This is a genomic window from Hymenobacter lapidiphilus (genome assembly GCF_003417065.2).
GTDB lineage: Bacteria > Bacteroidota > Bacteroidia > Cytophagales > Hymenobacteraceae > Hymenobacter.
On sequence record NZ_QVLT01000032.1, the window covers coordinates 1 to 46,332 of the forward strand.

The following is a 46,332-nucleotide window of genomic DNA, read 5'->3' on the forward strand; positions in this document are numbered from 1 at the left end:
GTACATTGCAACGGTCTGTTCGCGCATGGTCGGCAGGGCTTGAAGGGGTCGAATACTTCAAACCTAGTCTGTTCACGCCGAACAGACTTTTTTTTGGCCTTATTTATACCTCGCAACTTGGGTTAGCTAAGGCCCGCCATCGTGGGCAGGCGGGCCAGCGTCAGGCCGGTCTTACTCGTTTGCGGGCCTGCCAGCAGCCCGTAGCGCTTGCTCAGCTCGTAGGTTTCGGTGCCAACCCGCAGCGTAGCCACCGAGTCGGACTGGCCGTTGAACTCGCGCACCGTCCGGCTGACGACGGTGGCGCTCGTGCCGCTGCTGCCCGTGAAGGTAGTGCCGGCCTTGCCGAACACGGGCAGCGGGATGCTGCGGGCCGGCTCGCTGGCTTCGGCGGCCCATTCAAGCCAATAGACTCTCGGGGCGGCCTCGTAGCGTAGCCGGGCCCCAAACTGGTTGTTGCGCGACTTGCGCCACCGCGCCCCCGTGCTCGTGCTCTTCACCGGCCGCATAATGCGGTTGAAGAAGTACACCGAATCGGTGCCCCGTACCCCGGCCGAATCGAGGCGCAGCGTCAGCACCGAATCGGTGACTGTCCCGGTCCGGTTGAGCGTGAAGGCGTGCACGTCGCCGTTGGGCCGGAAGGGCCGCCAGTTTTGGCCAGCCGCAGAGAATGTGGCCGTTAACAGAGCCAGCAAAAGCACGTAGCGGTGTTTCATAAAAGGAAAGGCAGAAATGGATAAATATAGATTATTGAGTAAGCTACAGTTAATACTGCCTGTCTCCTAATCACTTATTCATGTCAACCCAACGCAGGAAGGCCCGACGCTTGCGCATCGGGCCTCACCTTTATAAAGAGCAGAAAGCCGGTTGGTGCTTAAGCAGCCAGCGACTTCACGAACTTAGCCAGCTTCGACTTGTTGTTGGCGGCTTTGTTCTTGTGGATGATGTTCTTCTTAGCCAGACGGTCCAGCATCGACGACACCTTCTGGAACTGCGTCTGAGCAGCCGAAGCATCGGTGAGGGCGCGCAGCTTCTTGATAGCCGTGCGGGTAGATTTGGCCTGGTAACGGTTCAGGACGCGCTTAGCTTCGTTGGAACGGATGCGCTTAAGGGCGGATTTATGGTTTGCCATGAGGGTTGATTATGGTCTTCTGCTCGAATTCAGTTCAAATGCGGAGTGCAAAGGTAAAGCTTTGTGTGGAATTAGCAAGAGAGAAGTGAGATTATGAGTGGTGAAACATGAGAAGTGAGAGGTGAGACAAACGTCATGCAGAGCGCAGCGAAGAATCTCGCTCGGACCTATTGTCCGGTTCTCGTTCAACTTAGCTCAAGCAGGATTCTTCGCTGCGCTCTGCATGACGTTTGTTTCACCCCGCAATTCATTATGCATGCATAACATTAACTTTCTTAACTTGCTTGCCCGAACTGCTTTGCCGCTCTTCCTTGCCCATCCCGCCCGGCTTTTCTGACCGCCTTTCGCCGCCATACCTGCCATGCCCCTCGTTGCCGAGTCTGCCTACCAGCCACCGTTCTACCTGTTCAATGGCCACCTGCAAACCATTGTGCCCAGCCTGTGGCGCACAGTGCCCGAGGTGCACTATGAGCGCGAGCGGGTAGAAACCGAGGACGGCGACTTTCTGGACCTCGACTGGTCGCGGCAGCCGGCTGGGGGCCTCTCCGATACGCTGGCCATTGTGTCGCACGGGCTGGAGGGCGATGCGGGGCGGCCCTACGTGCGGGGCATGGTGCGGGCCCTGAACCAGGCGGGCATGGACGCGCTGGCCTGGAACTACCGCAGCTGCAGCGGCGAGATGAACCGCCTGCTCCGCTCCTACCACCTCGGCGACACCGACGACCTCGACTTCGTGGTCCGCTACGCCCTGGGCACGGCCCGCTACCGCCGGGTACTGCTGACGGGCTTCTCGGCCGGTGGCAACGTCACGCTCAAGTACTTGGGCGAAAACCCCGCCCGCGTGCCCCAGGAGGTGGCGCGGGCGGCCGTGTTTTCGGTGCCCACCGAACTGCGGGCCAGCTCCCACCATATTGCCCGCCTCGAAAACCGCATTTACCAGAAGCGCTTTATGAAAACGCTGCGCGAGAAGATGCGCCAGAAAGCCGCCCTACTCCCCGGCCAGGTCGACCTGACAGACCTGGAGTTGCTGCAGAATTTCCCGGAGTTCGACGACCGGTTCACCGCGCCCATGCACGGCTTCAGCTCGGCCGAAGACTACTACGCCCACGCCAGCTCGGGCCGCTACCTAAGCGGCATCCGGGTGCCCACGCTGCTGGTAAACGCCCAAAACGACCCGTTTCTGCCGCCCTCCTGCTTCCCCCACGAGCTAGCCGCCGCCAGCCCCCATGTATTCCTCGAAACACCTACTGACGGCGGCCACGTCGGTTTTGGCGAAGGTGCGCCGGACGGCGAGTATTACTCGGAGCGCCGCGCCGTGGAGTTCCTCACGAGCGAGGTACCGGGGTAGCTGGGTAGTCCTTTATGGTATTGCTTCTCATGCCTTGCTCGACTTTTGCAGCACTGCTGAGAGAGCAGGGTTTAAGGGCCAGATAGGGTACGATGACGGGCCCTTGTCGGCCCCTATCTGAAGCTGGGGTCTGCTTAAACCACTGGGCGATGGTCTATTAAAGCGTGAAGCAGTAAATTAAGGCATGGCTTATGCGCAACACTTGTGTGCCCGCTGCGGCAACGAACACATCCGCCGCAATGGCACGCAAGGTGGCCAGCCCAATTACCAGTGCAAGGCGTGCGGGTACCAGGCGCGGTTTGTACCGGCAGCTGTGGCCAAGGCGGCGCAGTATGCGCTGGTGGAGACCTTGCTCACCGAGCGCAACTCCCAACGCAGCATCGTGCGCACCACCGACGGGGCGCGGATGACCATCGCCAAGTTGCTGAAAAAAAGCGGCGCTGACCTCGCCCCAGCTGCCGCCTCGCCGGACGAAAAAGGCCCAGCAGCGAAAACCGGAAGCCCTCGAACTTGACGAAATGTGGACCTTCGTGGGCCGGCGCACGCGCAAAGTCTGGCTCTGGCTGGCCGTCGAACTGGCCTCGCGCCGCATCATGGCCTGGGTGCTGGGCTGTCGGGGGGCGCCACGGCCCGGCGGTTGTGGGCTGCGCTGCCGCGGCGTTATCAGCGCCACTGCCGCTACCACACCGACCAGTGGGAGGCTTACGCCAAGGTCTTGCCCGTCCACCAGCACCGGCCTCATCCCAAAGGCAGCGGCAAAACCAATAGTGTCGAGGCTATTAACTGCTCCTTACGCCAGTGTTGCGACGTATTGGTCCGCAAATCCTGCTCCTTCAGCAAAACTTTGCGCATGCACACGGCTCGCATCAAGATTGTCATTGATGATTACAACATCACACTTTAATAGACCATCGCCCATATTTTGAGTGCTAAAACGGAATGCCTGCATCCGGCATTGATGTCAATATAGTCTCGGCTTGCCTGGTTTCCGGCTCAAATCAACGAATCCAGACCACGCCGGGCGAAGGGGGCGGGGCCGAGCCGCTGGAAATCGGTCGGCGTAAGGCCGGTCATCTGCCGGAACTGCCGCGAGAGGTGCGCCGGGCTACTGTAGCCCAGCTGCTGCGCTACTTCGGCCATGCTCAGCTCGGCGTAGCTGATTAATTCCTTGGCCCGCTCCACTTTCTGGCGGATGATGAACTTCTCAATCGTCAGGCCTTCGGAAGCGGAGAATAAGTGCGACAGGTAGTGGTAGTCCTTCTCCAGGTGCTCGACCAGATAATCGGAGTAGTTGAGCAGCCGCGGGCCGGGCGGGGGGGTAGTGAATCAGGGCCACCAGCAGGGTTTTGATGCGGTCCACCAACTGGTCGCGCGGGTCTTCCAGCAGCACGAAACCCGCATCCTGCAGGCGGCTCCGGATGGCCGCCCAGTCAGGGGCCGCGCCATCGGGGGTTGATGCGTCGGCTTCGCCCAGCGCCACGCGATGTACCTGCAGACCCAAGGCCGCCAGGTCTTCGCCCACCACCTGGATGCACTGGGGGCAGACCATGTTCTTAATCAGCAGGCGGTGCGAGCCCGGCGGCGGCAGCACGTGGGCAACACTGACGTCAGCTTTCATGGGGTGCGTCATTATTTCACTACCAGGCTGCCGCGCAGCATGCCCATCCCGCAGGTGAACGTAAACGTGCCGGCCTTTTCGGGCAGCAGCTCCACCAGCGTGGTCTTGAAGGCCGGCAGGTCGCGGCGGATGCTGAAATCGGGCATCAGCAGCTCTTCCGAGCAGCTGTTTTCCTCGTCGCGGTAGAAGCTTAGCTGCACGGGCTTGCCGCGTTCCACCTCGATAATATCGGGTGAATAGCCGCCCTTCACGGTGATATCCACCTCCTGCACGCCGCTCGATGAGGAAACGGCGCTGGTCGTCTGGCGGGCCGAGAAGAAGAAGAAGTACCACACGACAAACGCCGATAGGCCCAGACCCACGATGGTAACGATGATTTGGGAAGTATCCATGATAAGCGAGGGTTAGTGGTTGTCGAAGGAACGCAGGCGCAACGAGTTAGCCAGCACCGAAACCGAGCTGAGGGCCATGGCCGCGGCCGCCAGCATGGGCGAGAGCAGGATGCCGAAGAATGGGTACAGCAGCCCGGCCGCCACAGGAATGCCCAGCGTGTTGTAGATAAAGGCGAAAAACAGATTTTGCTTGATAGTGCGGATGGTCTGGCGGCTCAGCTCGATGGCCGTGACCACGCCGTTCAGATCGGAGCGCATGAGCGTGATGCCGGCCGCTTCCATGGCCACATCGGTACCCGAGCCAACGGCCAGGCCGATGTCGGCCTGGGCCAGGGCGGGCGCGTCGTTGATGCCGTCGCCCACCATGGCTACAATGCGGCCTTCGCCCTGTAGCTCTTTCACCTTGCCGGCCTTGTCAGCCGGGAGCACTTCGGCGAAGTAACGGGTGATGCCCACCTGCCCGGCCACCTGCGCGGCCGTCTGGGGGTTGTCGCCCGTCATCATTACCACCTCGATACCCAGGGCCTGGAGCTTTTTGATGGCGGCCACCGACGTGTCGCGAACCGTGTCGGCCACGCCCAGCAGGCCCACGGCCTGCCCGGCGACGGCCACATAAAGCACGGTTCTGGCCTGGCTGAGCAGCTGCTCGGCCTGCGCCGTCAGCTCGGGCGAGAGGTTAATGCCCTCTTCGGCTAGTAGGCGGCGGTTGCCGATGAGCACAGCCTGGCCATCCACGGTGGCCGCGGCGCCTTTGCCTTCCACGGCCCGAAAGTCGGTGGCCGTCAGTTTATCCCCGCCCTGGTCGTCGGCGTGGCGCACCACGGCCTCGGCCAGCGGATGCTCGCTCTGCCGCTCCACGGCGGCCACCACCTGCAACAGGCGCGCCCCGTCCTGACCGGGAGCCACGAAGTCCGTTACGGCCGGCTCGCCTTTGGTAATAGTACCGGTTTTATCCAGCAGCACGGTGTTTACCTGGTAGGCCTTTTCGAGGGCTTCGGCGTTACGAATCAATACACCGTGCTCGGCGCCCTTACCGGTGCTGACCATGATGGCCGTGGGCGTGGCCAGACCCAGCGCGCAGGGGCAGGCAATAATGAGCACGGCCACGAAATTGACCAGCGCCAGCGGCAGGCGCGTTTCCGCCGGGGCCAGGTCAAACCAGAGCACGAACGTCAAAATGGAAATAACTACCACCGTGGGCACGAAGATGGCGCTGACCTTGTCGGCCAGCCGCTGAATGGGGGCACGGCTGCCCTGGGCATCTTCCACCAGCTTCACAATCTGCGAAAGCATGGTATCGGCGCCGACTTTGGTTACTTCGAAGCGGAAGGAGCCGGTCTTGTTGAGCGTGGCCCCGAATACGGGGTCGCCGGTTTTCTTTTCTACGGGCAGGCTTTCGCCGGTGAGCATGGCCTCATCCACGGCCGACTGCCCCTCGGTGATGCGGCCATCGGTGGCCACTTTTTCGCCGGGGCGCACCAGCACGATGTCGCCGAGCTGCACCTGGGCTATGGGCACGTCGACTTCCGCACCATCAGGGCGCACCACGCGGGCGGTTTTGGCCTGCAGGCCAATCAGGCTGCGCATGGCGGCCGAGGTCTGCGTTTTGGCTCGCAACTCCATTAGCTTGCCCAGCAGAATCAGGGCAATGATGGTAGCCGTGGTGTCATAATACACTTCGGGCATCAGGCCCCGACTGGTGAAAAATTCGGGCACCACGGTAGCCGCCAGGCTATAGAGGAATGCCGCGCCCGTACCCACGGCAATCAGGGTATCCATGTTGGCCGACCGGTGCTTGAAACCGTTCCAGGCCGACACGTAGAACTCGCGGCCGCTGTAGAGCAGCACGGGCAGCGTGAGCAGCAGCATGGCGTAGTTCAGCAAGGGCATGTTTACCCGCGCCATCATGGCGGGCCAGAGCATCAGCATACTCAGCGGCATAATAATTATGGCTAAGACCGTCGCCACCCAGAAGCGGCGCTTAAGCGTCTGATAAGCCAGGGCCTTCTGGCGGTCGATTTCGTCGCTACGCTCGGCGGCACTGGTATCGGGCGGGCGCTCCATCACGCCGTAGCCGGCATTGATGACGGCTTCCTTAAGGGTGGCCGGGCTGGCCTGGCCGGGCAGGTAATGCACGGTGGCTTTCTCGGTAGCGAAATTAACCAGCGCGCTCTGCACGCCGGGGGCCCGGCTCAGCGACTTTTCGACGGCCGCCGCGCACGAGGCGCAGGTCATGCCTTCGATATCGAGAGTTTCAGTTTTAGTTGCGGGTTCCATGTAAAGCAGTGTAAAAACGGGGCGGAGCGGCCGGTCAGCCGTTTGGCGAAGGGCCACTCGTACTAGTACTATACAAAGGAACGGCTTCCTCAGGCCAGAGTTGGTACCGAATCCAGCCGCAGAGTTGCATAATTCGACGGATTTCCGAGAGAAACTACCCTACAAACGAAAGGGCCCTTCCTTACCGCTACTCCGAACAAGGCATGTACAATTGCGTCGGATACTTGTATAATTTTGTGCTTAGCTGACGGTCGGCACGCGGAACCTAATCTGTTAATTGCCTGTCAGAGCCTTAAAATAGAAACTCCAGCGCCACAAATCAGTTAGAACAAGGCGCACTACATTAACTTTTACTGGTATTGTCAGTAAACAGCTAGTCCACTTTTTCGGGATATAAGCTTATTTTTGCAGTCGCTTAACGCCCACCATGTTCCGTAGCCTGTTTCCTTTGCGCCGTTTGCTGGCGACGAGCTTCCTGCTCGTCTTCGTCAACGTGTTCGTGGGGCAATGCTGGTGCGCGACCATGAACCCGGAGCCGGCTGGCCGAATGGCGGTAGTCGAGCCCCCCGTAGCGGCCCAGCCAACGCACCCGGGCTGCCCGGGCCACGGGGCCGTAGCCGAGTACCCCACCACCAAGCCGGACAAGCACCCCGCCAAATCGGCCGGCAGTCAGGATGACTGCTGCAAGGACAATTCGGCGGCACTACTTTCGGCACTGACGACCCCGGCTCAAAAGGCTTTGTTTACCCCCGCGCCGGCCGTGCTGCCGACAGCAATAGAATTTCATTTCCGCCCTTTGGCGGGCAAGTGGGACCAGACGGCTACCGTTGCCCTGGTTCCGCCGCGGCATCTCAAGCCCAAAATTCCGGATATCCGCATATACATTCAGTCGCTGACTGTCTGATTTTTTCGACGCGCTGAGGCTCGCGCCGGCATAGCTACGCTATGTCCGGGGCGGGCCTTTTCGGTTGCTCGCCCGCGCGGCCTGGCCGCGTCCCCCCCTCCCCTATTTTCTGGTTTTACCGCCCCCGCAATGAAGCGTTGTTGTGAGGCGGCCAGTGGCCCGGCCCCGTCGGGGCCAGGTCGCCGCTGGCCTTCCTACCTGCTCTACGCCGTAGTGGCTGCCGCCCTGGGCTTCGTGCTCTGGCAGCAGTGGTTGGCGTAGCTCCCGGCCCTGGCAAGGCCCTGTTTTTCACCGTTCCCCTCCATTTCCCTCTTTTTTTATGAAGCGCATTTTTGTTCCGCTGCTGGCCGCTGCCAGCCTGTTTACCGTTGCCAGCTGCTCGTCTGATGCGGGTAGCAGCAGTGCCACCGATACCGTTACGACGCCCACCGAAGGGCCCGCGGCGGGTACCGACGAGCATGCCGGCGGCCACATTTATTCCTGCCCCATGCACCCGGAAGTAACCAGCACTAAAGCGGGCGAAAAGTGCCCGAAGTGCGGCATGAACCTAGAGCACACCGACCTGCCCGCCAGCAATGGCAAGGCCTACCAGATGAAGTTCACCCCCCAGCCTATGCAGCTGGTGGCCGGGCAGCCCGCCAAGCTTTCTTTTACTCCCCAGGAAACTGGTAACGAGGCCGCGCCGGTACCACTGGCCGTGGTACACGAGAAGAAGATTCACCTGATTATCGTCAGCAAAGACCTCTCGCAGTTCTACCACGAGCACCCCGAGTATACGGCCCAGGGCGACTACCAGGTGGACTACACCTTCCCCAAGGGCGGCGAGTTCGTGCTGTTTCAGGACTACTCGCCCACCGGCGCTGGTCACCAGCTGGGCCGCCAGCCCGTGACGGTGCAGGGACCAAAATACGCGCCCGTCAAGTTCAAGAACGACGATATGAGCTGGGAGCAGGATGGCTACGCGGCCACGCTGGCTTTTGAAAAGCCCCTGAACACCGACCAACTGCTGGGCATGAAAATCGTCATCAGCAAAAACGGCCAGCCCGTAACCGACCTCGACAACTACCTGGGCGCGCTGGGCCACGTGGTGGTCATCAGCGAAGACACCGAGCGCTACCTGCACGTGCACCCGAACGACCAGGCCGACAAAGGCCCCGCCATTGGCTTCAACACCAACTTCGAGGCGCCGGGTCTGTACCGGGTTTTCCTCCAGTTCAACCACGCCGGCAAGATTCACACCGGCAACTTTACCATCAATGTAAAAGGCCCGGCTGCCAGCTAGGCGGCCCGGTTCGCCGCGCTTTTCCACTCGTTTTTCTCTTCACTAATTCCCTGAACCCATGAAAACCCAAGCCATTTTTTGCGCCCTGCTGTGCTCCGGCACCCTGCTGCTGAGCAGCTGCGATACCAAAACCGCTACGGAAACCACCGCCGCCACCGAAACCGGCGCTTCCGGCGACATGGCCGGCATGGACCACTCCACGATGGCCGGCGATTCGCCCCTGAAAGCCTCGATGGATGAGATGATGGCCAAAATGGACGCCATGAAGATGAAGGGCAATACTGACCACGACTTTGCCCACATGATGCTGGAGCACCATAAAGGGGCGGTGGCCATGGCCGACATCCAGTTGCGCGACGGCAAGGATGCTACCATGCGCCAGATGGCCGAGAAAATCAAGGCCGACCAGCAGCAGGAAATCGGCGAGCTGGAAGCCGTGGCCACCCGCCTCGACAGTGCCCCGACCAACTACCAGCCCACGAACCCAAACGACCCGTTCACGGCCCAGATGAAGACGTCGATGACGACCATGATGACGGATATGCCCAAAACGGTGGCCAACCCGGACATGAACTTCAATATGCTGATGACCACGCATCACCAGAGCGCCATAGACATGGCCAAAGCCGAAGTAACCCACGGCAAAGACAGCAAGCTCAAGGCCATGGCCCAGCAGATGATTGATACCCAGCAGAAGGAAATAGACGCCTTCAAGACCTGGCACGCCAACAATGCCGACAAAATGTAGCCTTCCGCGCTTCTTCCCTTTCGCTCAACCTACTCTACATTTTCCCGTGAAGATTTCCCAAATCCTGCTGGCCGCCGCCCTCGTGGCCACCGCTTCTTTCTCGGCCCAGGCCCAGCACAGCCACCAGCCCGCCGCGCACGGTAATAGAGCGGCCGGCGAAACCCATGCCCACCAGTCGCCCCACGGGGGCGTAGTCCGGACGGCCGGCGCCTACCATCTGGAGCTGGTGCAGCAGGCCGGCGAAGTACACGTGTACCTGCTCGACGCCAACGAAGCCACGATGGCTCCTACGGGCACCACCGGCTCGGTAATGCTGCTGACCACGGCCGGCAAAACCAGCACCGTAGCCCTCAAGCAAACCGGCGACCATCTCGTGGCCCGGGTTCCGGCCGGCATCACCGTACGCACGGCCATTATCAGCCTCAAAGCCAAGGGCAAGTCGCTTTCGGCCCGGTTTGAAAAGCTTGATGCGGCGGCTAAAACCGGCAAAGCTGTGGAAGCCGCCTACCAGTGCCCCATGCAGTGCGAAGGCAGCGCCAGCGACAAGCCGGGCGCATGCCCGAAGTGCGGCATGGCCCTCGTGAAAAAGGCGTAGGCGGAGCCTGTTTTTTGGACGCCCGGCGTCCGGAACCGCTTCGTCCCGGGTCGTCTGTTGCTGCAACGGCAGGCGGCCCACAGGCTGGTCTTAATCTGATTATATGAAGTATTTTGAATTAAAACGCGGGGGCCGTTGGCTGCTGGTGCTGGCTCTCTTGCTGCTGGGATTAAGCCCCGAAGCCGCGCGCGCCCAAACCACCATCACCCTCGACAGCGCCGTGGCGTTGGCCGTGCGGGTGAGCCCGCGCAGCCAGGTGGGCAACCTGGAGGTGCAAGTGGCCCGGCAGCTGCGCCGCACCAGCCTGAATCTGCCCAACCCGTCGGTGTTCGTGGAAAACCCCAGCGCCGAGCGGTTTGTGGGAGGCTTCACCCAAACCACCGAATTCCCGACCGTGTACACGCGCCAGGGCAAGCTCAACGCGGCGCGGCAAGACGTGGCCGAGCAGGCCCGGCTGGCCGGACGCGCGGAGGTGGTGCGCCTTGCCCGTCTGACCTACCTGGCCCTGCAGGTCAGCGAGGCGCGCCTGGCGCAACTCACGCGGCAGGACAGCACCTTCGCGGTCCTGAACGCGGCCACCCAGCGCCTGCGGACGGCGGGCGAAATCGACCTGCTTCAAACCGTGAGCACCGCTGCCCGACGCCCGGCAGGCGCGCAACCAGCGCCGGCAGGCCGATCGACCAGCAGAATGCCCAGCGCCAGCTCCGGCTGCTGCTGCGCCTGCCCGAGGGTGCCCCGCTGCGCCCGACGCCGCTGACCCGGCTGGCCGCCCCGCCCGTGCCCACCACCGCCGGCGACACCTCGCTACTGCGCACCAACGCCTTGCTGCGGCTGGAAGAAGTACGCATTGCCGAAAGCCAGCAGGCCCTGCGCGTGGAACGGGCCCGCGCCCTGCCGGGCCTCTCGTTCGGCTACCTCAACCAAGGCCCGGCCGATGCCAAGCTCTACACTGGCCTGCAGGCCGGCATCACCTTGCCCGTCTGGTACGGGGCCTACCGGGGCCAGATTCAAGCCGCCCAAACCCGGGTGGCGCTGGCCCGCGCCCAATATGACGTGGCCCGGCTAAGCACCAGCAGCGCCTACCTGCAGGCGCTGGCCGAGTTTCAAAAACAAACCGAAAACCTAGCCTACTACGAGGAAACCGGTCTGGGCCAGGCCGCAACGCTCGCCAGCACCGGCGCGCGCCTGTTTCGGGCCGGCGAAACCAGCTACTACCTCTACATCCAGAGCCTGAACCAAGCCTACCAAATCCGGCAAGCTTACGTGGATGCCCTTCGCAGCTACAACGAGGCCTTGCTCGAACTCAATTACCTGCGAGGTGAATAACCGTCAATCATCATGAAACAACTCCTGATTTTGCTACTGGGCCTGCTGCTTACCAGCCCGGGCTACGCCCACGGGGGCGAAGACCACGGCGACGGCCCCAAGGCCGGCACGGCGGCCGGGGCTACATCCTTCTCGGTAGCGGCGCTGTCGGAGCAGTTCGAAGTGCTGCTGCGCTACGAGCCGTTGGAAGGCGGCCAGCCCGCCGACCTGCGTCTGTTCCTCTCCGATTACGCGACCAACGTGCCCATCAAGGGGGCCAAGCTCACGCTCACCACGCCGGAAGACGCCAGCCTGAAGTGGGCCGTGACGGAGCAGGAGCCGGGCATCTACCTGGTCGAAGGCCAGTTTCCGGCCAACAAGACCTACAGTTTCACGGCCAACATCGTGGCCGGCGACAAGGCCGATTTGCTCCTGCTCGAAGGCATTAAGGTGGGGGAGAAACTGCCCGTGGCCGCGTCGGCTCCAGAAGCCGCCGCCTCGCTCTTTTCCTCCTGGAAAATCATCCTGGCCCTTATCGGGGCCTTCGTGCTCGGCATCGGCCTGACGGCCCTGCTGCTGCGCCGCCGGCGTACTGCCGCGCCTGTTTCCACTTCCAATCCTGCAGTTTATGAAAACCAAGCATAAGTTTCTGGCCGTTACGGCCGCGGTCGGCTTGGTGCTGACCGTGCTGCTGCCGCCCCCGGGCCTGGTGCAGGCCCACGGTGGCGAAGACCACGGCGGCGAGGCGAAGGCCAGCACCAGCGTGGCCCTGACCGACGAGGTGCTGCTGCCCAAGGAAAGCCAGTTCCTGTTTCAGGTGCAAACCAACCTGGCCGCTTACTCCACTACCTACAGCCGGGCCACGCTCTATGGCACGGTGTCGGCGGCGGCGGGCGGCGAGGGACGCATTGTGGTGCCGCAAAGCGGGCGCATCGTGAGCCTCGTGGCGCAGGTCGGCAAAACCGTGCGGGCCGGCCAGACGCTGGCCGTCATCGAGCAGACCCTGGATGCTACCCAGCAGATTGGCCTTAGCACCGAGCGGGCCAACGCCCAGGCCGAGCTACGCGCCGCCCAGCAGGACTATGCCCGCCTGAAAACTATAGCCGACATTGCCGCCCGCAAGGACGTGGTGGCCGCCGAGCTGCGCCTGCGCCAGGCCCGTCAGAACGCCGGTATTCAGAACAGCCAGGCGGGCCAACGCCGCGTCAGCATCACCTCACCGGTGAGCGGCACGGTGGATATATTTAATCTGGCCGTGGGCCAGCAGGTGAGCCAGGGCGATGAGCTGTTCCGGGTCATCAACCCCGGCAAGCTGCGCGTGGAGGCCCAGGTGTTTGCCCAGGATTTGGCCAAGGTCACGCCGGGCGCCGCTTTCCGGGTGGAGGGCCTGCAGGGTCAGGCGGGAGTACCGGCCCGCCTCGTGGTGTTCAGCAACGTGGTCAATCCCGTGAATCAGGCCCGGCAGCTGGTACTGGAACTCGATGGCACCGAAGGCAGCGCCTACCGGGCCGGCCAGGCCGTGAACGTGCAGGTAGTGGGCCAGACCGGCGGCGGCAAGCCCCAACTGGTGGTGCCCACTTCGGCCATTACCGACCTCAACGGCAAGCCCGTGGTGTTCGTGCACACCGACCCTGAGCGCTTCAAGATTCGCTACGTGCAGCCGGGTGCCGTGAACGGCCAGCAAACCGTGCTGGTGCAGGGCCAGGTGAACGAGAATGACCGGGTAGTCACGGCCGGTACCTACCAGCTCAAGTCCATTTACCTCAACCAGTAGAACGACAAACTCCCCTCCTCAGACGAGGAGGGGATGTTCGCGCTTCAGCGCGAACGGGGGTGGTTGAACCCGTTGAACAACACCCGAACGGACCTGACGCCAGTCGTTCAACGAAGTCCCTCCGGTGGCACCACCCCAGCCGCGCCTTTGGCTCGGCGTCCCCTCCTCGTCTGAGGAGGGGAGTTTCGTCCAGCTTGTCAATTATCATGCTTGATAAAATTATCCGCTTTGCCCTGCAAAACCGCCTGCTGATGCTGGCCTTTGCCCTGGCCCTTATCATTGCCGGTACCTACACGGCCAACCAGCTGCCGGTGGATGTGCTGCCCGACCTGGACCGGCCGCGGGTGACCGTGTTTCTGGAAGCGCCCGGCATGGCCCCCGAGGAAGTGGAAGCCCTGGTGACGCTGCCCGTGGAAACGGCCCTGAACGGGGCCACCGGCGTGTCGGCGGTGCGGTCCAACTCGGCCATTGGTCTGGGCATGGTGTTCGTGGAGTTCGACTACGGTACCGACATCTTCACGGCCCGCCAGATTGTGAGCGAAAAGCTCCAGACCACGGGCGAACAGCTGCCGCAGGGCATCACGCCCGTGCTGGGGCCTATTTCGTCGGTTATGGGCCAGATAATGCTGGTGGGGCTGTCGGGCGGTAAGGAAACCAACGCCGCCGATTTGCGCACGCTGGCCAACTACACCGTGCGTCAGCGCCTGCTCAGCATTCCCGGTATTGCCCAGGTCATCCCCATCGGCGGCGACAACCTGCAGTACCAGGTGCTGCTGGACATGCCGCGCCTGAACGCCACTGGCCTGACGGCCAACCAGGTGGAAGAGGCGCTGCGCCAGTCGAACCTGAACACGACCGGCAACTTCTTCGACCGCAACGGCTCGGAAGTGCTTATCCGCAACCTGGGCCGGTTGCGCTCGGTCGAAGACATTGAAAACATCGTGGTGGGTTACCGCGAGCAGTCGCCCATCCGCGTGGCGGATGTAGCCAATGTAAAGTTCGGGGCCCGCTTTAAGCGCGGCGACGGCAGCGTGAACGGCAAGCCCGCCGTGATTCTGAGCATCGAGAAGCAGCCGGGCGCCGCCACCGTGGGTTTGACGGAAGCCGTGGAGAAGGCGCTGGTGGAGCTCCAGCCCTCGCTGCCCCCCGACGTGAAAGTGAACACGCGCCTGTTCAAGCAGTCGGAGTTCATCGAGTCGTCGATTTCCAACGTGGAGGAAGCCCTGCGCGACGGCGCCATTCTGGTGGTCATCGTGCTGTTTGCCTTTTTGCTGAACGTGCGCACCACCTTCATTTCGCTGGTCGCCATTCCGCTCTCGCTGCTGGTTACGGCGCTGGTGTTTAAGGCGGCCGGCATCAGCATTAATACCATGACGCTGGGCGGGCTGGCCATTGCCATCGGTGAGCTGGTCGACGACGCCATTGTGGACGTGGAAAACGTGTACCGGCGCCTGCGCGAGAACAAGCAGCGGCCCGACCCGCAACCGGTGCTGCGCGTCGTGTATTCGGCCTCGTCGGAGGTGCGCAACTCCATCGTGTACGCCACCATCATCGTGGTGCTGGTGTTTTTGCCACTGTTTGCTTTGGAAGGCATGGAAGGCCGCATTTTCGCGCCGCTGGGTATTGCCTATATCACCAGCATCGTGGCCTCGCTGTTCGTGTCGCTGACCGTGACGCCGGTACTCTGCTATTACCTGCTGCCCGGCATGAAGCAGATGGACCACCCCGAAACCGACGGCGGGCTGGTGCGCTGGCTCAAGAAAAAGGACACCCGCCTGCTGGGTTGGGGCCTGGCTCATCCCAAAACAGTGCTGGGAGTTGCCGGCGCCCTGTTGATAGCGGCCCTGGCCTTTATTCCCTTCTTTGGCACCGAGTTTCTGCCGCCCTTCAACGAAGGCTCCCTGACGGTGAATTTCTCGGCTCCGGCCGGCACCTCGCTCACCGAGTCGAACCGCCTGGGCACGCTGGGCGAGGCGCAGATGCTCAAGATTCCGGAAGTGGCCTACACGGCCCGCCGCACCGGCCGCGCCGAGCTCGACGAGCACGCCGAATCGGTGAACAACTCCGAAATTGAAGTGGCCTTCAAGACCGAAGCCGAGCTGGAGAAGGAGGGCAAAACCATGCGCAGCCGCGACGAAATCCTGGCCGACATGCGCGACAAGCTCAGCCTGATTACGGGCGTGAACGTGAACATCGGCCAGCCCATTTCCCACCGCCTCGACCACCTGCTGAGCGGGGTGCGGGCCCAGGTGGCCATCAAGGTGTTCGGCAACGACTTGCTGGAGCTGCGCCGCTACGCCAACGAGGTGCGCGACGCCGCCAGCACCGTGCCCGGCGTGGTCGATTTGCAGGTAGAAAAGCAGGTGCAGATTCCGCAGCTGCTGATTCGGCCCAAAGACGACGCCCTGCGCGCCTACGGCATGGGCCGCGGGGAGCTGGTGCGCGACCTGGAAACGCTGTTTCAGGGAACCGTGGTCTCGCAGATGGTCGACGGCCAGAAGCGCTTCGACCTGGTGGTGAAGCTGCCCGAAGCGCAGCGCAACGACATGGCCGCCATCAGCCAGACCCGCATCGAAACCCCCAGCGGCGCGTTGATACCCGTGAGCCAGGTGGCGGAGATAATTTACGAGCCGGGGCCCAACACCATCAACCACGAAAACACCCAGCGCCGCATCACCATCTCGCTCAACGTGGCCGAGCGCGACCTGGGCTCCACGGTGAAGGAAATTCAGGCTAAAATCGACCAGCAGGTGAAGCTGCCGCCGGGCTACTACCTCACCTACGGCGGGCAGTTCGAGAGTCAGCAGTCGGCCTCGCAGAAGATACTGTGGCTGAGCCTGTTTTCGCTGGCCGGCATCTTCCTGGTGTTGTTCTCGCACTTCAAGTCCTCGCTGATGGTCGGGCAGATTATGCTTAACATCCCGCTGGCCCTCATCGGCTCGGTGGTGGCGGTGCTGCTCACGGGCGGCACGTTCAGCATTGCCTCGCTGGTGGGCTTCATCACGCTCACCGGCATTGCCTCGCGCAACGGCATCATGATGATTTCGCACTACATCCACCTCGTGGAGCACGAGGGCGAGAAGTTCGGCATCCCCATGATTATCCGCGGCTCGCTGGAACGCCTCGTGCCGGTGCTGATGACGGCCCTGGTGGCGGCCCTGGCCCTGCTGCCGCTCACGCTGGCCAAGGACGCGCCGGGCAAGGAAATCCTGTATCCGGTGGCTACCGTGATTCTGGGCGGCCTGCTGTCTTCCACTTTCCTCGACATCATCGTGACGCCGGTGGTCTTCTGGCTGGTGGGCGAAAAAGCGTTGGCCCAGTACTTCGCTTCCCACCACGAAGTAAGCCTCGACGCGCACCCGCCGGAGCTGGATGCCCAGCCCTTCACGACCCCGGCCGACCAGAACACCATTCAGCCCACCGGCGCCTAAATATATACTCCACATACTGCTGCACGTAGCCGTTCCGGCGCTAATAGCCTGGCTGTTTTACCGTCCCCAATGGCGGCGGCCGGCCCTGAAGATGGTGGCGGGTTTTGCGCTCGACCTCGACCACCTGTTAGCCACGCCCATGTTCGACCCCAACCGCTGTAGCATCAACTTCCACCCGCTGCACACTTACTGGGCCATCGGCATCTACGCGCTGCTGCTCTGGCCGGCCCGCACCCGCGTCTGGGCCATCGGCTTTCTGGTGCATATGGTTCTCGACTACCTCGAATGCCTGCCCCTGGGCGTGTATCTGCCCTAACGCATCCCGTCAATGGCCATCCTTCCCAACCTATCGCCTCCCACTACAGTGCTCTATATCAAGCACATGGTGTGCTCACGCGGTATCCGGATGGTAAGGCAGGAGTTGGAGGGGCTGGGGTTAGAAGTGCTCGAGGTGCGCCTGGGAGCCGCTACGGTTGTGGGCGCACCGCAGGAGCTGGACTGGCCCTGCATCCGCACGACGTTGGAAAGGGCCGGTTTTATCCTCCTGGAAACCTTGTCCCAGACGCTGTTGTACCGAGTTGAGGCGGCAGTGCAATGGCGGCTGCGCCAGCCTGAGTGCCCAGGCCACCGAGATTTCGCCGAAGCAGTAGCCCAGGATGTGGGCTTGCCCTATCCTCGGTTGAGCGCGGATTTTGCCCACCTTTCAGCCAGCCATACCCTGGCAGACTACATTCTTATTCAGCGGCTAGCCTACGCGCAAGAGCTGCTGGCTTCGTCCGAGCTGCGTATCGGCCGGATTACCCGGCAGCTGGGCTACCGCAGCCTGGCGCACTTCTCGGGGCAGTTTCGGCGGTTTGCGTACTGTGCGCCCTCGACCTACCGGCAGCAGCTCCGCGAGGCAAAAACCGCGGCGGCCGGCCCGCCTGCTACCCCAAATGATGCAAGCGAACAGGAGGAAGACGCAAAACCGGGAGCTTAGCGCCCGGGTATACTAAAAGACATCAGCCACCTTTAACTCTTTGTATTATGCACAATAAAAACCAATCATTGCTCGACGCCCTCAATGCCTGCGTAGCCTCGTGCGAACACTGCGCCACCGCCTGCCTGCAGGAGGATGACATCAAAATGATGGTGCGCTGCATTCAGCTTGACCGCGACTGCGCCGACATTTGCGCCCTGACGGCCCGCTACGTGGCCCGCGGCTCGGACCATGCCAAGCATCTGCTGAGCCTGTGCGCCGATATCTGCAAAGCCTGCGGCGATGAATGCGCCCAGCACACGCACATGCAGCATTGCCAGGAGTGCGCCGATGCTTGCCGCCGCTGCGAAGAAGCCTGCCGGGCTGGTATGGCTGCCTAACCCGGAGCTGTAGGAAACAGCACCGGTGGGGAAATCATGCAAGCCGGGGGTGCAATTCTGTAGCCTTTTAAGGAGCTATTGGCCCCTGGTTTGCGTTTTCTACTCACAAGGGGCCGATGTTGGCCCCACTAATTCCTTTCGCCATGACCACGCTTCAATTCAAAACCAACATCAACTGCGGCGGCTGCATCAAGGCCGTTACGTCCACCCTCAACGAACAAGCCGGAGCCGGCAACTGGCAGGTAGACACCGCTAACCCCGACAAGCTGCTCACCGTCAGCTCCGACAAGCTCACGGCCGAGCAGGTGGTGCGGGCCATCGAAGAAGCCGGCTTCAAGATTCAGGCGGCATAATCCTGCCGTTTATTTTCCAAAAACGCCCGGTATTACCGGGCGTTTTTGGTTTCAGGGCTCGGCGCTCCGTCCCATCATCATACCGACTTGCGGCCTCAACTAAGGAGCTCGAACTACACTGTTCGCGCCCCTTCAAGCAGTTTCAATTGGCTTTTTCTCCTTGATTGACAAGATTTTCCAAGATTACCATTACCTACTACCCCCTTACCGCTTGGCTGGGAAACTTAGCTAACCCAAGTTGCGGCGTGACTCTGTCAGCACGACGTAGGGGCGGGGCTTGTCCCCGCCCGCCGTTAGCACGGGTATTACGGGGCCTCAAAACAACTGTTCAACGCCTCCTTCTGACGGCGGGCGGGGGCAAGCCCCGCCCCTACAGCGCCCTCCGAAACTTGGGGTAGCTACCACGGGCAACTTCGTAAATAGAATCTACCTGAAATTGCAACTCATGCCACTCCAGAGGCTGGTAATTACGGCCTCTTTGCCAGTACCATCCAGCAGGCCGTACAGACCGGAAGTGGTGGAAAACTCCTGCCCCAGGGTCGATTGGGTAACCTTGACGGAGTAGGCCCCTTCCAATTCTGCTCGGGTAGAGCCAATGCCGACCCCAGCCATGGTGGTTAATGTGGGCGTTGCGCCACTGGGCGCCCCCGCATACCAGCCCACAAATTGCCACTCTTGGGCGTTACCGGTTTTTTTCTCCTGAAGCACCAAGGTCAGCCCGTTGCTCCATGAAGCCATTTTCAGGGGGCCGGCACCGCATTCGGTGTTAATTCCAACACTCTTGGGCTCGGCTTGCAGCACCTTGCTTATTACCCCAATCAGTTCCCCCTGCGGCATGCCAAAAGGTATTTCTCGGGTGGAACCGCTTGGCTGGCTCACCAGTTGTAGCGCATTCGAGGTTAATGCCAGTAACGGCTGGGTTGCTGAAACCCTGTCTGGGCCGGCGGCGCTTGGCGTTGGCTGGACTGGTTTCGGAGTAGTATCCGGCGTTACCACTCCCATCGGCGCGTCCTGCGCTGCGTCCGGACTCGGCTGACAGCCAACAAGAACAGTAGTGAGTAGTAGAGCGAGCCCGAGTTGTTTCATACGAATAGTGTGTACCACTTTTTCAGCCATATCGTTGGCTCCCAATACAATTAGCAGTTCCTTAAGTGTTGCCAGGTTGCTATTTATTAGCGCTATAATAAACGATGTTTTCTCAACACAAGACCCCTACCGCAAATCCGGAATGGCGACGGCGTCCATGTCGGTGTACTCGCGGTTTTCGCCGGCCATGCCCCAGATGAAGGCGTAGCTGCCGGTGCCGCAGCCGGTATGAATGGACCAGGGCGGCGAGAGAATGGCCTGCTCGTTGCTTACCCACAGCGGGCGCGTTTCCTGGGGTTCGCCCATCAAGTGCAGCACCCGCTGGCCCTCGGCCAGGTTGAAGTACAGGTAGGCCTCCATGCGCCGGTCATGCATGTGGGCCGGCATCGTGTTCCAGACGTTGCCGGGCTTGAGCTGGGTGAGGCCCATTACGAGCTGGCATCTCTGGATGCCCTCGGCGTAAATGTATTTGTTGATGGTGCGCTGGTTGGCGGCTTCTAGGGTGCCCATTCCGACCGGCGTAGCCTCGGCGCGGGTGAGGCGGCGCGTGGGATGCGCGTGGTGAGCTGGGGCCGAGAGCAGGTAGTACTTGGCCGGCTGGCTGGCTGGCGTTGTGGCTCCCGAACTCCACCCGCTGGCTACCCATGCCCACGTACAGGCAATCCTAGTGGTCGAGCTCGTAGGTTTCGCCATCGACCAGTATCTGGCCCGGCCCGCCGACGTTGAGGGCGCCCGGTTCCCGGCGTTCCAGGAAGTAATCGGCCTTGAGGCTGGAAGGGCAGGGCAGCGGCAGCGGCGTGGTGCCCGGCTGGACCCCGCCCACCACCATGCGGTCGTAGTGCGTGTAGGTGAGCAGTATGTCGTCGGCCACGAACAGGCGCTCGATCAGGAAGTTTTCGCGTAGCTCGGCAGTCAACATTCCCGCCGTTTCGCGGGGGCTGATGGCATATCGTTGCGTCATGTTGTTGATTTTTAGTTTTTAGTGAGTCGTTCTGGCCTGCTTGCTTTCCGGTTTCTGATACTTCTATTCCGGAGTCAAAAACCAGAAACAAGCCGCCAGATACCAACAAGTTATTTCACTTGCACTTCCAGTTGGGAAGCCGGGCGAAACCCGCGACGCGGCCCATTTTGCCAAGTTGCGCGAGTTGAAACTGCCCACCGTATTCTTTGATCGGGAATGCGAGCAGACCTACACAGCAAGCATTACCACCGACGACTACGACAGCGGCTACCGGGCCACGCGCCACCTGCTGGAGCGGGGCTGCCGCCGCATTGTGCACTTCACGCTGGCCCAGCACCTGTCCATCGGCCAGAAACGCATGCAGGGCTACCTCGATGCATTGCGCGACGCGGATATTGCCTTCGACCCAGCCCTGCTCGTGCATGGCGGCTCCGGACCTGACCACAACACGGCCCTGATGTAGCAGCCACTGGAGCAGGACTCTTCTATCGACGGCATTTTCGCCGCGGTCGAGAGCCTGGCCATTGCCGGCTACCGGGCCTGCCGCGCCACCGGCCGCCGCATTCCCGACGACATAAAAATCATCGGTTTCTCCAACCTCGAAATGGCTGATCTGCTCGACCCGCCCCTTACCACCATCCGGCAGCCGGCCTACGCCATCGGTCGCGAGGAGGCCACCATCCTGTTCCAGGGCCTGATGAAAAACCGCGCCATCCTGACCAGCCAGAGCCAAGAGCTTAAATCAGAGTTGGTCGTGCGCGCTTTTACGGGCGGTTGAGGTTGGCCCTGTTATAGCAGCGGGAAGATAAAATTGTGCTAAGCTCTTTATTGATTGAAAAATCAAACCAATAGCCCCTGGCTGCGCTACCGCTGGTAGCAGGCCCGGGCGGTGACCGAAGCAGGCAACCTGCAGGTAGCCCACCACCCAGAGGTGCGCGCCCTGTACGTGGCCAGTAAGCTGCTGGCGCAGGAGCACGGTATTTAAACAGGACTTAGGCACTGGGAAATGTAGCGCGAAGCTCCTGCTTCACGTATTATTTCTGACTCTGAGTTGGTTTCGTTCTACGATACATGAAGCAGGAGCTTTGCGCTACAAGCCTACGCCCCCATTTTGTATAAGTCCTACTGGTATAAGGCTGGTGAAGCGCGGGGCAACGCCCAAAACGACCCGTTTCTACCACCCTCCTGCTTCCCTAGCGAAGTAGCCGCCGCGAGCCCCTACGTTTTCCGCGAAACGCCCACTGACGGCGGCCACATCGGTTTCGGCGAGGGTGCCCCGGATGGCGAGTATTACTCGGAGCGCCGCGCCATGGAGTTCCTGACGAGCGAGGTGCCGGGGTAGCTGGGTGGTTTTTTATAGTATTGCTTCTCATGCCTTGCTTGGCTTTTGCAGAGGGGCTGAGAAAGCAAGATTTTGGGGCGAGACAGAGTCCGATAACGGGCCCTTATGTACCCTATCTAAAGATAGTATCTTGCTTGATGAGAGAGGTATTGTGCTAGGCCTAGCAACTGATTATTTTTCAACTTTATGAAGCTTTCCGGTATTGTCTTGCTTTTGACTGTCTACCTAAGTGGACCTCGGGCGCATGCCCAGGCAGGTAAAGAGTCGCTTCGGCAGTTGGGCGGGGCACCGGTGGCAGATGACTCGGCTCGGCGGCCAGCAGCGGCCAGCGGCCAAGCTGATTCGGGTGTGCCGGTGCTATCAGGCCCGACAAGTCACTCACGGGTGGGGCTGAGAAGTGGGCTAGTGCTGAACGCTACACATGTAGCAGCGCACTATCCCTTGCTGGGCCGCTCATATCTGCTAGTGGACGGACAAAGCCGCTTGGCCCTAACGGAAGTGGGTTTCTACGAAAACGAAACCGGCTATTACCGCCGCGCCCGACCGCGGGGCAACCTCCGCGAGGTTACCCTGCGCCAAGTGCTGCCGGGGCGGTTGAGTGTGTACGAACCCCGAACCTCGCTTTATCGGCGGCTGTTCATGGGCTCGGCGCTGCTGTCGATGGGCAATCCTTGGGCAGCAGCTACATCGGCGGCTTTCCCCCCCCGGGGTCCCGTTTATTTTGCCAAAGACGACGGCCCGGTGTTCGCCCTCACGCACGGCAACTTGAGCCGGGCCATCCACGACAGTCCTGGCGCCCTGACCATGGAAGCCCGCGCCCGCCGTTATGAAGTAGCTAACACCGCCAGCGCTGTGTTAGGCATGGGCTTGCTGCTGGGCGGGTTGGTACGGGCCATTGGACACCTCGGGGGCGCTAATCTAAACGGCGACCTCACGCTGGGCATGATGGGAGCCAGCGTGCCCCTGCTGGTGGTGCCGCTGATATTGAAAAACAAGCCCGCCGTGCACCGGCGGCAGGCCATCGAGTTATACAACTATGCGCAGCAGCGGTAGGTAAGCCGGCTCTTTCGCGCAGCCCTTGGCGGTACCCTGAAGCAAACAGGATTTTAGGGGCAGTGGGGAAATACAAAAAGCCCCACTCTCTCCTAGGTTTTATCGCTTAACGTAATGGCAGTTATCCGACTGACCCCGGAATAATGGCAGGTTTGGTATTCCTGCGCGGGCTGCGGCCGGCGTGGTACTTTGGCGGGGGCTGAGCTTCAGGTTTGGGCGTTTACGAAACGCATTACCTTGGTGCGTTTCGTAAACTTTGAATCGCAGACGGGTTTCTTAAACTCTCCCTGCCCCCGTTGGGGCCAGTTGGCACCAAGTACAAGGCTGATTCCTGCCGTTCACTGAAAGGAGCCTTTATCGTGCATTCGGAATCAATGCCCGCAACGCTCGGCTCACGGCCAGGGCCTGCGCCCGGTTCGCGTTGTGCCCCACACAGGCTTCTTGCTCCGCTGGAGCGTAAAAGCTTACGGCCCGGATGGCCCGTTTGTCGATGAAGTAAAAGACGTACTGCTCTCCGTCCTCGACGGTGCAGGCCGCCGGCGCATTGGGCACGTTGCCGTCGCCAACCACGGCCCAGAACTGTGCGGGGTGCAGTTGCTGCCAAGTACGCCGCAGCACCGCTGGGTCCCCGGCGCGGGGCACCAGATAGCGGTTGGTATCGGGCGGCGTCGCGCGAAAGCGCGCGTCTTCCTGACTAAAGTGGCCGGTGAGCTGGCCAGGGTAGTAGTGCCCGAGCCCGTCGCGGTAGGGACTGGTGTAGGTGAAGGCGTCCACGCCGCCCCGGTGCTTGGCCAAGATGAGGTAGTTCGGCGAATTATTCCACGAGGACCCGTGGTGGTAAACAATGGTACTATCGTAATGCTGCTGAAAGAAGGTATGCAAGGGCGTTGGGGCTTGCGCCCAGCCGGGGAACGTTGCACTCAGCAAGGCTAGCAGGCAAGTCACACGCATCCAGTGGTGCGTCTTATCGGAGGGCAAATAGGGCTGTGGTTGCAAAGGCATAACGGGCTGGAAAGCTACATCTTTTCGAAATTGTGCCTGAGCCCTTCACTGTTTAGCCAAACGGTGATTTAAACAAGCCGCGCAGCCCTCGTAACGCCTTACAAACGGTGGTTCTAAAAGCGTTATGCGGGCTACGCGGGCACCACCACCACTTTCTTCGTCTCGAAGAACTCCTCCGCGAAGAAGTCGCTCAAATCCGTCACCTGGGCTTGGAGGCCGGACTCGGCAATTTCTTCGGTCAGGTCGCCGCCTTTGAGGTAGTAGAGGCCGCTGTGGGGGGCGGCTTCGGCGCGGGGCTTGTAGCGGTGGGCAATCCAGGTGTGAAAGGTGGCCAGGCGGGCCACGGCGCGGCTCACGATGTAGTCGTACTTGGAGGAGAGCTGCTCGGCGCGGATTTGCTCGGCCGTTACGTTGGTCAGGTGCAGGGTTTCGGCCATGTCTTGCACGGCCTTTATCTTCTTGCCGATGCTGTCGACCAAGTGAAATCTCACCTCGGGGAACACGATGGCCAGCGGCAGGCCCGGCAGGCCCCCACCGGTGCCCACATCGAGCACCGATGAGCCAGGCGCAAACCCCACCACTTTGGCAATGCCGAGCGAGTGCAGAATGTGGCGCTCGGTGAGGTTATCCATGTCGGGGCGAGCTACCAGGTTGAGGCGCTCGTTCCAGTCGCGGAACTCGGTTTCGAGCTGGCCGAACTGCTGGCGCTGGTGGTCGGTGAGGTGCGGGAAGTAGTGGTCGAGCAGGTTCATCGGGGGAGAATAAAACAGGGATGAAATAGAACGTCATTCAGAGCATGTTGCACTAAGCGCAACATGCTCTGAATGACGTTCTGAGGGTGTGTAAGTCCTCCCTTAGATAATTTCCTTTTTACCCTTCACCATGTCGTAGAGCAGCTCGCGGGCGCGGTGGAGCTGGGCTTTTACGGTGCCGAGGGGGGCTTTCAGCTCGGTGGCAATTTCCTCGTAGCTCAACTCGTCGAAGTAGCGGAGCGTAACGAGGCGCTGGTACTTATCGGGCAGCCGCGACACCACGTGCTGCATGATTTCGATTTTCTGATTCTTGATGGTCGTCTCCTGCGGGTTCAGGTTCTGGTCGCGGAAGTCGATGGTAATTTCGTCGCCGTTGTCAATCTTGATAGCCGAATCAATCGACATCGTCTTGATCTTATTCTTGCGGATAAAATCGATGCAGTTGTTGGTGGCGATGCGGAACAGCCAGGTGCTGAAGGCAAATTCAGGGTTGAATTTGTGCAGGTTCTTGAACGCCTTGGCGAAGGCCTCGATGGTGAGGTCGTCGGCGTCGTCGGTGTTGCGTACCATTTTCAGCACCACGTGATACACCGGCTTCTTGTAAATCTGCATCAGCTCGGCATAGGCCTTTTCGTCGTTGTTTTCAACGGCAGCCCGAATCAGCTTGAAGTCGTGCTTGGCTTTGGCGGAGAACTGTTTTTCCTGGTTTACTTCCATCGGAGCGAGCGGTTGAACAGCAGGGAAATTCCCAGAGCTAGATAAGTTACGAAATATATGGCATCGAGCAGCGGCAGCGCGGCGGCCGGCAGCTGCCCTTTGAGTCGACGGTTGATCTGTTGATAAACGGCTCCCAGGAGCACGGTTCGCAGCAGACACACAGTAGCCAAAGGTACCCAATTGACGGGAAAAAACAGCAGGCCGACCGCCAAGAAGTAGAACAAGAGATTGGCCCCCACGAATGTTCCAAGGCGGATCCTATCGGCCAAGCGGTACTGCTTGCCGGCCGACAGATGCCGGCGTTTCTGCCGCCACCAGGCGCCCCAGGTAGCCGCGGCTTCGCTGATTGTGTGGGCCCCCGGCTGGGCTACCACGGCCGCCCGCACCCCAGCGGCCACTGCGTCCTGCACCAGCAGGTCGTCGTCGCCGCTGAGCGTGCGGATGTGCGAGGCGAAGCCCTTGGTAGAGCGGAACACGGCCCGGGTGTAGCCCAGGTTGCGGCCCACCCCCATATAGGGCCGGCCGCGCCAGGCGAATGACAGATACTGCGCCCCCGTGAGCAAAGTTTCAAACCGGATTAACTTATTCAGAAACCTCGGTTCGGGCGCATAGGCCGAGTAACCGAGCACCAAGCCGGCCCCATCGGCGAAGCCGCGCTGCATGTACCTGACCCACTGGTTAGTGGCCGGAATGCAGTCGGCGTCGGTAAAGAGCAGCCGCTCGTGGCGGGCGGTTTTGATGCCCAGCGTGAGGGCGTATTTCTTGGGCGCCAGGCCGGCCGGGGTGCTGCGGATGGTTACGAGCCGCACGCCCGGAAACTGCGCGGCCAGCGTGCCGGAGCCGTCGGTCGAACGGTCGTCGATGAGGATGATTTCGAAGCCGGCGGGGTAATCCTGGGCCAGCAGTAGCGGCAGCAGGCGCAGCAGGTTGGCGTGCTCGTTGTGGGCGCACACGATTACCGACACGGGCTCCTCATCGGGGGCTACGGGCTCGGGCGGGCGGCGGGCAAAGGCCCGGAAGTAATAGGCGGCAAAGTAGAGCTGCACCAGCACGGCCGCCAGCAGCAGCCAGATGGCCGGCGAGAAGGAGAACGACATAAAAGTTTCGAAGCCGCAAAAGTAGGCATTCAATGTACCTTTGCAGGAAGAAGCCAGGAGTTAGGAGCGAGAAGATAGAAGCAGGGCCTACGGGCCAGTTTTCCACTTCTTCCTTCTAGCTCCTCGCTTCTAGCTCCTAGATTCTCCGTAATAATGACTTTCGACCTTCTCACGACTGACCCGCACTCCAAGGCCCGCGCTGGGGTAGTCCACACCGACCACGGGTCGATTGAAACGCCTATTTTTATGCCTGTGGGCACGGCTGGTACCGTGAAAGCCGTGCAGCAGCGCGACCTGAAGAACGACATCAACGCCCAGATTATCCTCGGCAACACCTACCACCTGTACCTGCGCCCCGGCCTCGATATTATTGCTAAGGCGGGCGGGCTGCACAAGTTCAACGGCTGGAACCGGCCTATCCTCACCGATTCGGGCGGCTACCAGGTGTACTCGCTCAGCAACACGCGCAAAATCAAGGAGGAGGGCGTCAAGTTTCGCTCGCACGTGGATGGCAGCCAGCACCTGTTTACACCCGAGGGCGTGATGGATATTCAGCGCACCATCGGGGCCGATATTATCATGGCCTTCGACGAGTGCACGCCCTGGCCCTGTGAGTACGACTACGCGGCCCGTTCGCTTGACATGACCCACCGCTGGCTCAAGCGCTGCATCGCCCGCTTCGATAGCACCGAGGGCCACTACGGCTACTCCCAGACGCTATTCCCGATTGTGCAGGGCTCCACGTTCAAGGATTTACGCATTAAGTCGGCCGAGTTTGTGGCCGAGCAGGGCCGCGAGGGCAACGCCATTGGCGGCCTGAGCGTGGGCGAGCCGGCCGACATGATGTACGAGATGACCGAGCTGGTCTGCGACATTCTGCCCCAAGACAAGCCCCGCTACCTGATGGGCGTGGGCACGCCGGCCAATATCCTGGAAAATATTGCGTTGGGCGTGGATATGTTCGACTGCGTGATGCCCACCCGCAACGCCCGCAACGGCATGGTCTACACCACCCAGGGCATCATGAACCTGGCGGCCCGCAAGTGGGCCGAGGATTTTGAGCCGATTGACGCGGAGCTGGGCGGCTACGTGAGCACGTTTTACTCGCGCAGCTACGTGCGCCACCTCTTCCACAGCAAAGAAATGCTCGGCCCCCAGATTGCCTCCATCCACAACCTCACCTTCTACCTCTGGCTGGTAAAGCAGGCCCGCCTGCAAATTCTGGCCGGCACGTTTAGGGAGTGGAAAGAGGTAATGGTGAAGAAGCTGATGACGCGTCTGTAGTTTAGTGCTTAGGTGTTCGTTGTTAGTGCTTAGGGCAGAACGACGAACACCTAAGTACTCGGCACTAACAACGAAGCACTAAGTTGAAGATTCTCGATAAGTACATCCTCGGCAAGTTTCTCACCGCGTTTTTCTTCACGGTGGTGCTGCTCGTGTCGGTTATCTGCGTGATTGACTTCACGGAGAAGAACGACGACTTCATTCAGCACGACCTCGGGGCCTGGCAGATTCTGACGGAGTACTACCTGAACCTGTTTCCATACTTTGCCAACCTGCTCTCGCCCATCACCGTGTTTATTGCTGTGGTGTTCGTAACGGCCCAGCTGGCCTCGCGCACCGAGGTGGTGGCCATGCTGGCCTCGGGCATCAGCTTCAAGCGGTTTCTGCTGCCCTACGTGATGGGCAGCGCCATTCTGGGGCTCCTCACGATGGCCATGACGGGCTGGCTGATTCCGATTGCCAACAAAACGCGGGTCGAGTTCGAGAAGGCCTACATTAAGAACCCCTACCGGTTCAGCGGGCGCAACGTGCACATCAAAATCGGGCCCCAGGATTACGCGTTCATGGAGAGCTACGACAACGTGAACAACGTGGGCTACAAGTTCGCGCTCGAAACCATCGACGGGCAGCTGCTCAAGCGTCGCCTCACGGCCGAGGCCATCAGCTGGGACTCGACCAAGCAGGCCTGGCACCTGACGCCCCAGTTGATCCGCACCTTCAACGGCGAAAAGGAAAGCCTCAAAACTCTGGCCGCCCGCGACACCACGCTCAACCTGTTCCCGAAGGACTTCGCCAGCACCTACCGCCTGGCCGAAACCCTCACGCTGCCCGAGCTCAACCGCTACATCAACACCAAAATAGCCCGCGGCGCCGACGATACGCAGGTGTACCTGAGCGAGAAATATGAGCGATTTGCCTATCCCTACGCCATGTTCATCCTGACGGTAATCGGGGTGATTATGAGCGCCCGCAAGAGCCGCGCCGGCGTGGGCGGGCAGATTGCGCTGGGCTTCGTGCTGGCTTTCGTGTTCATCATCTTCGTGATTCTGAGCCGCAACCTGGCCGCCGTCGGCACCCTGTCGCCCCTGCTGGCCGCCTGGGTCCCAAGCATTGTGTTCACCATTATCGGCGCCGTGCTCTACCGCGTGATACCGCAGTAATGAGGCATCCTGGGGCACGAATCGAAAAGAACGTCATCCAGTAGCCAAGCCCCCAAACCCCTCAATGAAAGACTATCTGCGCCTGCATTTTATCGTGTTGCTGTGGGGCTTCACGGCCATTTTGGGCAAGCTGATTACGGTCCCGCCGGTCGAGTTGGTGTTCTGGCGCACGGGGCTGGCGAGCGTGGGCCTGCTGGGGCTGCTACTGGTGCGCCGCCGGCCCTGGCGCATGCCGCTGCCCGATGTGCTCCGGCTGCTGGGCGTGGGCGCTATTGTGGCCGCCCACTGGATTGCGTTCTTCCTCTCAGCCCGGCTGGCCTCGGTGAGCGTGAGCCTGGCCGGCATGGCTACGCTGGCCCTCTGGACTTCGCTGCTGGAGCCGCTGGTGCTCTGGCGCAAGGTGCGTGGCTACGAGGTGGCGTTGGGTTTACTCACGATGGTGGGCCTCTACATCGTATCGCAGGCCGAGCTAGGGCAGCTGCTGGGACTAGGCGTGGCTATTATATCCGCCGGGTTGTCGGCGCTGTTCAGCGTAATCAACTCCAAGCTGGTAAAGAAGCATCCACCGCTCAAGCTCACGCTGTACGAGATGGTGGGTGCCTGCCTGAGTATCGCGCTATTTCTGCCGCTCTACAGCGAGTATTTCACCAACGGCAAAGGCCTGCAGCTTGCCCTGCACGGCTACGACTGGCTGTGGCTGGCGCTGCTGGCCGGCGTGTGCACGGTGTACGCCTTCTCGGCCTCAGTCGAGCTGATGAAGCGCATTTCGGCCTTCGTGGTTAACCTTACCATCAACCTGGAACCCGTATACGGCATCATTATGGCCGTCATCCTGTATTCGTGGGGCGTGGCGGGTTTCGAGGAAGAAAAACTCTCGCCCGGCTTTTACATCGGCACCCTCATCATCCTCATCAGCGTCCTCATTCACCCGCTGCTCGACCGTTGGGATAAGCGCCGGCTGCTCCGGCGCAACCCGGTGCTTACCTAGGGATACAATGCGCCATTACAGCTGCCCGCTCCAGACCGTGTAGCCCGTCGGCCACACCAGCTGCGGGGCCTGCGGCAGCTCCGGAAACAGCCCGTACACGGCCGAACCCGAGCCCGACAAACTGGCGTAGGCGGCGCCGGCGGCATAGAGCTGCGCCTTCACCTCGGCCAGCACCGGGTAGGCCGGCGTCAGGGCTTCCTCAAAGTCGTTACTGATGGTGGTGCGCCAGGTGGGCATAGGGGCCTGCAGGCTCTGGCGCAAATCGTGGCGCGGGGTGCGGGGCACCACGCGGGCGTAGGCCTCGGCCGTGCTGATATGTAGGTTGGGGTACACCACCAGCGCCGGCGTACCGCGCAGGTCGAGGGCGAAATCGTCGAACATATCCCCCCGCGAGTAGGCAAAAACCGGCTCGTTGCGGATAAAAAAGGCGCAGTCGGAGCCCAGGCGGCGGGCGTAGCTTTCGAGCTTCTCGGGTGGCAGCTCCAAATCGAACTGGCTATTGATAGCCTTCAGGGCGAAAGCGGCATCGGCCGATCCACCACCCAGGCCGGCCCCGATGGGCACATCCTTGTGCAGGTGCATTTGTACCGGCGGCAGGTCAAAGTCAGCGGCCAACAGCTCGTAGGCCCGGCGGCACAGATTGGTTTCGGGCTCGCCCGGAATGGGCAAGCCACTGAAGCCAAGGCTGGTTTCGGACCCGTCGGGCGCGGGCAGCACCTCAAAGGCATCGCACCAGGGCAGCGGCACAAACACCGATTCGAGGTTGCGAAAACCATCGGGCCGCAGGCTGGTAACGTAGAGACCCAGATTGAGCTTGGCGTTGGGAAAAACGAGCATAGATATTGAAAAAGCCGTTAGCAGTTAGCTGCTGGCTGTTAGCTTTGGGGAGAAACTCTGCGCAATATTCCAAGTTTTGCCAGGATAACGGTTTTCATCAACTATTTCTTCGCTGCCTTGGCTCGCCCAACGAAAGCTAACAGCCGACAGCTAACCGCTAACCACCCCCCAGCCAGCTGGTATGCCCGCCACGGCAAGCGCCTGTTCGATGTGACGCTGGCCGCCCCGGCCCTGCTGCTGGCCGCCCCGCTGTTGCTGCCGGTGGCCCTGGCGTTGGCCGTCCAGAACGGCGGGCCGTGGCTGTTCCGCCAGCCCCGGCCGGGCCTTGGGGGTCGGGTATTCACCTTCTATAAGCTCCAGACTATGCCCGACCGTCGCGACGAGGCAGGCCAGCTGCTCTCCGATGCTGAGCGCCTGCCGCGGCTGGGCCGCTGGGTGCGGGCTGCTTCCCTCGACGAGCTACCCCAGCTCTGGAACGTGCTGCGCGGCGAGCTGAGCCTGGTGGGCCCGCGGCCGCTGCTGGTGCAGTACCTGCCGCTGTACTCGCCCGCGCAGGCCCGCCGCCACGCCGTGCGGCCCGGTATTACGGGCTGGGCCCAGGTGAATGGCCGCAACGCCCTGAGCTGGGAGCAGAAGTTCGCTTTCGATGTCTGGTACGTGGATAACCTTTCTTTCTGGCTGGATTTACGCATTTTGGGGCGCACCGTGGCCCGCGTACTCGGGGCGCGGGGCGTTTCGGCCCCCGGCCAGGCCACGGCCACGGCCTTCACCGGCACGCCGGCTTCTTCTTCCGATTCCAATTCCAACCGCTAACCGTGCACATTTCCAGCAGCCCCGCTACTCCGGCCACCATTGCCCCACCCCAGCCCGTAACACCGCGCCGACTGGCCATTTTTGGGGCCGGCGGACTGGGCCGCGAGGTGCTGGTGCTGCTGCGGCAACTCAACGCCGTGGCTCCCACCTGGGAGCTGCTGGGCTTCTACGACGACCAGCCGCCCGCCACCGACCTCATCCACGGCCTGCGCTATCTGGGCACGGCTGCCGACCTGAATGCCACGCCCGAGCCGCTGGCCGTGGCCGTAGCCGTGGGCAGCAGCGCTAGCCGGGCCGGAGTGGTGGGCCGCCTTACTTCGCCGCTGCTGCATTTCCCGGTGCTCGTGCATCCAGGCGTCAGTGCCGAGTCGTTCCAGCATCTGCAGCTCGGGCCCGGCTGCATCATCACCCAGGGCTGCATTCTCACCACCGATATCCGCCTGGGTCGCCACGTGCTACTAAACCTGGGCTGCACCGTGGGCCACGATGCCGTACTGGACGATTTCTGCTCCCTGATGCCCCACGCTAACGTGGGCGGCGGGGCTCACCTGGAAGCCGGCGTGTACCTGGGCACCAATGCTACCGTGCTCCAGCAAGTCCGGATCGGGGCGCGCACCGTACTTGGGGCCGGGGCCGTGGCTATCCGAAACCTGCCCGCCGACTGCACCGCCGTGGGTGTACCGGCCCGGGTGGTTGACAGGAAGGATTAAATCTGCTCGCCACCAGCCCAAAGTCCCAGCAAAACCTCCTTTTACCTCCGCGCATCCCCCCGAACCTCTGCGAGAAAACTCACCCATGCACAGCCAGGATTACGACCGCCTTTACCTCTCCCCTCCCCACCTCGGCCGCCACGAGCTTAACTATCTGCACAAGGCCATCGAGGACAACTGGGTGGCCCCAGTCGGCCCCAACCTTGATGGATTTGAGCAGGATGTGTGCGCCTTTACCGGCATGAAGCACGCGCTGGCCCTCAACTCGGGCACGGCCGCCATCCACCTAGGGCTGCGGCTGCTGGGCGTGGGGCCGGGCGATGAGGTGCTCTGTCCCTCGTTCACGTTCGTGGCCACGGCTAACCCCATCACCTACCTTGGGGCCACGCCGGTGTTCATCGACAGCGAAGCCGAAACCTGGAACATGTGTCCCGACCGGCTGCGCGAGGCGCTGGAAGACCGGCGCCGCCAGAACCGTCTTCCCCGCGCCATTATCGTGGTACATCTGTACGGGATGCCCTGCCAGCTGCGCGAAATTATGGCGCTGGCTGAAGAGTTTGGGGTGCCGGTGCTCGAAGATGCAGCCGAGGCATTAGGCGCGACCTATGAGGGCAAACCGCTGGGCTCGTTCGGGGCAGTAGGCGTTTTCTCCTTCAACGGCAACAAAATCCTGACCACCAGCGGCGGCGGCATGCTCGTGACCAACAACGCCGCCTGGGCCGCCAAAGCCCGCGCCTGGGCCACCCAGGCCCGCGACGATGCGCCCCACTACCAGCACTCGGAGCTCGGCTACAACTACCGCCTCAGCAACCTGCTGGCCGGCATCGGGAGGGGCCAGATGGGCCTGCTGGATGACCGCGTGAAGAAGCGCCGCGAAATTTATGCCTGGTACCAGGACAAGCTCCAGGGCCTGCCCGGCCTCTCATTTGGCCCCACTGAGCCGGCCGGGGGCCGCTCCAACCGCTGGCTGACCTGCCTGCTCCTTGACCCCGCTGAAACGAGTGTTACGCCCGAGCAGCTCCGCCTCCACCTCGAAACCCGCAACATCGAAAGCCGCCCGCTCTGGAAGCCTTTGCACCTGCAACCGCTTTTTGCCGGAGTACCGATGTATGGCGGGGCTATTTGTACCGATTTATTTACCCGCGGCCTCTGCCTGCCCGCTGGCTCGGCCATGACGGAAACCGACCTGCGCCGTGTAGCTGAAGCCATTAGAGCTTTGTGGCCCGCCTAAAATAAGCATAACCCGCTGATGGGTGGCACATAAGGTTCCATTGCTGGTTCTCAAAGTACAAAGCCTAACTATAGTAGTATATCCGAAGCTACAAGGGTACGTTATTTCCCTTCATCAGTCAGCGCACAAAAAGGCCACGCCCGTTGCAGCAGGCGTGGCCCGAAACCAGCTTCACATGCGGAAGATGTGTTGCCGGCTGGAATAGAACGGAGCAGCGCGGAGCCGCCGGGCTAAGGACTGACCAGATTGATGCTCAAGTTGAAATACAGCGGATTACCCAGGGAGTTGTCGTAGAGTGGGTTGTTGTCGCCAGTGGGGTTCTGATCGTTGAAAACATTGAAGCGGTAGTTATAGCGGTAGCCAGCCTGGGCCGAGAGCCAGACAAAGCCCGCCAGTTGCCGCTCATACGTCAGGCGTGGCTTTAGCTCGCCCCGGCGCAGGTATGCATCCTGGCCATTCACCATCCCGAGGTAGTAGGCGTTGCCTTCGATTTCGTAGCCGATTGTGAGCAGGGAGTTAGCCCCAAAACTACGGCGCAGGTTCACGCGGGCTGGAAATACGGCCTCCAGTCCCCACTTGGGGTTAAAGGTGCGGTAGTAGTACACCACCGGAATGTGCAGCAGTTGCCCGGCCCGGTAGGTGCGCGTAAGCCCCAGGCCCCACATAAAGGCTTCCGAGCGCTTCCAGCCGTATATAGCCGTTCCGCTGTAGGTAAGCGCCTTGCTGCTAACGTCGTCGAAGTTGCGGTAGGTACCGTTCAGGTCGACATTACCCTGGATAAGCAGGTAACGGACGTCGTTGAGGGGCTTGAACACCGTGGCATTGAAACCCGTGGAGCGCAACCCGTCTTCCATTGCCCGAAACAGCGGGGTCCGGTTGGCGTTGGCAATACCTACCCCAGTATTCCAGTAGGTCAGCCCCAGGTTCAAAATAAGGCTGGAATTGGAAATAACCGGCGCATTGAAGCCCAGCCGCAGCCCGGCAAACCGGTCAACCGGCTCGGTTCTTTCTTCCAGTTCACCTACACCAACCGTATGCGGACCAACTGAGGTTATATCAAACGGGAGTTGATATTCGTAGCCTACCGAAATAAGCTTGGTGGGGCTTTGCGACAGCACTTTCTGGCTGGCGTAAGGGCGGCTTTCGGTAGCATCGGCGTTGCCGAAGCTACCGAAATCATCCACACCCAGCGAGTCGGGGGCAGAGGGCAAGTCTTGGGCACCGGCAGAGGGGGCGGCCAACAAGGAGCCTAAGGCTAGCAGGGAGCCCAAAAAGCAGCGGAGGGTAAGATTTAGCATCTCCTTACTTCTTAACCTGCCGCTTCCACACATCGGTGCGGCCAAAGAGCGACACGCCGATAAAGCCGCGCACTTCCAGCGTGTTGGGGTCCACGAGCGTCATCTCGCAGGAATAGTCGCTGCCGTTTTTAGGGTCGTAAATATTGCCACTTTCCCATTTATTATCGCCGGCGTAAGTGAAGCTGCGCATGTTCACGAGACCCTTCAGGGGCTTTTTGCGGGCTACTTCGTCGGGGTTGTTGGCATCGGTGCGGGGCGTACCATCAGGGTTATTGGGCACCTTCAGCCACACCAGCCGGCCGAAATACTTATCGCCGCTTTTGTAAATCTGAATCATGCCCGTGCCCTCGCCGTTTTTCCACACGCCCAACACGGCATCGGGATTGTCGGCTAAGGCCGCAACGGAGCTAAACAGGCAGACAAGCAAGATCAACAGGCTCTTTTTGAACTGGTTCATAGGGAGTGAGAAGTTAAATTGAATAGCTAAATGTATAATGAGCTAATCCAAAATCAAAGTATTACTATTCCAAAAAGTAGTTTTAATACCATTTTAATCTATGCTTTTCCTCTCGAAGCATAACTGCGTCCGATTATACCGTTGACCAACAGAATATTGCACCTCGGTTTAAGCAGGAAAAGCCACTCGCATTGTAGCGTTTACAGTCGGCTGTCAATGACGGAGAAAGAGGCAGATGAGTATGCTCATTTGCCTCTTTCTACTGCCTGCACCTGCTGATGAAACCTCCTAAAATGCGGCCAGCGCCTGCTGCAAATCGGCCAGCAGTTCGTCGGCCGGCTCGATGCCCACACTCAGGCGTACCAGTCCGGCCGTAATACCCAGCTCCTGCCGTTGCTCTTCGGTCAGGGCCCGATGCGAGGTACCAGCCGGATACGAGAGCGACGAATCGACGCCCGCCAGCGAAGGTGCGAACGGGAACCGCTGGCTGGCCCGCATGAAGCGGCTCACGGCCTCGGTCGTATCGTCGGCGAGCCGGAACGAAACCATACCGCCGAACCTTCCCCCGCCTTGGTCGGTGGCCAACTGGTGCTGCGGATGGGTGGGCAGACCCGGGTAGAACACCTCCCCCACGGCCTCATGACCGGCCAGCAGCTCGGCTACGGCCTGGGCGTTGCGGCAGTGAGCCTCCATCCGCAGGCGCAGGGTTTTCATTCCGCGCACGGCCAGCCAGCTTTCCATCGGACTTAGGGTTAGCCCAAACAGCGTCCCGATTTGCCGGAGCCGGGCGGCCTCTTCGGGTGTGCGGGCCACTACCGCGCCGGCCGTTACGTCGGAGTGGCCAGCCAAGTATTTGGTTACGCTGTGCATCACCAAATCGGCCCCGTGCTCGAAGGGCCTGGTAATTACGGGCGAGGCGAAAGTATTATCCACTACCAGCTTCAGGCCCAGCGCGTGGGCGGCATCGGCGGCGGCCTGCAGGTCGATGACGCGCAGCAGTGGGTTGCTGATGGTTTCGCACAACAGCAGCCGGGTGCGGGGCTGCGCGTGCGCGGCCAGGTTGGTGGTCAGGTCGGCGAAGGGCACGTAGCTCACCGTAATGCCCAGCCGGCTCAGCTCCTGGCTCAGCAGCGCCGACGAGCCGCCGTAGATGTCGGCCGCGCACAGTACATGGTCGCCGGCCTCGCAATAGGCCATAACTGCCGCGAAAATGGCCGCCATACCCGATCCGGTAGCCACCGCTCCGGCCCCGCCTTCCAGCTGCGTTACGGCCGTCGCCAGCTCGTCGGAGTTGGGGTTGCCGTTGCGCGAGTACAGATAGCGGCTGCCCGGCTCCCCGAAATACAGTTCCAGCTCGTTAAGGTCCTCAAACTTGAAAACCGAGGTCTGGTAAATCGGGGTGATTTTGGGGTGGATTTCCATAAATCGCTGATTCGCGCTGATTAATCGTGATTTCTCTGATTTCTTTTTCGTTCTACTTTTTTCCGCCTTCTTCTACAAGCTCAGCAAGTCAAAATCAGCGTCATCACGGTTAATCAGCGCGAATCAGCGATTAAAGCAGAAAAGCCTTTCCCGCAAAGGAAAGGCTTTTCAATGTAAGCTGAAACCGCAGGTTACGCCGAAGCGCCCTCGGCAAGCACTATAACGTTGTTGCGCAATACTTCCACCACGCCGCCTTCAACCTGAAAGCGGGTGGCGCCGCCGTTGATGACAATTTCACCGGCTTTCAGCGCTGAAATAAGCGGGGCGTGGTCGTTGAGGACTTCGAAAAAGCCATCGGCTCCCGGAAACCGGGCCGAGTTAACCTCGCCTTCAAACACCTTGCGGTCGGGCGTGATGATTTCCAGATGCATAGTTTTTGAGTTGTTGGCTGTTGGCTGATGGCTGTTAGCTGATGACCGAAGTCAGCAAATAGGCAGCTAACAGCTAATGGCCATCAGCTAACAACTCAAAATTACTTGGCTTCGGCAATCAGACGCTCGCCTTTGGCTACAGCATCCTCGATGTTGCCAACGAGGTTGAACGACGCCTCGGGCAGGTGGTCGTGCTTGCCGTCGATGATTTCGTTGAAGCCTTTAATGGTGTCCTTGATGTCAACCAGCACGCCTTTGAGGCCAGTAAACTGCTCGGCCACGAAGAAGGGCTGCGACAGGAAGCGCTGCACGCGGCGGGCGCGGTTTACTACCTGCTTGTCCTCCTCGCTCAGTTCATCCATGCCCAGAATTGCAATAATGTCCTGCAGTTCCTTGTAGCGCTGGAGCAACTCTTTCACGCGCTGGGCGGTGTTGTAGTGCTCGTCGCCCAAGATGTCGGCCGAAAGGATGCGCGAGGTGGAGTCGAGTGGGTCAACGGCCGGGTAGATACCCAGCTCGGCGATTTTCCGGCTCAGTACCGTCGTGGCGTCCAGGTGGGCAAACGTGTTGGCCGGAGCCGGGTCAGTCAAGTCGTCGGCAGGTACATACACGGCCTGCACCGAGGTGATAGAACCACGCTTGGTGGAGGTAATCCGCTCCTGCATGGCACCCATTTCGGTAGCCAGCGTGGGCTGGTAACCTACGGCCGACGGCATGCGGCCCAACAGTGCCGATACCTCGGAGCCGGCCTGCGTGAAGCGGAAGATGTTGTCGATGAAGAACAGGATGTCGCGGCCGGCACCAGTGCCGTCGCCATCGCGGAAGCTTTCGGCAATGGTGAGGCCCGAGAGGGCTACGCGGGCCCGGGCTCCGGGGGGCTCGTTCATCTGGCCGAACACCAGCGTGGCCTGCGACTTCTCCATCTCGGCCATATCGACCTTGCTCAGGTCCCAGCCGCCTTCTTCCATCGAGTGCTTGAACGCCTCGCCGTAGCGAATGATGTTGGCCTCAATGAATTCGCGCAACAGGTCGTTGCCTTCGCGGGTACGCTCGCCGACGCCGGCAAACACCGACAGACCTTCGTAGGCCTTGGCTACGTTGTTGATGAGCTCCTGGATAAGGACGGTTTTGCCTACGCCGGCACCGCCGAACAGACCGATTTTACCGCCCTTCACATAAGGAGCCAGCAAGTCGATTACCTTGATGCCGGTGAAGAACACTTCCGACGACGTGGCCAGATCCTCGAAGGCCGGAGCCGAGCGGTGGATGGACATCGGACCGTCGCTCTTGGGCTGCGGAATGCCATCAATGGCTTCGCCAATTACGTTGAACAGGCGGCCCTTCACCCCTTCGCCGGTCGGCATGGAGATGGGCGCGCCCAGGTCACGTACGCCGGCGCCACGGGTCAGACCCTCGGTCGAGTCCATGGCGATGGTACGAACCCGGTCTTCGCCCAGGTGCTGCTGCACCTCCAGCACGATCGTCTGACCGTTGCCTTTGGTTACTTCGAGTGCGTCGAGAATATTGGGAAGCTTGGAGTTTTCACCCGCGAAGCTCACGTCCACGACGGGACCGATAACCTGGGTGATTTTGCCGGTATTCGCCATTGCTATGTATAGGTTGGGATTGGGTGCAACGATTCAGGCCGCAAAACTACGGCTTAATCGTGGCATTGCCAAAGCCCGTGACGACGGGCTTTGATCAACTTTTTTTTCGGCATCTGAAACCCTGATTTTCAGCCCTGAAAGCTCCTTCGGTGTCTAGTGCATCCTCGGTTCTGACAAAAATTTTTCGTCGGAAATTTGCCTGCAATAAAAGCCTCTGTACATTTGCACAACCAAACGGCATGGCTTAGCGGCCTGCCGCCCGGAAATTGTCCGATGGTGTAACCGGCAACACGCTTGATTTTGATTCAAGAGAGTCCAGGTTCGAGCCCTGGTCGGACAACCGACACACACAACGCGAAAGGCGCTGATTCTTCCTCCCCCGGAAGAGTCGGCGCCTTTCGCGCTTTAGCAGACCACGATTAGCGCGATTTTAGCGAATTTCACGGATGACGAGAGGCTAAATACGCCAACCACAAAATCCGTGAAATCCGCTAAAACCCGCGCTAATCCGTGGTCCTCCTCGTTCTCCCCTCGCGCCACCTTGTGTTCGGCCGGTGGGAGAATTTTTCATTTCCACCCCTTACCTTCTTAACACCTTATCCTCATGGCTCAGCAAGTCAAGATTTTCGCCGGTAACGCCTCCCACGAGCTAGGCGAAAAAATTGCCGAAGCTTTCGGTCAGCCGCTCGGCGACCTGAGCATTCAGCGTTTCGCCGACACCGAGCTGGGGCCCAGCTTCAACGAGAGCATCCGGGGTTGCGCCGTGTTCCTGATTCAGAGCACCAACCCGCCGGCCGAAAACCTGATGGAGCTCATGCTGATGGTAGACGCCGCCAAGCGCGCCTCGGCCGCCTCGGTAACCGTGGTGATGCCCTACTACGGCTACGCCCGCCAAGACCGCAAGGACAAGCCCCGCGTGAGCATCGGGGCCAAAGTGGTGGCCGATTTCGTGCAGAGCGTGGGCACCGACCGCCTAATGACCTGCGACCTACATGCCGGCCAGATTCAGGGCTTCTTCGATATTCCCGTCGACCACCTCGATGGCGCCACCGTAATGGCGCCTTACATCCAGTCGCTGGGCCTGAATGATTTGATTTTTGCCTCGCCCGATGTGGGCGGCGTGGTGCGGGCCCGGGCCTTCGCCAAGAAGTTTGGGGCCGAAATCGTGGTCTGCGACAAGACGCGCCTACGGGCCAATGAAATTGCCTCGATGCAGGTAATCGGCGACGTAACGGGCATGAACGTGGTGCTCGTCGACGACATCGTGGATACGGCCGGCACCATCTGCAAGGCTGCTGAACTGCTGATGGAGCGGGGGGCCAAATCGGTGCGGGCCGTAATTACGCACGGCGTACTTTCGGGGCCGGCCCACGAGCGGATTCGTAACTCGATGCTGGAGGAGCTGGTAATTACCGACACGATTCCGCTGCAGCAGGAAAACCCCAAAATCCGGGTTATCACGCTGGCGCCACTCTTCGCGCAGGCCATCCGCAACGTAGTTACCCACGAGTCCATTAGCTCGCTATTCATTTAACGAGAGTCGCCATTTTCGCTCTCATGGTGCCGGAAGCATATAAGAGGCTGTTTGGAAGCCATTGACACCAACATGAACGTCATGCTGAGCGCCGCCGAAGCATCTCTACCGCTTCGCTGAATTACTATTGCAACGAAGCGGTAGAGATGCTTCGGCGGCGCTCAGCATGACGTTCGTTTGACTTTCTAAACAGCTTCATTGTCTGCTTTCTTTCCAGATTTCGGGAGCAGTTAGGAAGCCGGAGGAGAATTTGGCACGGTCTTGATAATAAAACGGAGGGGAAGGGAACTTTCTCCTCCGTTTTATTTCTACCGCTATGAAAACTCCGCTACTCCGCTTCACTTCTGTTGGTTTGCTGGCGCTGGGCCTGCTGGCTGGCTGCACCACTACAGTCCACATGCAGTCGTTGGCCCCGGCAGCAGTGACTATGCCCAGCAACATGCAGCGCATTGCCACGGCCAGCCGGGTGTTGCCGGAAAGCGGCCGCGACAAATTTTTCGACGTGCTGGAGGGGATTTTTACTAGTGAAGGGCTGCAAGTTGACCGGGCCGGCACCGAAACCTGCGCCCTGAGTGTGGGTGAAGCGTTGATGCGCAACAGCCCGCGCTTCCGCGTAACGCCAGCCAACCTCCAGCTTGTAGGTCGCACCCGTGAGTTCTTTCTGCCACCCTTGGCGCCCGGCTACGTGCGGCAAGTGTGCGCCGAAACTCAGGTAGATGGCCTGGTAGTGCTGGAGGCCTTCGACTCGGATATGCAGGTAACCCAGCGGCAGGAGGAGCGCGTCATCAAGGAGAAGGACAAGCCCGACCGCAAGGTGGCGGTAACGGTGGCAATGATGGAAATGCGCCTCGTAACGGGTTTCCGGACCTACGGCCCCGATGGCACCGTGGTAGACCAAGCCAAGCAGGAGGACCGGATGCACTGGACCAGCGAAGGCCCTACCTACCAGGATGCCCTGCGCCAACTGCCACCGCCCGCCGACTGCATCCGGGAGCTGGCCACCCGCATTGGCGACCAGTATGCCCGCCGCATTGCGCCTTCGTACGTGAACCTCGCACGTGAGGTGTACACCAGCACCCGCAAGGATGCCTACATGCAGCAAGCCAAGCAAATGGTAAACGCCACCGACTGGACTCAGGCGGCGGGTGCCTGGCAAAAAGCGGCGCAGAGCTCCGATTCGAAAGTCGCGGGTCGGGCTTACTACAACCTTGCCGTGTTTGAGGAGCTAAACAACCGCCTGCCTGAAGCCATCGAATACGCTCGCAAGGCAGCGTACACGCACCAGCTTCGGGCCGCCAACGGCTATTTGCGCGAGTTACAGCAGCGTCAGCAAGCCGAATTGGTGGCGGCGGAGCAGTTGCCGGGCGCATCGGCCGACTAATGGCTTGGTGGTTTGCCGGGGCGCGGGCGGGGTTTCGCAGTAAGGGGTTGCCATTGGGGTTTCAATTGCCGATCCATCTTTCTATCTTTGCGGCCCGTTTGCCTGCTGTGGGCAAGCGGATTTTCCTCCAAAGCACACTTTTATGAAAAGCCTCGAGATTGTAGGGTTTAAAAGAGCGAATCTCGGTAAGAAGGACGCCAAAGCGGTCCGCCTCGACTCGTACGTACCATGCGTACTGTACGGCGGCGCCGAGCAAGTGCACTTCTCCGTTCCTGCTATCCTGTTCCGCGAGCTGCTGTACACCCCCGAGGTGCACATCGTCGACCTCAACATTGAGGGCACCATGTACCGCGCCATCGTGCAGGACTCGCAGTTCCACCCCGTGAACGAAATGCTCCTGCACGTTGACTTCCTGGAGTTGCAGGAAGGCAAAGAAGTGAAAATGGATGTTCCCGTAAAGTACGTAGGCGTATCGCCGGGCGTACTGGCCGGTGGCAAGCTGGTAAGCAAGCTCCGCAAAATCAAAGTAAAGGCTACCCCCGAGAACCTGCCCGACTACGTGGAGGTTGACATTTCGGAGCTGGCGCTGGGCAAGTCGATCAAAGTTGACAGGGTTGAGGCAAAGGGTTATACCATCCTCAGCAGCCCCCAGGCCCCGATTGCTACCGTGGCCATCCCACGTGCCCTCAAAGGCCAGCTGGCTGCCGACAAGTAAACCACAGATCAGCGCGGATTTTAACGGATTTCACGGATTTTGTGAACGATTCGTTGAAATCTAGCTATTCTATCAGAATCAAAAGAGCCGCCCCAGCAACGGGGCGGCTCTTTTGCTTTTCGGTTGTACTGCCGGCATTGCGCAACTACGCCTACTTTTGCACTGGGGCTTTTCCACGGATTCCCTGGCCGAAGCCAATTACAAAATCCGTGAAATCCGTTAAAATCCGAGCTAATCCGTGGTCTTTTTGATTTTATGCCTGGGCAACATCGGGCCCGAATACGCTGATACCCGGCACAACGTGGGCTTTATGGTGGGCGACTGGCTGGCCCGCAAGCACGAGGCCGCGCCCTGGCAGCTGGGCCGCCACGCGTTCAGCACCGAGTTCAAGCACAAGGGCCGCCGTTTCGTGCTCGTGAAGCCGACCACCTACATGAACCTGAGCGGCAAGGCCGCCGCCCACTGGCTCAGCGCCCTCAAACTCGAAAAGGCCCAGCTGCTGGTGGTCACCGATGACCTCGCCCTGCCCTTCGGCAAGCTCCGGCTGAAAGCCAAGGGTTCGGCCGGGGGCCAGAACGGCCTCAAGCACATCCAGGAAACCCTAGGCACCGACGAGTACGCCCGCCTCCGTTTCGGCATCGACTCCAGCTTCGGCCGCGGCGACAGGTAGATTACGTGCTCAGCCCGTTCTCCGCAGACGAGCACATCGACTTGGACGCCCGCCTCGAAAAAGCCGCCGAAGCCGTGCTGGCCTTCGGAATGCAGGGCGTGGAACGCGCCATGAACGTGGTGAATGTGAAGGAGGCGTAGAAGTAAGTATAGAGAAGTGAGAAAAGGAATGTCATTCTGAGCGAAGCCGGAGGCGAAGTCGAAGAATCTCTACCGCAGTACTGACTCCTAATGATGGAATTACCATTGCGGTAGAGATTCTTCGACTTCGCCTCCGGCTTCGCTCAGAATGACGTTCCTTTTTTGGCCTACGCTATCCCCGAGCCCGGCCGCACGGCGCTGCTGGGTTGCATCAGGCTCAGCACGCCGTCGGCGTTTTCGGCCATCAGCAGCATTCCCTGGCTCTGGATGCCTTTGATTTCGCGGGGGGCGAGGTTAAGTAGCACCTGCACCTGCTGGCCCACCAGGGCTTCGGGCAGGAAGTGCTCGGCAATGCCGCTCACGATGGTGCGGGGCTCTTCAAAACCTAGGTCCACGCTTAGTTTGAGCAGCTTTTTGGTTTTGGCGACCTTCTCAGCAGCTACAATGGTGCCGATGCGCAGGTCCATCGTCTGGAACTGCTCGAAGCTGATGTCCTCCTTAGCGGGGGCCGAAACGGCGGCGGCCAGGTCGTTGGCTTTTTTGGTGTCGAGCAGCTTCTGGACCTGAGCTTCCACGGTGGCGTCTTCGATTTTGGTGAACAACAGGGCTGCTTCGGCCAGCTGGTGGCCGGCGGGCAGCGCGTCGGGACGGGCGGCTTCGGGCCAAGTGCCTTTCTCGGTGTTCAGCATGCGGCCCAGGCGAGCGGCGGCTTCGGGCAGGAAGGGTTCGAGCAGCGTTACGAAAGCGGCCGTCAGCTGCAGCGAAACGTGCAGCACGGTGCCGGTGCGGGCTTCATCGGTTTTGATGAGCTTCCAGGGCTCCTGGTCGGCCAAGTACTTGTTGCCCAGGCGCGAGAGGTTCATCAGCTCGTTCAGGGCGTCGCGGAAGCGGTAGTTCTCCAGCAGCTCGCCAATGCGGGCCGGGAATTCGCCCATTTGGCGCAGCACTTCCTCATCTTCGGGCGTGAAGCCGGCGCTGGCCGGCACCTGGCCACCGAAAAATTTGTGCGTTAGTACCACGGCCCGGTTCACGAAGTTGCCCAGGTTGGCCACCAGCTCGTTGTTGTTGCGGGCCTGAAAATCTTTCCAGGTGAAGTCGTTGTCCTTGGTTTCGGGGGCATTGGCGCAGAGCACGTAGCGCAGCACGTCGGCCTGGCCAGGGAAATCCTGCAGGTACTCGTGCAGCCACACGGCCCAGTTGCGGCTCGTGCTGATTTTGTCGCCTTCCAGATTCAGGAACTCGTTGGCGGGCACATTATCGGGCAGGATGTAGTCGCCGTGGGCCTTGAGCATCGTGGGGAAGATGATGCAATGGAACACGATGTTGTCCTTGCCAATGAAGTGCACGAGCTTCGTACCGGCATCCTTCCAGTAGGGCTCCCAGGCGCCGTCGGGCAGCAGCTCCTTGGTAGCCGAGATGTAGCCGATGGGTGCATCAAACCACACGTAGAGCACCTTGCCCTCGCCACCGGGCACCGGCACGGGCACGCCCCAGTCGAGGTCGCGCGTCACGGCCCGGGGCAGCAGGCCTTGGTCAATCCACGATTTGCATTGGCCGTACACGTTGGCTTTCCAGTCGTGCTTGTGGCCTTCCACAATCCAGGCGCGCAGCCAGGGCTCGTACTCGTTCAGGGGCAAATACCAGTGCTTGGTTTCGCGCAGCACGGGCTGGTTGCCACTCAGCATGGAGCGCGGGTTGATGAGCTCGGTGGGCGAAAGCGACGTACCGCACTTCTCGCACTGGTCGCCGTAGGCGTTATCGTTGCCGCAGTTAGGGCAGGTGCCCACGATGTAGCGGTCGGCCAGAAACTGATCGGCCTTCTCGTCATAATACTGCTCCGACACCTGCTCGATGAACTTGCCATCGGCATGCAGCTTGAGGAAAAAGTCGCTGGCCGTTTCGGCGTGGACTTTCGAGGAGGTGCGCGAGTAGATATCGAACGACACTCCGAAGTCGCGGAACGAGTCGCCAATGAGGGTGTGGTACTTATCGACCACCTGCTGGGGTGTTACGCCTTCCTTCTGGGCCCGGATGGTGATGGGTACGCCGTGCTCGTCGGAGCCGCAGATGAATTTCACATCGCGCTGCTGGGCGCGCAGGTAGCGCGTGTAAATGTCGGCGGGCAGATATACACCGGCCAGGTGGCCAATGTGAACGGGCCCGTTGGCGTAGGGCAGCGCGGCCGTTACAGTGTAGCGTTGGGGTAATTCAGGCATATTTGAGGAGCAAGGGCGGCTGGTAAAGTGCTGCCGCGGAGGGCCGGCCGGATATCCGCGGGGGTGCAAAGGAACGAGTAAAACCAGGAACCGGGCCACCCGCCGGCTGGAGCGGGCGCTACGGGCAGCCCTGTATGTATAATTTCCACTATATTTAGGACAACCGCCTGTACAATCGGCCGTATCTTCTTTCGTTGCTTTCTTTCCCAACATTTCCCGATCCCGCCATGAGCAAATCATCCAAAGAAAAGTCGGCCAAAAAAGACAAGTCGAAAAAAGAGAAATCAGTAAAGAAGAACAAGGTTGCCAAAGCGGCTAAGGACCCCAGCGAAAAAGCGCAGGCCAAGACCGCAAAGTCAGCTTCGGCAGCCCTCAACAGCCAGAAAGCCGGCAAAAAGGACAGCCCGAAAAAAGCGCTTAAAAATGCTGCCAAGCAGTTGCAGAAGGAGCTGGACGCCCGTATCAACGAGGTAGTGAAGCGCATCCGCAAGGATACCAAGGCCAAGCTGCAGGAGGTGGTGAAAGATGCCACCCGCCGCCTCGATACCGACGTGGAGCACCTCTTCGAGCAGGCCCTGCACACGATAGTGCGCGGCCAGGAATCCGGTACGTCGGCTGCCTCCGACAGCATTTCGACCACAGCTAACCCGACCACACTACCCGAAGCAGACTCAGCAGCAGGTTCTGCGACGACCAAACCCACCGTGCGCCGCCGTAGTACGACCGGCACGGCCGCAACCAAGCCGGCCACTAAACCGGCGGCTAAGGCTTCGGCCGCTACGGGCGGGCGCTCAGGCGCGGCCCGCAAGCCGGCAGTGCCCACCAACCCCAGCCCGGAAACCGGGTCGGGCTCATAGGCCGGAATCCACCTTCCGCTGAAAAGCCTAACGCCTTGCTACGTAGCAACGGGCCG

General features: G+C 60.7%; 51 protein-coding genes, 1 tRNA gene and 2 pseudogenes. 34 read left to right on the top strand and 20 right to left on the bottom strand.

Annotation, left to right across the window (positions count from 1 at the left end; translation table 11 throughout):
* Positions 1-122: 122 nt before the first annotated feature.
* Positions 123-713 (bottom strand): hypothetical protein, encoded by a 591-nt coding sequence (locus D0N36_RS15520; protein WP_116942758.1) that lies wholly within the window; start codon positions 711-713, stop codon positions 123-125.
* 158 nt (positions 714-871) lie between these two features.
* Positions 872-1,129, bottom strand: a complete 258-nt coding sequence (rpsT, locus tag D0N36_RS15525; RefSeq protein WP_116942759.1) for a 30S ribosomal protein S20 — start codon at positions 1,127-1,129, stop codon at positions 872-874.
* A gap of 361 nt (positions 1,130-1,490) precedes the next feature.
* Here rpsT and D0N36_RS15530 point away from each other — a divergent pair, with 361 nt between their 5' ends.
* The 4 genes and pseudogenes from D0N36_RS15530 (at position 1,491) to D0N36_RS20320 (ending at position 3,381) form a co-directional block, all read left to right on the top strand.
* On the top strand, positions 1,491-2,477 hold the full coding sequence (locus D0N36_RS15530) for a YheT family hydrolase (protein ID WP_116942760.1): 987 nt from the start codon (positions 1,491-1,493) through the stop codon (positions 2,475-2,477).
* Positions 2,478-2,661: 184 nt separating this feature from the next.
* Positions 2,662-2,991, top strand: a complete 330-nt coding sequence (locus tag D0N36_RS15535) for a transposase-like zinc-binding domain-containing protein (protein ID WP_116942761.1) — start codon at positions 2,662-2,664, stop codon at positions 2,989-2,991.
* 4 nt (positions 2,992-2,995) lie between these two features.
* Positions 2,996-3,043: pseudogene (locus tag D0N36_RS20315) on the top strand (hypothetical protein); the annotation flags it as partial.
* 71 nt (positions 3,044-3,114) lie between these two features.
* On the top strand, positions 3,115-3,381 hold the full coding sequence (locus tag D0N36_RS20320; RefSeq protein WP_410504166.1) for an IS1 family transposase: 267 nt from the start codon (positions 3,115-3,117) through the stop codon (positions 3,379-3,381).
* A gap of 89 nt (positions 3,382-3,470) precedes the next feature.
* On the opposite strand, the gene D0N36_RS19775 is transcribed toward D0N36_RS20320, so the two are convergent.
* Genes D0N36_RS19775 through D0N36_RS15555 form a run of 4 tightly spaced genes read right to left on the bottom strand, consistent with a single transcriptional unit; the run spans position 3,471 to position 6,764 of the window.
* The gene (locus D0N36_RS19775; protein ID WP_116942763.1) at positions 3,471-3,776 is read right to left on the bottom strand and encodes a helix-turn-helix domain-containing protein; all 306 of its coding nucleotides are present in this window, start codon (positions 3,774-3,776) and stop codon (positions 3,471-3,473) included.
* A complete protein-coding gene (locus D0N36_RS15545) occupies positions 3,682-4,095 on the bottom strand; it encodes a hypothetical protein (protein WP_147320938.1) in 414 nt (137 codons plus the stop codon). The genes D0N36_RS19775 and D0N36_RS15545 overlap by 95 nt, the downstream gene beginning before the upstream one ends.
* Before the next feature lie 11 nt (positions 4,096-4,106).
* Positions 4,107-4,487 (bottom strand): cupredoxin domain-containing protein, encoded by a 381-nt coding sequence (locus tag D0N36_RS15550; RefSeq protein ID WP_116942765.1) that lies wholly within the window; start codon positions 4,485-4,487, stop codon positions 4,107-4,109.
* Positions 4,488-4,499: 12 nt separating this feature from the next.
* Positions 4,500-6,764: a heavy metal translocating P-type ATPase gene (locus D0N36_RS15555; protein WP_116942766.1), complete on the bottom strand. Its 2,265-nt coding sequence runs from the start codon at positions 6,762-6,764 to the stop codon at positions 4,500-4,502.
* 427 nt (positions 6,765-7,191) lie between these two features.
* Between D0N36_RS15555 and D0N36_RS15560 the strand changes: the two genes are divergently transcribed.
* The 14 genes from D0N36_RS15560 to D0N36_RS15620 all read left to right on the top strand — a co-directional run bounded on the left by D0N36_RS15560 (position 7,192) and on the right by D0N36_RS15620 (position 18,515).
* Positions 7,192-7,668 (top strand): hypothetical protein, encoded by a 477-nt coding sequence (locus tag D0N36_RS15560; protein ID WP_116942767.1) that lies wholly within the window; start codon positions 7,192-7,194, stop codon positions 7,666-7,668.
* Positions 7,669-7,797: 129 nt separating this feature from the next.
* Positions 7,798-7,929, top strand: a complete 132-nt coding sequence (locus D0N36_RS20010; protein ID WP_262895331.1) for a hypothetical protein — start codon at positions 7,798-7,800, stop codon at positions 7,927-7,929.
* Positions 7,930-7,987: 58 nt separating this feature from the next.
* Positions 7,988-8,950 (top strand): heavy metal-binding domain-containing protein, encoded by a 963-nt coding sequence (locus D0N36_RS15565; RefSeq protein ID WP_116942768.1) that lies wholly within the window; start codon positions 7,988-7,990, stop codon positions 8,948-8,950.
* A 58-nt stretch (positions 8,951-9,008) separates the two neighbouring features.
* Entirely contained in the window at positions 9,009-9,698 is a 690-nt protein-coding gene (locus D0N36_RS15570) for a DUF305 domain-containing protein (protein WP_116942769.1), read from the top strand.
* Between the two features lie 46 nt (positions 9,699-9,744).
* Positions 9,745-10,293, top strand: a complete 549-nt coding sequence (locus tag D0N36_RS15575) for a heavy metal-binding domain-containing protein (protein WP_116942770.1) — start codon at positions 9,745-9,747, stop codon at positions 10,291-10,293.
* Positions 10,294-10,396: 103 nt separating this feature from the next.
* The gene (locus tag D0N36_RS15580; RefSeq protein WP_190242712.1) at positions 10,397-11,050 is read left to right on the top strand and encodes a hypothetical protein; all 654 of its coding nucleotides are present in this window, start codon (positions 10,397-10,399) and stop codon (positions 11,048-11,050) included.
* A 20-nt stretch (positions 11,051-11,070) separates the two neighbouring features.
* Complete coding sequence (locus D0N36_RS15585; RefSeq protein WP_190242713.1) at positions 11,071-11,619, top strand: TolC family protein; 549 nt, start codon at positions 11,071-11,073, stop codon at positions 11,617-11,619.
* A 12-nt stretch (positions 11,620-11,631) separates the two neighbouring features.
* Positions 11,632-12,243, top strand: coding sequence for a hypothetical protein (locus tag D0N36_RS15590; RefSeq protein WP_116942772.1), 612 nt, complete (start codon positions 11,632-11,634; stop codon positions 12,241-12,243).
* Complete coding sequence (locus D0N36_RS15595) at positions 12,227-13,372, top strand: efflux RND transporter periplasmic adaptor subunit (protein ID WP_116942773.1); 1,146 nt, start codon at positions 12,227-12,229, stop codon at positions 13,370-13,372. The genes D0N36_RS15590 and D0N36_RS15595 overlap by 17 nt, the downstream gene beginning before the upstream one ends.
* 206 nt (positions 13,373-13,578) lie before the next feature.
* On the top strand, positions 13,579-16,803 hold the full coding sequence (locus tag D0N36_RS15600; protein ID WP_116942774.1) for an efflux RND transporter permease subunit: 3,225 nt from the start codon (positions 13,579-13,581) through the stop codon (positions 16,801-16,803).
* Positions 16,745-17,119: a DUF6122 family protein gene (locus D0N36_RS15605; protein ID WP_116942775.1), complete on the top strand. Its 375-nt coding sequence runs from the start codon at positions 16,745-16,747 to the stop codon at positions 17,117-17,119. Before D0N36_RS15600 ends, D0N36_RS15605 begins: the two co-directional genes overlap by 59 nt.
* A 12-nt stretch (positions 17,120-17,131) precedes the next feature.
* Positions 17,132-17,782, top strand: coding sequence for a helix-turn-helix domain-containing protein (locus tag D0N36_RS15610; protein ID WP_116942776.1), 651 nt, complete (start codon positions 17,132-17,134; stop codon positions 17,780-17,782).
* Between the two features lie 47 nt (positions 17,783-17,829).
* On the top strand, positions 17,830-18,162 hold the full coding sequence (locus tag D0N36_RS15615) for a four-helix bundle copper-binding protein (protein WP_116942777.1): 333 nt from the start codon (positions 17,830-17,832) through the stop codon (positions 18,160-18,162).
* A 143-nt stretch (positions 18,163-18,305) separates the two neighbouring features.
* Positions 18,306-18,515 carry a heavy-metal-associated domain-containing protein gene (locus D0N36_RS15620; protein WP_116942801.1) on the top strand — a complete coding sequence of 70 codons (210 nt, stop codon included), beginning with the start codon at positions 18,306-18,308 and terminating at the stop codon, positions 18,513-18,515.
* A 426-nt stretch (positions 18,516-18,941) separates the two neighbouring features.
* Here the strand turns inward: D0N36_RS15620 and D0N36_RS15625 are convergent, their stop codons facing one another.
* The 3 genes from D0N36_RS15625 to D0N36_RS20160 all read right to left on the bottom strand — a co-directional run bounded on the left by D0N36_RS15625 (position 18,942) and on the right by D0N36_RS20160 (position 20,562).
* Positions 18,942-19,646 carry a hypothetical protein gene (locus D0N36_RS15625; protein WP_207190730.1) on the bottom strand — a complete coding sequence of 235 codons (705 nt, stop codon included), beginning with the start codon at positions 19,644-19,646 and terminating at the stop codon, positions 18,942-18,944.
* Between the two features lie 81 nt (positions 19,647-19,727).
* The gene (gene kduI / locus D0N36_RS15630; RefSeq protein WP_317191492.1) at positions 19,728-20,294 is read right to left on the bottom strand and encodes a 5-dehydro-4-deoxy-D-glucuronate isomerase; all 567 of its coding nucleotides are present in this window, start codon (positions 20,292-20,294) and stop codon (positions 19,728-19,730) included.
* On the bottom strand, positions 20,266-20,562 hold the full coding sequence (locus D0N36_RS20160; RefSeq protein WP_317191493.1) for a hypothetical protein: 297 nt from the start codon (positions 20,560-20,562) through the stop codon (positions 20,266-20,268). Before D0N36_RS20160 ends, kduI begins: the two co-directional genes overlap by 29 nt.
* Before the next feature lie 175 nt (positions 20,563-20,737).
* On the opposite strand from D0N36_RS20160, the gene D0N36_RS15635 reads away from it, so the two are divergent.
* The 4 genes from D0N36_RS15635 (at position 20,738) to D0N36_RS15650 (ending at position 22,957) form a co-directional block, all read left to right on the top strand.
* Positions 20,738-21,025: a substrate-binding domain-containing protein gene (locus tag D0N36_RS15635; protein ID WP_190242715.1), complete on the top strand. Its 288-nt coding sequence runs from the start codon at positions 20,738-20,740 to the stop codon at positions 21,023-21,025.
* A gap of 33 nt (positions 21,026-21,058) precedes the next feature.
* The gene (locus D0N36_RS15640; RefSeq protein ID WP_262895332.1) at positions 21,059-21,340 is read left to right on the top strand and encodes a substrate-binding domain-containing protein; all 282 of its coding nucleotides are present in this window, start codon (positions 21,059-21,061) and stop codon (positions 21,338-21,340) included.
* A gap of 333 nt (positions 21,341-21,673) precedes the next feature.
* On the top strand, positions 21,674-21,904 hold the full coding sequence (locus D0N36_RS15645) for a hypothetical protein (RefSeq protein ID WP_190242716.1): 231 nt from the start codon (positions 21,674-21,676) through the stop codon (positions 21,902-21,904).
* Positions 21,905-22,345: 441 nt separating this feature from the next.
* A complete protein-coding gene (locus tag D0N36_RS15650) occupies positions 22,346-22,957 on the top strand; it encodes a hypothetical protein (protein ID WP_147320939.1) in 612 nt (203 codons plus the stop codon).
* A gap of 354 nt (positions 22,958-23,311) precedes the next feature.
* Here the strand turns inward: D0N36_RS15650 and D0N36_RS15655 are convergent, their stop codons facing one another.
* The 4 genes from D0N36_RS15655 to D0N36_RS15670 form a co-directional block, all read right to left on the bottom strand.
* Positions 23,312-23,839, bottom strand: a complete 528-nt coding sequence (locus tag D0N36_RS15655) for a hypothetical protein (protein ID WP_147320940.1) — start codon at positions 23,837-23,839, stop codon at positions 23,312-23,314.
* A gap of 251 nt (positions 23,840-24,090) precedes the next feature.
* The gene (rsmG, locus tag D0N36_RS15660; RefSeq protein ID WP_116942783.1) at positions 24,091-24,711 is read right to left on the bottom strand and encodes a 16S rRNA (guanine(527)-N(7))-methyltransferase RsmG; all 621 of its coding nucleotides are present in this window, start codon (positions 24,709-24,711) and stop codon (positions 24,091-24,093) included.
* 102 nt (positions 24,712-24,813) lie between these two features.
* A complete protein-coding gene (locus tag D0N36_RS15665) occupies positions 24,814-25,428 on the bottom strand; it encodes an RNA polymerase sigma factor (RefSeq protein ID WP_092738715.1) in 615 nt (204 codons plus the stop codon).
* Complete coding sequence (locus D0N36_RS15670) at positions 25,419-26,525, bottom strand: glycosyltransferase (protein WP_147320941.1); 1,107 nt, start codon at positions 26,523-26,525, stop codon at positions 25,419-25,421. The genes D0N36_RS15665 and D0N36_RS15670 overlap by 10 nt, the downstream gene beginning before the upstream one ends.
* A 153-nt stretch (positions 26,526-26,678) precedes the next feature.
* On the opposite strand from D0N36_RS15670, the gene tgt reads away from it, so the two are divergent.
* The 3 genes from tgt to D0N36_RS15685 all read left to right on the top strand — a co-directional run bounded on the left by tgt (position 26,679) and on the right by D0N36_RS15685 (position 29,957).
* Positions 26,679-27,809 (top strand): tRNA guanosine(34) transglycosylase Tgt, encoded by a 1,131-nt coding sequence (gene tgt / locus D0N36_RS15675; RefSeq protein WP_116942785.1) that lies wholly within the window; start codon positions 26,679-26,681, stop codon positions 27,807-27,809.
* 83 nt (positions 27,810-27,892) lie between these two features.
* Positions 27,893-28,969 (top strand): LptF/LptG family permease, encoded by a 1,077-nt coding sequence (locus tag D0N36_RS15680; RefSeq protein WP_116942786.1) that lies wholly within the window; start codon positions 27,893-27,895, stop codon positions 28,967-28,969.
* 64 nt (positions 28,970-29,033) lie between these two features.
* Positions 29,034-29,957: a DMT family transporter gene (locus D0N36_RS15685; RefSeq protein WP_116942787.1), complete on the top strand. Its 924-nt coding sequence runs from the start codon at positions 29,034-29,036 to the stop codon at positions 29,955-29,957.
* A gap of 15 nt (positions 29,958-29,972) precedes the next feature.
* On the opposite strand, the gene D0N36_RS15690 is transcribed toward D0N36_RS15685, so the two are convergent.
* Complete coding sequence (locus tag D0N36_RS15690) at positions 29,973-30,794, bottom strand: 4-(cytidine 5'-diphospho)-2-C-methyl-D-erythritol kinase (protein ID WP_116942788.1); 822 nt, start codon at positions 30,792-30,794, stop codon at positions 29,973-29,975.
* A gap of 117 nt (positions 30,795-30,911) precedes the next feature.
* Between D0N36_RS15690 and D0N36_RS15695 the strand changes: the two genes are divergently transcribed.
* From D0N36_RS15695 to D0N36_RS15705, 3 genes are all read left to right on the top strand, one after another.
* Positions 30,912-31,607, top strand: a complete 696-nt coding sequence (locus D0N36_RS15695; protein ID WP_317191494.1) for a sugar transferase — start codon at positions 30,912-30,914, stop codon at positions 31,605-31,607.
* 2 nt (positions 31,608-31,609) lie between these two features.
* On the top strand, positions 31,610-32,317 hold the full coding sequence (locus D0N36_RS15700; protein ID WP_116942789.1) for an acetyltransferase: 708 nt from the start codon (positions 31,610-31,612) through the stop codon (positions 32,315-32,317).
* Positions 32,318-32,402: 85 nt separating this feature from the next.
* Positions 32,403-33,548, top strand: a complete 1,146-nt coding sequence (locus D0N36_RS15705) for a DegT/DnrJ/EryC1/StrS family aminotransferase (RefSeq protein ID WP_116942790.1) — start codon at positions 32,403-32,405, stop codon at positions 33,546-33,548.
* Positions 33,549-33,778: 230 nt separating this feature from the next.
* Here the strand turns inward: D0N36_RS15705 and D0N36_RS15710 are convergent, their stop codons facing one another.
* The 5 genes from D0N36_RS15710 to atpD form a co-directional block, all read right to left on the bottom strand.
* Positions 33,779-34,759: a DUF6268 family outer membrane beta-barrel protein gene (locus D0N36_RS15710; RefSeq protein WP_242478946.1), complete on the bottom strand. Its 981-nt coding sequence runs from the start codon at positions 34,757-34,759 to the stop codon at positions 33,779-33,781.
* Positions 34,760-34,850: 91 nt separating this feature from the next.
* On the bottom strand, positions 34,851-35,303 hold the full coding sequence (locus D0N36_RS15715; protein WP_116942792.1) for a DUF2147 domain-containing protein: 453 nt from the start codon (positions 35,301-35,303) through the stop codon (positions 34,851-34,853).
* Between the two features lie 288 nt (positions 35,304-35,591).
* Positions 35,592-36,746, bottom strand: a complete 1,155-nt coding sequence (locus D0N36_RS15720) for a trans-sulfuration enzyme family protein (protein ID WP_262895333.1) — start codon at positions 36,744-36,746, stop codon at positions 35,592-35,594.
* 170 nt (positions 36,747-36,916) lie between these two features.
* A complete protein-coding gene (atpC, locus tag D0N36_RS15725; protein WP_116942794.1) occupies positions 36,917-37,156 on the bottom strand; it encodes an ATP synthase F1 subunit epsilon in 240 nt (79 codons plus the stop codon).
* Between the two features lie 101 nt (positions 37,157-37,257).
* A complete protein-coding gene (atpD, locus tag D0N36_RS15730; RefSeq protein WP_116942795.1) occupies positions 37,258-38,763 on the bottom strand; it encodes a F0F1 ATP synthase subunit beta in 1,506 nt (501 codons plus the stop codon).
* A 267-nt stretch (positions 38,764-39,030) separates the two neighbouring features.
* Here atpD and D0N36_RS15735 point away from each other — a divergent pair.
* From D0N36_RS15735 to pth, 5 genes and pseudogenes are all read left to right on the top strand, one after another.
* Positions 39,031-39,103: transfer RNA gene (locus D0N36_RS15735), tRNA-Gln, on the top strand.
* Positions 39,104-39,367: 264 nt separating this feature from the next.
* Positions 39,368-40,297, top strand: a complete 930-nt coding sequence (locus D0N36_RS15740) for a ribose-phosphate pyrophosphokinase (protein ID WP_116942796.1) — start codon at positions 39,368-39,370, stop codon at positions 40,295-40,297.
* Between the two features lie 316 nt (positions 40,298-40,613).
* Positions 40,614-41,678 (top strand): DUF6340 family protein, encoded by a 1,065-nt coding sequence (locus tag D0N36_RS15745; protein ID WP_116942797.1) that lies wholly within the window; start codon positions 40,614-40,616, stop codon positions 41,676-41,678.
* Between the two features lie 142 nt (positions 41,679-41,820).
* A complete protein-coding gene (locus tag D0N36_RS15750) occupies positions 41,821-42,393 on the top strand; it encodes a 50S ribosomal protein L25/general stress protein Ctc (RefSeq protein WP_116942798.1) in 573 nt (190 codons plus the stop codon).
* Between the two features lie 238 nt (positions 42,394-42,631).
* Positions 42,632-43,203 (top strand): annotated as a pseudogene (gene pth / locus D0N36_RS15755) (aminoacyl-tRNA hydrolase).
* 167 nt (positions 43,204-43,370) lie between these two features.
* Here pth and metG read toward each other — a convergent pair.
* Positions 43,371-45,419 (bottom strand): methionine--tRNA ligase, encoded by a 2,049-nt coding sequence (gene metG, locus D0N36_RS15760; protein WP_116942799.1) that lies wholly within the window; start codon positions 45,417-45,419, stop codon positions 43,371-43,373.
* 227 nt (positions 45,420-45,646) lie between these two features.
* Between metG and D0N36_RS15765 the strand changes: the two genes are divergently transcribed.
* Positions 45,647-46,276, top strand: a complete 630-nt coding sequence (locus D0N36_RS15765) for a hypothetical protein (protein ID WP_116942800.1) — start codon at positions 45,647-45,649, stop codon at positions 46,274-46,276.
* Positions 46,277-46,332: the final 56 nt, after the last annotated feature.

Coding starts and splice junctions, on each gene's coding strand:
- D0N36_RS20160 (WP_317191493.1), bottom strand. CDS start 20,562: ATGACGCAACGATATGCCATCAGCCCCCGCGAAACGGCGGGAATGTTG.
- atpD (WP_116942795.1), bottom strand. CDS start 38,763: ATGGCGAATACCGGCAAAATCACCCAGGTTATCGGTCCCGTCGTGGAC.
- D0N36_RS15610 (WP_116942776.1), top strand. CDS start 17,132: ATGGCCATCCTTCCCAACCTATCGCCTCCCACTACAGTGCTCTATATC.
- D0N36_RS15530 (WP_116942760.1), top strand. CDS start 1,491: ATGCCCCTCGTTGCCGAGTCTGCCTACCAGCCACCGTTCTACCTGTTC.
- D0N36_RS15745 (WP_116942797.1), top strand. CDS start 40,614: ATGAAAACTCCGCTACTCCGCTTCACTTCTGTTGGTTTGCTGGCGCTG.
- D0N36_RS15520 (WP_116942758.1), bottom strand. CDS start 713: ATGAAACACCGCTACGTGCTTTTGCTGGCTCTGTTAACGGCCACATTC.
- D0N36_RS15605 (WP_116942775.1), top strand. CDS start 16,745: ATGCCCAGCCCTTCACGACCCCGGCCGACCAGAACACCATTCAGCCCA.
- D0N36_RS15570 (WP_116942769.1), top strand. CDS start 9,009: ATGAAAACCCAAGCCATTTTTTGCGCCCTGCTGTGCTCCGGCACCCTG.
- D0N36_RS15600 (WP_116942774.1), top strand. CDS start 13,579: ATGCTTGATAAAATTATCCGCTTTGCCCTGCAAAACCGCCTGCTGATG.
- D0N36_RS15535 (WP_116942761.1), top strand. CDS start 2,662: ATGGCTTATGCGCAACACTTGTGTGCCCGCTGCGGCAACGAACACATC.
- kduI (WP_317191492.1), bottom strand. CDS start 20,294: ATGGCGAAACCTACGAGCTCGACCACTAGGATTGCCTGTACGTGGGCA.
- D0N36_RS15545 (WP_147320938.1), bottom strand. CDS start 4,095: ATGAAAGCTGACGTCAGTGTTGCCCACGTGCTGCCGCCGCCGGGCTCG.
- D0N36_RS15555 (WP_116942766.1), bottom strand. CDS start 6,764: ATGGAACCCGCAACTAAAACTGAAACTCTCGATATCGAAGGCATGACC.
- D0N36_RS15705 (WP_116942790.1), top strand. CDS start 32,403: ATGCACAGCCAGGATTACGACCGCCTTTACCTCTCCCCTCCCCACCTC.
- D0N36_RS15550 (WP_116942765.1), bottom strand. CDS start 4,487: ATGGATACTTCCCAAATCATCGTTACCATCGTGGGTCTGGGCCTATCG.
- D0N36_RS15670 (WP_147320941.1), bottom strand. CDS start 26,525: ATGTCGTTCTCCTTCTCGCCGGCCATCTGGCTGCTGCTGGCGGCCGTG.
- atpC (WP_116942794.1), bottom strand. CDS start 37,156: ATGCATCTGGAAATCATCACGCCCGACCGCAAGGTGTTTGAAGGCGAG.
- D0N36_RS20010 (WP_262895331.1), top strand. CDS start 7,798: ATGAAGCGTTGTTGTGAGGCGGCCAGTGGCCCGGCCCCGTCGGGGCCA.
- rsmG (WP_116942783.1), bottom strand. CDS start 24,711: ATGAACCTGCTCGACCACTACTTCCCGCACCTCACCGACCACCAGCGC.
- tgt (WP_116942785.1), top strand. CDS start 26,679: ATGACTTTCGACCTTCTCACGACTGACCCGCACTCCAAGGCCCGCGCT.
- D0N36_RS15690 (WP_116942788.1), bottom strand. CDS start 30,794: ATGCTCGTTTTTCCCAACGCCAAGCTCAATCTGGGTCTCTACGTTACC.
- D0N36_RS15665 (WP_092738715.1), bottom strand. CDS start 25,428: ATGGAAGTAAACCAGGAAAAACAGTTCTCCGCCAAAGCCAAGCACGAC.
- D0N36_RS15580 (WP_190242712.1), top strand. CDS start 10,397: ATGAAGTATTTTGAATTAAAACGCGGGGGCCGTTGGCTGCTGGTGCTG.
- D0N36_RS15615 (WP_116942777.1), top strand. CDS start 17,830: ATGCACAATAAAAACCAATCATTGCTCGACGCCCTCAATGCCTGCGTA.
- D0N36_RS15560 (WP_116942767.1), top strand. CDS start 7,192: ATGTTCCGTAGCCTGTTTCCTTTGCGCCGTTTGCTGGCGACGAGCTTC.
- D0N36_RS15590 (WP_116942772.1), top strand. CDS start 11,632: ATGAAACAACTCCTGATTTTGCTACTGGGCCTGCTGCTTACCAGCCCG.
- D0N36_RS15750 (WP_116942798.1), top strand. CDS start 41,821: ATGAAAAGCCTCGAGATTGTAGGGTTTAAAAGAGCGAATCTCGGTAAG.
- metG (WP_116942799.1), bottom strand. CDS start 45,419: ATGCCTGAATTACCCCAACGCTACACTGTAACGGCCGCGCTGCCCTAC.
- D0N36_RS15620 (WP_116942801.1), top strand. CDS start 18,306: ATGACCACGCTTCAATTCAAAACCAACATCAACTGCGGCGGCTGCATC.
- D0N36_RS15765 (WP_116942800.1), top strand. CDS start 45,647: ATGAGCAAATCATCCAAAGAAAAGTCGGCCAAAAAAGACAAGTCGAAA.
- rpsT (WP_116942759.1), bottom strand. CDS start 1,129: ATGGCAAACCATAAATCCGCCCTTAAGCGCATCCGTTCCAACGAAGCT.
- D0N36_RS15595 (WP_116942773.1), top strand. CDS start 12,227: ATGAAAACCAAGCATAAGTTTCTGGCCGTTACGGCCGCGGTCGGCTTG.
- D0N36_RS15715 (WP_116942792.1), bottom strand. CDS start 35,303: ATGAACCAGTTCAAAAAGAGCCTGTTGATCTTGCTTGTCTGCCTGTTT.
- D0N36_RS15740 (WP_116942796.1), top strand. CDS start 39,368: ATGGCTCAGCAAGTCAAGATTTTCGCCGGTAACGCCTCCCACGAGCTA.
- D0N36_RS15685 (WP_116942787.1), top strand. CDS start 29,034: ATGAAAGACTATCTGCGCCTGCATTTTATCGTGTTGCTGTGGGGCTTC.
- D0N36_RS15565 (WP_116942768.1), top strand. CDS start 7,988: ATGAAGCGCATTTTTGTTCCGCTGCTGGCCGCTGCCAGCCTGTTTACC.